At 71.2% G+C, this 57671-nt stretch carries 46 protein-coding genes (2 of these 46 running past the window's edge); 34 read left to right on the forward strand and 12 right to left on the reverse strand.

All coding sequences use genetic code 11. The features are described 5' to 3' along the window. Positions 1-1833 carry the 3' portion of a DNA helicase PcrA gene (pcrA, locus tag QSJ40_RS03940; RefSeq protein WP_285729582.1) on the forward strand. 540 nt of this gene lie to the left of the window's left edge, so only the last 1833 of its 2373 coding nucleotides appear in the window; its start codon lies off the left edge, out of view; it ends in the stop codon at positions 1831-1833. A 42-nt stretch (positions 1834-1875) separates the two neighbouring features. On the opposite strand, the gene QSJ40_RS03945 is transcribed toward pcrA, so the two are convergent. Beyond that, on the reverse strand, positions 1876-2643 hold the full coding sequence (locus tag QSJ40_RS03945) for a hypothetical protein (protein WP_051990503.1): 768 nt from the start codon (positions 2641-2643) through the stop codon (positions 1876-1878). Positions 2644-2851: 208 nt separating this feature from the next. On the opposite strand from QSJ40_RS03945, the gene sucC reads away from it, so the two are divergent. The 5 genes from sucC to QSJ40_RS03970 all read left to right on the forward strand — a co-directional run bounded on the left by sucC (position 2852) and on the right by QSJ40_RS03970 (position 7443). Continuing rightward, entirely contained in the window at positions 2852-4021 is a 1170-nt protein-coding gene (gene sucC / locus QSJ40_RS03950; RefSeq protein ID WP_285728990.1) for an ADP-forming succinate--CoA ligase subunit beta, read from the forward strand. A gap of 32 nt (positions 4022-4053) precedes the next feature. Continuing rightward, the gene (gene sucD, locus QSJ40_RS03955) at positions 4054-4971 is read left to right on the forward strand and encodes a succinate--CoA ligase subunit alpha (RefSeq protein WP_024289078.1); all 918 of its coding nucleotides are present in this window, start codon (positions 4054-4056) and stop codon (positions 4969-4971) included. A gap of 212 nt (positions 4972-5183) precedes the next feature. Further along, positions 5184-5393: a hypothetical protein gene (locus QSJ40_RS03960; RefSeq protein ID WP_285728995.1), complete on the forward strand. Its 210-nt coding sequence runs from the start codon at positions 5184-5186 to the stop codon at positions 5391-5393. Between the two features lie 12 nt (positions 5394-5405). Next, on the forward strand, positions 5406-5735 hold the full coding sequence (locus tag QSJ40_RS03965; RefSeq protein ID WP_285728997.1) for a hypothetical protein: 330 nt from the start codon (positions 5406-5408) through the stop codon (positions 5733-5735). Between the two features lie 58 nt (positions 5736-5793). Continuing rightward, positions 5794-7443, forward strand: a complete 1650-nt coding sequence (locus tag QSJ40_RS03970) for an alkaline phosphatase D family protein (RefSeq protein WP_285728999.1) — start codon at positions 5794-5796, stop codon at positions 7441-7443. A gap of 411 nt (positions 7444-7854) precedes the next feature. On the opposite strand, the gene QSJ40_RS03975 is transcribed toward QSJ40_RS03970, so the two are convergent. From QSJ40_RS03975 to QSJ40_RS03985, 3 genes are all read right to left on the reverse strand, one after another. Then, positions 7855-9003 (reverse strand): VIT1/CCC1 transporter family protein, encoded by a 1149-nt coding sequence (locus QSJ40_RS03975; RefSeq protein WP_006215532.1) that lies wholly within the window; start codon positions 9001-9003, stop codon positions 7855-7857. Between the two features lie 249 nt (positions 9004-9252). After that, complete coding sequence (locus tag QSJ40_RS03980) at positions 9253-10401, reverse strand: TY-Chap domain-containing protein (protein ID WP_251715106.1); 1149 nt, start codon at positions 10399-10401, stop codon at positions 9253-9255. A 299-nt stretch (positions 10402-10700) separates the two neighbouring features. After that, positions 10701-13757 (reverse strand): DEAD/DEAH box helicase, encoded by a 3057-nt coding sequence (locus QSJ40_RS03985; RefSeq protein WP_285729008.1) that lies wholly within the window; start codon positions 13755-13757, stop codon positions 10701-10703. Between the two features lie 161 nt (positions 13758-13918). On the opposite strand from QSJ40_RS03985, the gene QSJ40_RS03990 reads away from it, so the two are divergent. After that, on the forward strand, positions 13919-17044 hold the full coding sequence (locus QSJ40_RS03990; RefSeq protein ID WP_204782776.1) for a hypothetical protein: 3126 nt from the start codon (positions 13919-13921) through the stop codon (positions 17042-17044). A 73-nt stretch (positions 17045-17117) separates the two neighbouring features. Here QSJ40_RS03990 and QSJ40_RS03995 read toward each other — a convergent pair whose 3' ends face one another. After that, positions 17118-18308 carry a glycosyltransferase family 4 protein gene (locus tag QSJ40_RS03995; RefSeq protein ID WP_053446941.1) on the reverse strand — a complete coding sequence of 397 codons (1191 nt, stop codon included), beginning with the start codon at positions 18306-18308 and terminating at the stop codon, positions 17118-17120. Positions 18309-18449: 141 nt separating this feature from the next. On the opposite strand from QSJ40_RS03995, the gene QSJ40_RS04000 reads away from it, so the two are divergent. Beyond that, the gene (locus QSJ40_RS04000) at positions 18450-20045 is read left to right on the forward strand and encodes a cell division protein PerM (RefSeq protein ID WP_278856077.1); all 1596 of its coding nucleotides are present in this window, start codon (positions 18450-18452) and stop codon (positions 20043-20045) included. 13 nt (positions 20046-20058) lie between these two features. Here QSJ40_RS04000 and QSJ40_RS04005 read toward each other — a convergent pair whose 3' ends face one another. After that, positions 20059-20556: a hypothetical protein gene (locus tag QSJ40_RS04005; protein ID WP_155930929.1), complete on the reverse strand. Its 498-nt coding sequence runs from the start codon at positions 20554-20556 to the stop codon at positions 20059-20061. Positions 20557-20674: 118 nt separating this feature from the next. On the opposite strand from QSJ40_RS04005, the gene purN reads away from it, so the two are divergent. After that, positions 20675-21235, forward strand: a complete 561-nt coding sequence (purN, locus tag QSJ40_RS04010; protein WP_006215525.1) for a phosphoribosylglycinamide formyltransferase — start codon at positions 20675-20677, stop codon at positions 21233-21235. Positions 21236-21330: 95 nt separating this feature from the next. Then, positions 21331-22947, forward strand: coding sequence for a bifunctional phosphoribosylaminoimidazolecarboxamide formyltransferase/IMP cyclohydrolase (gene purH, locus QSJ40_RS04015; protein WP_006215524.1), 1617 nt, complete (start codon positions 21331-21333; stop codon positions 22945-22947). A gap of 76 nt (positions 22948-23023) precedes the next feature. Here the strand turns inward: purH and QSJ40_RS04020 are convergent, their stop codons facing one another. After that, on the reverse strand, positions 23024-24670 hold the full coding sequence (locus QSJ40_RS04020; RefSeq protein WP_285729016.1) for a substrate-binding domain-containing protein: 1647 nt from the start codon (positions 24668-24670) through the stop codon (positions 23024-23026). 348 nt (positions 24671-25018) lie between these two features. Between QSJ40_RS04020 and QSJ40_RS04025 the strand changes: the two genes are divergently transcribed. Genes QSJ40_RS04025 through QSJ40_RS04035 form a run of 3 tightly spaced genes read left to right on the forward strand, consistent with a single transcriptional unit; the run spans position 25019 to position 27359 of the window. After that, on the forward strand, positions 25019-26104 hold the full coding sequence (locus QSJ40_RS04025) for a LacI family DNA-binding transcriptional regulator (RefSeq protein ID WP_006215522.1): 1086 nt from the start codon (positions 25019-25021) through the stop codon (positions 26102-26104). A gap of 41 nt (positions 26105-26145) precedes the next feature. Next, positions 26146-26763: a TetR/AcrR family transcriptional regulator gene (locus QSJ40_RS04030; protein ID WP_006215521.1), complete on the forward strand. Its 618-nt coding sequence runs from the start codon at positions 26146-26148 to the stop codon at positions 26761-26763. A 44-nt stretch (positions 26764-26807) separates the two neighbouring features. Beyond that, a complete protein-coding gene (locus tag QSJ40_RS04035) occupies positions 26808-27359 on the forward strand; it encodes a gamma carbonic anhydrase family protein (RefSeq protein ID WP_006215520.1) in 552 nt (183 codons plus the stop codon). Positions 27360-27468: 109 nt separating this feature from the next. On the opposite strand, the gene QSJ40_RS04040 is transcribed toward QSJ40_RS04035, so the two are convergent. After that, positions 27469-30768 carry a beta-phosphoglucomutase family hydrolase gene (locus QSJ40_RS04040; protein WP_285729022.1) on the reverse strand — a complete coding sequence of 1100 codons (3300 nt, stop codon included), beginning with the start codon at positions 30766-30768 and terminating at the stop codon, positions 27469-27471. 328 nt (positions 30769-31096) lie between these two features. Here QSJ40_RS04040 and glyA point away from each other — a divergent pair, with 328 nt between their 5' ends. The 6 genes from glyA to QSJ40_RS04070 all read left to right on the forward strand — a co-directional run bounded on the left by glyA (position 31097) and on the right by QSJ40_RS04070 (position 37353). Beyond that, on the forward strand, positions 31097-32380 hold the full coding sequence (gene glyA, locus QSJ40_RS04045; protein WP_006215518.1) for a serine hydroxymethyltransferase: 1284 nt from the start codon (positions 31097-31099) through the stop codon (positions 32378-32380). Continuing rightward, a complete protein-coding gene (locus QSJ40_RS04050; RefSeq protein ID WP_285729025.1) occupies positions 32377-33264 on the forward strand; it encodes a bifunctional methylenetetrahydrofolate dehydrogenase/methenyltetrahydrofolate cyclohydrolase in 888 nt (295 codons plus the stop codon). Before glyA ends, QSJ40_RS04050 begins: the two co-directional genes overlap by 4 nt. A 180-nt stretch (positions 33265-33444) precedes the next feature. Continuing rightward, positions 33445-33987, forward strand: coding sequence for a hypothetical protein (locus QSJ40_RS04055; RefSeq protein ID WP_006215516.1), 543 nt, complete (start codon positions 33445-33447; stop codon positions 33985-33987). Positions 33988-34195: 208 nt separating this feature from the next. Next, a complete protein-coding gene (locus tag QSJ40_RS04060) occupies positions 34196-35026 on the forward strand; it encodes an exodeoxyribonuclease III (RefSeq protein WP_285729583.1) in 831 nt (276 codons plus the stop codon). Between the two features lie 92 nt (positions 35027-35118). Continuing rightward, positions 35119-36153, forward strand: coding sequence for a tryptophan--tRNA ligase (gene trpS, locus QSJ40_RS04065; protein WP_206390826.1), 1035 nt, complete (start codon positions 35119-35121; stop codon positions 36151-36153). A 6-nt stretch (positions 36154-36159) separates the two neighbouring features. Then, positions 36160-37353, forward strand: a complete 1194-nt coding sequence (locus QSJ40_RS04070) for a YhjD/YihY/BrkB family envelope integrity protein (protein WP_006215513.1) — start codon at positions 36160-36162, stop codon at positions 37351-37353. A gap of 359 nt (positions 37354-37712) precedes the next feature. Here QSJ40_RS04070 and QSJ40_RS04075 read toward each other — a convergent pair whose 3' ends face one another. From QSJ40_RS04075 to sdhC, 4 genes are all read right to left on the reverse strand, one after another. Further along, positions 37713-38477, reverse strand: a complete 765-nt coding sequence (locus tag QSJ40_RS04075) for a succinate dehydrogenase iron-sulfur subunit (RefSeq protein WP_006215512.1) — start codon at positions 38475-38477, stop codon at positions 37713-37715. Continuing rightward, positions 38477-40228 (reverse strand): succinate dehydrogenase flavoprotein subunit, encoded by a 1752-nt coding sequence (sdhA, locus tag QSJ40_RS04080; protein ID WP_006215511.1) that lies wholly within the window; start codon positions 40226-40228, stop codon positions 38477-38479. Before sdhA ends, QSJ40_RS04075 begins: the two co-directional genes overlap by 1 nt. A 103-nt stretch (positions 40229-40331) precedes the next feature. Next, complete coding sequence (locus tag QSJ40_RS04085; protein ID WP_006215510.1) at positions 40332-40820, reverse strand: succinate dehydrogenase hydrophobic membrane anchor subunit; 489 nt, start codon at positions 40818-40820, stop codon at positions 40332-40334. A 20-nt stretch (positions 40821-40840) separates the two neighbouring features. Beyond that, a complete protein-coding gene (gene sdhC / locus QSJ40_RS04090) occupies positions 40841-41173 on the reverse strand; it encodes a succinate dehydrogenase, cytochrome b556 subunit (RefSeq protein WP_241180359.1) in 333 nt (110 codons plus the stop codon). Between the two features lie 403 nt (positions 41174-41576). On the opposite strand from sdhC, the gene QSJ40_RS04095 reads away from it, so the two are divergent. From QSJ40_RS04095 to QSJ40_RS04165, 15 genes are all read left to right on the forward strand, one after another. Further along, on the forward strand, positions 41577-42695 hold the full coding sequence (locus tag QSJ40_RS04095) for a mannose-1-phosphate guanylyltransferase (protein ID WP_029643361.1): 1119 nt from the start codon (positions 41577-41579) through the stop codon (positions 42693-42695). A gap of 87 nt (positions 42696-42782) precedes the next feature. Continuing rightward, positions 42783-44045 carry an amidohydrolase gene (locus QSJ40_RS04100; RefSeq protein WP_285729030.1) on the forward strand — a complete coding sequence of 421 codons (1263 nt, stop codon included), beginning with the start codon at positions 42783-42785 and terminating at the stop codon, positions 44043-44045. Positions 44046-44220: 175 nt separating this feature from the next. Next, positions 44221-44988 (forward strand): BMP family ABC transporter substrate-binding protein, encoded by a 768-nt coding sequence (locus tag QSJ40_RS04105; RefSeq protein WP_285729032.1) that lies wholly within the window; start codon positions 44221-44223, stop codon positions 44986-44988. Between the two features lie 41 nt (positions 44989-45029). Next, positions 45030-46112 (forward strand): BMP family ABC transporter substrate-binding protein, encoded by a 1083-nt coding sequence (locus tag QSJ40_RS04110; RefSeq protein WP_285729034.1) that lies wholly within the window; start codon positions 45030-45032, stop codon positions 46110-46112. 61 nt (positions 46113-46173) lie between these two features. Further along, positions 46174-46590 (forward strand): cytidine deaminase, encoded by a 417-nt coding sequence (locus tag QSJ40_RS04115; RefSeq protein ID WP_024289054.1) that lies wholly within the window; start codon positions 46174-46176, stop codon positions 46588-46590. Then, on the forward strand, positions 46587-47927 hold the full coding sequence (locus tag QSJ40_RS04120) for a thymidine phosphorylase (RefSeq protein WP_285729036.1): 1341 nt from the start codon (positions 46587-46589) through the stop codon (positions 47925-47927). The genes QSJ40_RS04115 and QSJ40_RS04120 overlap by 4 nt, the downstream gene beginning before the upstream one ends. A gap of 78 nt (positions 47928-48005) precedes the next feature. Next, positions 48006-49814 carry a hypothetical protein gene (locus tag QSJ40_RS04125; protein WP_285729038.1) on the forward strand — a complete coding sequence of 603 codons (1809 nt, stop codon included), beginning with the start codon at positions 48006-48008 and terminating at the stop codon, positions 49812-49814. 4 nt (positions 49815-49818) lie between these two features. Beyond that, entirely contained in the window at positions 49819-51084 is a 1266-nt protein-coding gene (locus QSJ40_RS04130) for an adenosine deaminase (protein WP_285729041.1), read from the forward strand. Then, entirely contained in the window at positions 51081-51779 is a 699-nt protein-coding gene (locus QSJ40_RS04135) for a MazG family protein (protein ID WP_006215500.1), read from the forward strand. The genes QSJ40_RS04130 and QSJ40_RS04135 overlap by 4 nt, the downstream gene beginning before the upstream one ends. A gap of 124 nt (positions 51780-51903) precedes the next feature. Further along, positions 51904-53184 (forward strand): phosphopyruvate hydratase, encoded by a 1281-nt coding sequence (gene eno / locus QSJ40_RS04140; RefSeq protein WP_006215499.1) that lies wholly within the window; start codon positions 51904-51906, stop codon positions 53182-53184. Between the two features lie 239 nt (positions 53185-53423). Beyond that, positions 53424-54005: an FtsB family cell division protein gene (locus QSJ40_RS04145; RefSeq protein WP_006215498.1), complete on the forward strand. Its 582-nt coding sequence runs from the start codon at positions 53424-53426 to the stop codon at positions 54003-54005. A 92-nt stretch (positions 54006-54097) separates the two neighbouring features. Then, positions 54098-54661 carry a DUF501 domain-containing protein gene (locus QSJ40_RS04150; RefSeq protein ID WP_375543934.1) on the forward strand — a complete coding sequence of 188 codons (564 nt, stop codon included), beginning with the start codon at positions 54098-54100 and terminating at the stop codon, positions 54659-54661. Between the two features lie 46 nt (positions 54662-54707). Beyond that, positions 54708-55700 carry a Ppx/GppA phosphatase family protein gene (locus QSJ40_RS04155; RefSeq protein ID WP_006215496.1) on the forward strand — a complete coding sequence of 331 codons (993 nt, stop codon included), beginning with the start codon at positions 54708-54710 and terminating at the stop codon, positions 55698-55700. Between the two features lie 59 nt (positions 55701-55759). Then, positions 55760-57169: a S8 family peptidase gene (locus QSJ40_RS04160; protein ID WP_006215495.1), complete on the forward strand. Its 1410-nt coding sequence runs from the start codon at positions 55760-55762 to the stop codon at positions 57167-57169. Between the two features lie 131 nt (positions 57170-57300). Continuing rightward, positions 57301-57671, forward strand: the 5' end (the start) of a protein-coding gene (locus QSJ40_RS04165; protein ID WP_040561362.1) for an NAD(P)/FAD-dependent oxidoreductase. The gene runs 1018 nt beyond the window's last position; the window shows 371 of its 1389 coding nt (coding positions 1-371); it begins with the start codon at positions 57301-57303; its stop codon lies off the right edge, out of view.

Here is a 57671-nt window from a genome sequence, read left to right on the forward strand (position 1 = left end):
CTGATCGACGACGAGACCTATCTCTCCCGGGCCACCGGGTCGGATCCGTGGGAGCAGGCGGTCGCGCAGACCTACCGCGGCTACACGCAGCGGCTGCGTGCGGCCAACGCCCTGGACTTCGACGACCTCATCTCGCAGACGGTGCACATGCTGCGGGCCTTCCCTCAGATCGCGGAGTACTACCGCCGCCGCTACCGGCACGTCCTGGTCGACGAGTACCAGGACACCAACCACGCCCAGTACTCCCTGATCCGGGAGATCGTGGGGCATCAGGGTGATCCCACGGGCCTGCCGCCTGCGGAGCTGACGGTCGTGGGCGACTCCGACCAGTCCATCTACGCCTTCCGCGGGGCGGACATCCGCAACATCACTGAGTTCGAGAAGGACTATCCCTCCGCCCGGACCGTGCTGCTGGAGCAGAACTACCGCTCGACCCAGACCATCCTCTCCGCGGCCAACGCCGTGATCTCCCGCAATGCCGGGCGCCAGGACAAGAGGCTGTGGACCGCCGAGGGCGATGGCACCGAGATCGTGGGCTACGCGGCCGAGTCCGCCCACGAGGAGGCGCGCTGGATCGCCGAGGAGATCGACCGCCTCCAGGATGCCGAGGGCATCCGTCCGGCGGACGTGGCGATCTTCTACCGCACCAACGCGCAGTCCCGCTCGCTCGAGGAGATCCTCATGCGCGTGGGCCTGCCCTACAAGGTCGTGGGCGGCACCCGGTTCTACGAGCGCAAGGAGATCAAGGACGCCCTGGCCTACATGCGCGCGCTGCTGAACCCGGATGACGAGGTCACGGTCCGGCGCATCATCAACGAGCCCAAGCGCGGGATCGGCGACCGAGCCCAGGGCGCTCTGGCCGCCCTGGCCGAGCGCGACGGACTGTCCTTCATGGACGCCGCCCGCCGGGCCGAGGAGGCCCCGGGCATGGCCTCGCGCTCGCTGAACGCGGTGAAGGCCTTCGTGCAGCTCATGGACGACCTCGCGACCGTCGCGGAGGGCAACAGCCCGGCCTCGGTGGTGGAGGCCGTGCTGGAGCAGACCGGCTACCTGGAGGCCCTGCGCACCTCGGAGGACCCCCAGGACGAGACCCGCGTGGAGAACCTGGCCGAGCTCGTGGCGGTGGTCCGCGAGCACGAGCGCGAGCATCCGGAGCACGGGCTGGCGGAGTTCCTGGAGCACGTGGCCCTGGTCGCCGACGCCGATCAGATCCCCGGTCCCGACGAGCAGTCGCAGGGCGTGGTGACCCTGATGACCCTGCACACGGCCAAGGGCCTCGAGTTCCCGGTGGTGTTCCTCACCGGCATGGAGCACGGGATCTTCCCGCATCAGCGCTCCATGACTGATGACAAGGAGATGCAGGAGGAGCGGCGCCTGGCCTACGTGGGGATCACCCGCGCCCGCCGCCGCCTCTACCTGACCCGCGCGGAGAACCGTTCGCAGTGGGGGCAGACCCAGTACAACCCGCCGAGCCCCTTCCTGGAGGAGATCCCGTCCGAGCTGATCCGCTGGGAGCGCGAGGGCTCCGGCGCGCGGCCGGGCTGGGGCGGGGCCGCCTACGGCTCCGGGCTCATGGGCTCCGGCGGCTCGCAGGGCGGGGCGGCGGCCACGTTCCGGCGCGGTGCCCGCACACCGGCAGCGGGGCGCGTGGATCCGCAGCGGGAGGTCCTGGCGCTGAGCATCGGCGAGCAGGTCGACCACAAGAGCTTCGGGCGCGGCACCGTGGTGCAGCTGGAGGGCCGCGGGGACCGGGTGATCGCCAAGGTCAGGTTCGGCTCGGAGGAGAAGCGGCTGCTCGTGCGCTCGGCCCCGCTGAGCAGGGTCTCCGAGTGAGCAGGACCTTCGAGTGAGCCGCTGAGCTGCTGGCGGTCGTCTTCAGAGGAACATCATCAGGAACCACGACGCCGCCGCGCTCCAGCGCAGGCGCCCACCCACCAGCAGGTGCACGACCCCCAGCAGGGTGCAGCTGACCAGTGTCGTGAGCAGGTCGGCCCACCCTCCGACGAACAGGTCCGGAATGCCCAGCAGCAGGCCCAGCGCGATCCCGCCCAGAGGGACGCGCCGGGTCCAGGCGCGGCGGATCAGCGATTCGCCCATCGACTGGACCAGCGCCAGGATCAGTGCGAAGAGGATCGCGTAGCCCGTGTGGAAGATCACCCAGGCCGCCGTCGCGAACGCCACGGAGGTCCCGTAGGTGCCGTAGAGGCCCAGCCACAGCTCGACCGGCTGCATGGTCCAGCCGCCCACGAGCAGCGGCGGGAGGATCACGGCGGACAGCAGCGCGACCACGAACAGGGCCAGCGCCAGGGTGGGGGAGCGGGGGTCCGCCTCGACGTCCGGCTGGCGTCGTCCGGCCGTGAAGACCCGGCGAGCCCCGGAGGCCCGCTGCAGGCTCAGATATCCGCGTCGGGCGCCGAGCAGGGCGATCAGGCCCATGCCGAGCCACAGCAGCGACTGGGGCCACAGCGGAAGCAGCCTGCCGGGCGGGTCGAGCAGATCGGGGACCTCGGCCAGGGGGATGCGCAGCGCGCACAGCGCAAGGCTGATCAGCAGGACCCATGTCGAGGCTCGGAGCATGGCCGCCCGGGCGGGCGGCATGGAGCGGGGCCGCTGCCTCTCGCCGCGCCGTCGGGTTGCCTGCATGCGGGACAGTCAATCAACTCGGAGGCCCCGATGGGCGCAGGGCGGGGCCGAGGGCGAGTCCGCTAAGCTGGGTTCAGGAGAGGCACGTCGCTGTGCCCTGCGCCGGGGATGCACCCGGCGGAGCAGGGCCCGCGCGCCTCGACGGCAACGATCGGCCGCACATCCGCGCGGCCGGACCAAGAACTTCGACGAAGAAGGGCTCTCAACCGTGGACCTGTTCGAATACCAGGCACGCGACATCTTCGAGAAGCACGGCGTGCCCGTGCTCCAGGGCATCGTGGCGACCACTCCGGAAGAAGCAAAGGCAGCTGCTGAGAAGATCGGCGGCGTGACCGTCGTCAAGGCGCAGGTCAAGGTCGGCGGCCGCGGCAAGGCCGGCGGCGTCAAGGTCGCCAAGACCGCCGATGAGGCCTACGAGTACGCGCAGCAGATCCTGGGCATGGACATCAAGGGCCACAGCGTCCACCGCGTGATGATCGCCCAGGGCGCAGACATCGCCGAGGAGTACTACTTCTCGGTGCTGCTGGACCGCGCCAACCGCTCCTACCTGGCCATGTGCTCCGTCGAGGGCGGCATGGAGATCGAGCAGCTGGCCGTCGAGCGCCCCGAGGCCCTGGCTCGCGTGGAGGTCGATCCCGCAGCCGGGCTGACCGAGGAGAAGGCCCGCGAGATCGTCGCACAGGCCAAGTTCGACGAGGAGACCGGCGCCAAGATCGTGCCGGTGCTCGTGAAGCTCGGCGAGGTCTACAAGAACGAGGACGCGACCCTGGTCGAGGTCAACCCGCTGGTCAAGACCGGCGAGGGCGACATCGTGGCCCTGGACGGCAAGGTCTCGCTCGACGACAACGCCGACTTCCGCCACGAGGACCACGCCTCCCTGGTCGACAAGAACACCGAGGACCCGCTCGAGGCCAAGGCCAAGGAGAAGGGCCTCAACTACGTCAAGCTCGACGGTGAGATCGGCATCATCGGCAATGGCGCCGGGCTGGTCATGTCCACGCTCGACGTCGTGGCCTACGCCGGCGAGAAGCACGGCGGCGTCAAGCCTGCGAACTTCCTGGACATCGGCGGCGGCGCCTCGGCCGAGGTCATGGCCAACGGCCTGGACGTCATCCTGAACGACCCGCAGGTCAAGTCCGTGTTCGTCAACGTCTTCGGCGGCATCACCGCGTGCGACGCCGTGGCCAACGGCATCGTGAAGGCCCTGGAGATCCTGGGCGACACCGCGACCAAGCCGCTGGTCGTCCGCCTCGACGGCAACAACGTCGAGGAGGGCCGCCGCATCCTGGAGGAGGCGAACCACCCGCTGGTCACCTCCGTGGACACCATGGACGGCGGCGCCGACAAGGCCGCAGAGCTCGCCGCAGCCGCCAACTGAAACCGCCGGAAACCGAAAGCAGAGGAATCAGAATGTCCATCTTTCTGAACAAGGACTCGAAGGTCATCGTTCAGGGCATCACCGGCGGCGAGGGATCCAAGCACACCGCCCGGATGCTCGCAGCAGGCACCCAGGTCCTGGGCGGCGTGAACGCCCGCAAGGCCGGCACGACCGTCTCGCACAAGGACGCTCAGGGTGCCGACGTCGAGCTGCCCGTCTTCGGCGGCGTGGCCGAGGCCATGAAGGAGACCGGCGCGAACGCGTCGATCGTCTTCGTGCCCCCGAAGTTCTGCAAGGACGCCGTGATCGAGGCCATCGACGCCGAGATCCCGCTGGTCGTCGTGATCACCGAGGGCATCCCCGTGCAGGACGCGGCGGAGTTCTGGGCCCACGCCAAGGCGAACGCGGGTGAGGACGGCCGTCCCAAGACCCGCATCATCGGCCCGAACTGCCCCGGCATCATCTCCCCGGAGGAGTCGCTGCTGGGCATCACCCCGGCGAACATCACCGGCAAGGGCAAGCTGGGCCTGGTCTCAAAGTCCGGCACCCTGACCTACCAGATGATGTTCGAGCTGCGCGATCTCGGCTTCACCACCGCGATCGGCATCGGCGGCGACCCCGTCATCGGCACCACCCACATCGACGCTCTGGAGGCCTTCGAGGCCGATCCGGAGACCGAGGGCATCGTGATGATCGGCGAGATCGGCGGCGACGCCGAGGAGCGCGCGGCCGAGTACATCAAGGCCAACGTGACCAAGCCGGTCGTCGGCTACGTCGCGGGCTTCACCGCCCCGGAGGGCAAGACCATGGGCCACGCCGGCGCCATCGTTTCCGGCTCCTCCGGAACGGCCCAGGCCAAGAAGGAGGCCCTCGAGGCCGCCGGGGTGAAGGTCGGCAAGACCCCCACCGAGACCGCCGACCTGATGCGCGAGCTCATGGCCGGCAAGTGACCGATCCGCGCTGAGAGCGCCTGCCCTCAGCGGAATCATCGAGCACCGGGGCCCCTCCTTCAGGAGGGGCCCCGGTGCTCTCGCGCATCCGGGGCATCCCACGGCAACAAGGCACGGCGTGGTGCGCGTCACGTCCTAGGTTGGGGCATCTCTCCGTCCGCCTGCAGGGACCCGCATGCCCGTGCCGCCTCGCCCTATCGAGAGGCACCCAGATGCCCCACGACGACACCCTCCCGGCCACAGCCACGATCGACGCCGACAAGGTCGATCCGTACCTGGTGACCGGCCGCGAGACCGCGGAGCCCCCGGAGCGCATGGGCGGGCGCTTCCGCTTCCTGGGCCCCTGCATGATCACCTCCGCGGCCGTCTCGGGCTACGACGACGTCCCTCCCCGACTCGGTCGGCGCGGCTGGATGTCGTAGCCGGTCCTGCTGATGTTCGCGCAGTTCCTCACGAGCCAGGCCGGTGTGATCGCGGCAATGCGCCGGGGGCACCATCGTGAAGGTGGGCAACCTCCCCGGGGCGAGGTCCCCGTGGCCCTGGGCGGGATCGTGACCCGGGAGATCACCTACCGAGGCTCCTACCGCTTCGTCGACGAGATCTCCGATGCGCTGCGGCTGATGGCCGAGGGCGTGGACGTCTCCCCGCTGATGACGCACGAGGTGACGCTCGCCGATGCCCTGCACGGCTTCGAGCTGGCCGCGGCCCATTGCATCGCAGTGCATGGGCTCGTGACCTGGGGCATCGCGTCTTCACCTGCTTGACGACGCGGTGTCACCTCGGCGTGGGCGCGCAGATGGGCGGGGTTCGGATGATGGGGCCATGACTTCCGTCTCCCGCCGCGGTCTGCTCACCGCCACTGCCGGCATCTCCGTCCTCGCCGTCTCCGCCGCCCCCGCCACGGCCTCTCCGGCGGTCGCCGCGCCCAGCCAGCGCCCCTCGGCTGCGGGTATCGTCCGCCGCCGCCTCCACCTGCCCTCGGGCATCATGACGGGGGAGGCCTCGAAGGACTCCGTCGTCGTGTGGTCGCGCTCCTCCGGCGACGGCCGCATGATCGTCAAGGTCACCGCGGTGGACGATGCCTTCAACCCGGCCCGCGGGCGCGGGCGCTTCGAGAAGACCGTCGAGTCCGGATGGGTCACCGCCGAGACCGACCACACCGCCAAGATCGGCGTGACCGGGCTGCCCTCCGGCTCGCAGTTCCTCTACGCCGTGCAGTTCGAGGACGAGTCCGGTGTCCGCTCGCCCGCGGAGTTCGGGACCTTCCGCACAGCTCCCGAGGGGCTGCGCCCGGGCCGCGGCCAGCGCGTCCGCCGGCCCTCGGGCACCCGTCAGTCCTTCGTGTGGACCGCCGACACCGCGGGGCAGGGCTTCGGCATCAACCCGGATCTGGGCGGCATGCGCACCTACCGGGCCATGGCGGCCACGAACCCGGACTTCTTCATCCACGCCGGCGACACGATCTACGCGGACGGCCCCATCGAGGCCGAGCACCAGGAGCCCGACGGCCAGGTCTGGCGCAACGTGGTGACCGAGGGCGTGGCGAAGGTGGCCGAGACCCAGGAGGAGTTCCGGGCCCGCCATCGCTACAACATGATGGATCACAACATCCGGGACTTCTACGCGCACACCGCCCTGCTCTCGCAGTGGGACGACCACGAGACCACCAACAACTGGTACCCCGGCGAGACCCTGGAGGACGAGCGCTACACGGTCCTCGATGTCGACACCCTGGCCCAGCGGGGCCGTCGCGCGTGGCAGGAGTACCAGCCCATCGGCGACGCCCGCGCGCTCAAGCCCGGGACATCCGGCTTCGAGGATGCGCGGATCTACCGCAAGATCGAGCGCGGCTCCCAGCTGGACGTCTTCTGCCTGGACATGCGCACGTTCAAGGGCGAGAACACCGCCGGCAAGGAGGCTCACGAGACGGACATCCTGGGCGAGGAGCAGACCCAGTGGCTGATCGACGGCCTGCGGGACTCCACTGCCACCTGGAAGTGCCTCTCGGCCGATCTCCCGCTGGGGCTGGTGGTCCCGGATGGCAAGGCCCAGGAGTCGATCTCCAACACCGATCCGGGCAAGCCGCTGGGACGTGAGCTGCAGCTGGCCCGGGTGCTGAAGTCGATCAAGGACAACGGCGTGAAGAACGTCTTCGTCATCACCGGCGACGTCCACTACTGCGCCGCGCACCACTACACGCCGGAGAACGCGGCCTTCCAGGACTTCCACGAGTTCTGGGAGTTCGTGGCCGGCCCCATCAACGCGGGCTCCTTCGGGCCGAACAAGCTGGACCGGACCTTCGGCCCGGAGGAGGTCTTCTCCAAGGCAGGCCCCGCCATGGGCTCGCCCCGGGACGCGGCGTTCCAGTTCTTCGGCCACGTGGACCTGGACGAGCAGGACCTCATGACGGTCTCGCTGCGCGACGGCAACGGGGAGATCGTGTGGGAGAAGCAGTTCGAGCCGCAGTCCTGAGCCGACCCGGATGAGCAGCGCCCGGACCCGTCAGGGTCCGGGCGCAGTGCGTGGCATGACAGGCCGATGGCCGCGAGGTGACGGATGCAAGGCACCCGGCGCGGGGAGAGATGCGCCTCCAGAAGGAGAATGCTCGAGGCCATCGGCAGACAGTCATGTCTCAATGAAGGGAGTCGTGGGCTGAGCGACTGCTGCCACTGCTGCTGCCGGCGACGAAGCACCCCCCAGTGCGGCCGTGCCGACGTCTGCGACAGTGGTCCTTCATTGCTGTGTGGCGCAAAGGCCACGAGCCGGATCATATCCCAGCCTTGGGGACAGCGGTGCGTCCCTGCAGGAAATACGTGCCTTGAGTGATGCAGTTCACAGCCCCGGAACAGGCTCCGGACATGGGCGGACGTGCACCCGGGCCGCTCAGCCGACCGTCGTGTTGAACAGCAGGCCCAGCAGGTAGGTCGCGATCGCCGCTCCGTAGCCGATCGAGAGCTGGCGCAGGCCCCTCTTCAGCGGGGACGCCCCGGACAGCAGGCCCACGGCTCCGCCGGTGACCAGCAGGGCGATGCCCACCAGGACCATGGCCAGCACCAGTGCGGGCATGCCGGCCATCCCCAGGATGAACGGGATGATCGGGATGATCGCCCCGGAGGCGAAGAAGCAGAAGCTCGAGGCGGAGGCGCCCAGATCGGTCCCCAGGGCCACGTTGTCCTCGCCGCTGTCCGCCTGGTCGTCCTCGTCCTGGTAGGACAGCGACGGGTCGCAGTCGCAGTCGAGATAGCCCAGGCGCTCGGCCGCGCGATGTGCGGCGGCCTCGGCCGACATCCCGCGGGCTCGGTAGACCAGCTCGAGCTCATTGGCCTGCAGATCGAGCTGGGGCGCCACGTCGAGGGTGACCTGGGTGGGCAGCGAGGCATCGAGCATCTCGCGCTGCGAGCGCACGGAGACGAATTCGCCTGCGCCCATGGACAGGGCACCGGCCAGCAGGCCCGCGATGCCCGTGAAGAGCACCTGGGATCCCGCCATGCCCGTGGCGCCGACGCCCATCACGAGCGCCAGGTTGGACACGAGGCCGTCGTTGGCGCCGAAGACCGCGGCGCGGAAGTTGCCGGACAGCCGCTGCCGGCCGTCGTTGGCCAGGGCGCGCACGATCTCCTCGTGCAGGGCCTCGTCGGCGGCCATGGAGGCGGGGACATCGGCATCGTCGGCGTACGGCGAGCGCGACTCGGCGCGCTGCAGCAGCGCGAGCACGAAAACGGTGCCGAAGTGCTCGGCCAGCAGCATCAGGGTGCGGGAGCCGAGCGACGGGCGCGTGGGGCCCAGCCCGTACGGGGCGAGCTGGCTCTGCCAGTGCCGGCTGTGCCTGCCCTCGGCCTCGGCCACCTCGAGCAGGATCCGGCGGTGGCGTCCCTCGGAGCGCTCGCCCAGCCTGCGGTAGATCTCCGCCTCGGCCTGCTCCTCGGCCAGGTAGCGCCGCCAGCGGCGGACCTGGGAGCGGGTGGCTGCCCCGGGATCGCCCGGGTTCAGCGAGGCGGGGGAGTCGGAAGAGGGCGCGGGGGAGGCGTTCATGGAGGAGTCCTGTCCTGTCGAGGCTCGGGCGGTCTGGGACCAGCCTGGCCGATGGGCTGAAGGTCTCGCTCATCCGCATGCGGACGGCTCGCCGGGACTCCTCCGTGAATCCGGTATGTCGACGAGCCTCCGGGGGCCGAGGCCGCCCTGGAACTACTCCCCTTCGATCGGGCGAGTCTACCTGCCCCGCGGATCGCCGGCCCGCCTCAGGGTGTGGAATCGCTCACGGCGCGACGGCCTGGAAGAACTTCAGGATGTGGGGCGATGGAACGAGATCACCGGGGCCACTGAGTCCGAGGCCTGGGGGTCCTCCTCCGCTGAGCCGGTCTGCGCATCTCCCACGCCCCAGCAGAAGCGGTAGGGATTGCCGCACAGCCGCCCGATGCGCATGCCCTCGACCATCAGCTCGGCGGCCTGCTCAGCCGGCATGGGGCCGCAGCTCCAGGCGACCCCGCCATGGGCGGGCTGGCGCCAGCGGGGCTCGACGAAGTAGTCCTCGGCCCTCGGCCACAGGGCGCTCGGGCTGTTGACCCCGGAGAGACTGATGACGGTCCCGTCGGGCCCGGTGCGGGCCCAGGCGGACGGGGACGGGGGAGCGTCCTCCTCCGGGGGCGCGGAGTAGCGCAGGACCAGGATGTCCTTCCAGGCGAGCTCCTCGAGCTCGTCCAGCAGGCGGTCCCGCAGCTCGTCCCAGACCTCATGGGGCCACTCGCCCGTGGATGCCGGCGCTGCGATCAGTCCGATCCCGGGGTCGTCGAGCTCCAGGATCTCCCGGGCCACCGGCATGTCCCTCTGCCTCGGCTCGCCGGGCTGGCCTCCGTCCAGGCCCATCCCGTCCAGCGCGCGCGCCCAGTCGCCGCCGCCCAGACGGCGGGCGACGACCGAGGCGGCCGGCGGCCAGCGCAGCTGATGGGACTGCGGGACATCGGCGACGAGCCGGGTCTCCATGAGCAGCTCCTGGTACCGCGACTGGCGCAGGACCGGGCGCTGGCCCGAGTGCACCTGCTGGCGCAGCGCGCCGACCAGCATGAGGCTGTTGGCCAGGATGGCCCCGGAGGGGTCGTACCCGCCGGTCAGGTCCTCGAGGATGTCGACGTCCTCGGGGCTCAGCAGGGCCGTCGCCTGGGGATCGGGCTCCAGGCCCTCGGCCACGGCGGCCACGACCTCGACGCCCAGGCGCAGCTGGCGGTCGTCGTAGTGGGCCCGGTCGCGGGCGACCGGCTCGCCGAGCACATCCCGGCGCAGCCACGCGGCCCAGGAGCTCGGTGCCCTGTCCGGGAACAGGGTGTGCAGACGGCGGCGGATGTCGGCGGGTGCGAGCCCGGAGGCGACGAGCGAGTCGGCGACCAGGGCCGGGACGCCCTCGGACTCGGGCCGCTCCGCTGAGATGTGGGACACGGCGATCACTTCCTCGGCAGGCAGAAGGCGGTTGCGCGGCGGTGCGCGGGTGGTGTCGGCAGCTGAGCGCGCGTTCCACGGGGCGGCGGATTGCTCCGAGCGCGACCGACGAGCGGCTCATGGGCGGGCGGAGAGGCCTGTCCGGACGCTTGTCGCATCCGGTCGGCCCGCGGGCGCCCTGACGATCTCGCGCGGCCTCCACGCTAGACGAATCCGGGCGCAGTCTCACGGGACCACAGGCCCCGGACGGCATTATGACGCCGCGGGCGCGGGCGCGGGGCCGGTGGGTGGGAACGGCCTCAGTCCCGCAGCAGCTCGAGGACGTCGTCGGCGCTGAGCTGGGAGGCGAAAGTCCCGTCGTCGTCCATCACGGAGTCGAACAGCGCGGCCTTGCGGCTCTTGAGCTCCATGACCTTCTGCTCGATCGTGCCCTGGGCGATCAGTCGGTAGACGAGCACCTTCCGGGTCTGCCCGATCCTGTGGGCTCGGTCGATCGCCTGGTTCTCCGCCATGGGGTTCCACCAGGGGTCCAGCAGGAAGCAGTAGTCGGCCTCGACCAGATTCAGGCCCGTGCCTCCGGCCTTGAGGGAGACCAGGAACACGCGGGTGCGTCCCGAGCGGAAGTCCTCGATCGCCGTGGCGCGGTCGCGGGTCGAGCCGTCCAGGTAGGAATAGGGGATGCCGAGCCGGTCCAGGCGCGCGGCAGCGAGCTTGAGGAATCCGGTGAACTGCGAGAACACGAGCGGACGGTGCCCCTCTGCGACGATCTCCGGCAGGTGATCGAAGAGCACCTCGAGCTTGGAGGAGGGGACCTCCATCTCGGGATCCACCAGCGACGGGTCCAGGGCCATGAGGCGCAGCTTGGTCAGCGACTGGAAGATCGTGAACCGGTTGCCGTTGAGATCCTGCAGCAGCCCCAGGACCTTGGATCGCTCGCGCTGCAGGTGCAGGTCGTAGAGCTGGCGGTGCTCCTCGGACAGCTCGATCTCGAGGGTCTGCTCGATCTTGGGCGGCAGCTGAAGATCCACGGACTCCTTGGTGCGGCGCAGCATGAACGGGGCCAGGCGCCGGCGCATCCGCGACAGCGCGGTGCGATCGCCCGAGGTCTCGATCGGGCGCTGATAGGCCTCCGCGAAGCGCCGTCGGGACGGGAACAGCCCCGGGGCGGTCAGTGCGAGCAGCGCCCACAGGTCGGTCAGCCCGTTCTCCAGCGGGGTGCCGGTCACGGCGATCGTCGTGTCGGTGCGCAGGGCCCGCGCGGCGCGGTGAGCGCGGGTGCGCGGATTCTTCACGAACTGGGCCTCATCCAGCACCACGGCAGAGAAGTCGATCGCGCTCCACAGCTGCTCGTCCAGGCGCAGCAGCGCGTAGGAGATCACCACGACGTCGTGCGCGCCGGCCAGCTGCTGCGGCTCCTCGCCGGTGGCCGCGGCCGTCCCGGGCATGGAGCGCACGGACAGCTCCGGGGCGAAGCGGCGGATCTCCGAGACCCAGTTCGGCGTCACGGAGGTGGGGGCGACCACCAGGAAGGGCCCGCCTGCGGGGGCCTCGGCGAGGCCTTCGGCAGCGCGGTCGTGGGCGCGCTGGAACATGGCGATGGTCTGCACCGTCTTTCCCAGGCCCATGTCATCGGCGAGCACGCCGCCCAGGCCGAGATCGTGCAGCGCTGCCAGCCAGCGGAAGCCGTCGACCTGATACGGGCGCAGCTGCGCGTGCAGAGCCTGCGGCACCTCCGGCGGATCCTCCTCCTCGAGCCCCGCGCTCAGGCGGGTCACAGCCTCGCGCCACCGGCTGACCGGCTCGGAGCGATCGGCCAGCTCCTCGAACTCCTCCCACAGGCCCAGCTGGTGCCGCGAGATCATGGGCGCGTCCGAGGGCGAGTCCTGCAGGGACCGGGCCTCCTTGAGCAGATCCCTCAGCTTCTCGAAGCGCGGGGCGTCGAGGCCGAACCAGGTGCCGTCGGGCAGCATCATCACGTCCTGGCCCTGGGCCAGCGCCTTGAAGATGTCGGCGAAGGCCACGTGGAAGTCGCCCACGCGGATCGAGACCCCCAGGTCGAACCAGTCGCGGCGCTGGCTCGAGGCAGTGCTCACCGTGATCTCCGGCGGATCCTGCGACGGGCGGTAGGCCGGCTCCGTGCCGCGGGTCTCGATGCGCAGGTCATGGATACGCTCGAGCTCGGGCAGCCAGTCGCGCAGCAGCACCACGGCGTCGTAGCCCACGTAGGCGCTGCGGCGGAACTCGAGGTCGGGGATGCGCCGGTGGACGGCGGTGGTCATGGACGACTCCCAGGTGGAGTCGCGGCGCACCGGCTCGGTGCCCAGGGGATCCGCGGGGCGGAAGGGCAGCCGCAGGCGCTCAGCTCCCAGCTGGTACTCCCACTCCCACTCCAGGCGCACCGTGAGGTCATCGTGGGTCACCGTGAGGACCATCTCCGGGGCGGCGACATCCGGCAGCTCGATGGAGCCGTCGTCGCTGGTCATGGCGATGCGCTGCTGCAGGCGGGGGAACCACCGCTCGACGAACTCCTGGACCTCGTCGTCCGGGACCGTCATCTCCTGCGCGGTCTCCAGGAAGCGGCGCTGATCCCGGGTCAGGCGCGTGCTCAGGGGCACCAGGCGCAGCGACATGGCGTTGAGATCGGACTCCGGGTCCAGGTGCTCCGGCGCGGAGCCGGAGAAGGCCGGAGGGGCGTCGTCCTCGGCCACGGGGAAGAACAGGCCGTGCCCCGGATCGCCCACGACCCCGGCCGAGGTCAGCGGGATCACCCGGCGCAGGCCCTCCTCTTCGACCACGACCTCCGGGTGCAGGACCAGGCCGTGGTCCTCGTCGCGGCTCAGATCGACCTGGAAGCGCCCGGCCGGATCCAGCACAACGGGCCGGCCGTGGCCGGCGCCGACCAGGGAGACGTCCAGCTGCTCGGCGCGCTCGAGCAGCGACCACAGCATGGGCGACTCGTAGTGCTCCACCCTGATCCAGTGCCGGTCATGGGCGACTTGGCGCGATCGCACGTTCGCGAGCACGCGCAGCTCGTCGAACCAGTCCGCCTGCTCGGGGCTGACGACCCCCGTGCGACCGGCGTCCACCACGCGCTCCCAGTCCAGCCCGCCGCGGATCCAGGTCCCGCGCGCCCCGCGTCGAACCGGGCGCATTCCCAGGGTGTAGGGAGCCCCGGCGGCGGGCGCCGCCTGACGGACTCTGCGCAGCAGCGGCAGCTGCAGGTCGAACTCCAGTCCGACCTGGGCCGATGGGCCGTCGTCGAAGGAGGCCTCGAGCGCGCCGTCCTCCTCGTCGTCGAGCATCCGCTCGAGCGCGCGCTTCCATCCAGAGGCTCCGGAATCGGGTGAGGCGGTCATCCGACCGATTCTACGCGGCGCCCGGCACCTACAATGGGAGGTGCTGTCCGAACGCACCCGTTCGGGCACAGGACATGACACCAGAGGGGCGGCTGCGGATCGCGGCCGACCGGCACCCGGCATCAGGACGGCGGCTCGGGGAGCCGCGGACGGAGGAGAAGTTGGCTCATACGCGAGGACTCAGCCTCGGAGACCATCGGATCGCCCGCAGCGCCGCGGAGATCGAGTACCTGCGCTGGAACGACGCCGTGTGCGCGGCGCTGTTCGGAACCGACAAGGCGGGCGAGCTGGTCCCGCTGGATCTCGACGACGCCGTGCTCGCCAGGATCGGCGCCGAGCACGAGATGGACGGGCCCTCGGTCCTGCGCGCGATCGCCGACTCGGTGACGCCGCTGCTGGTCCTCGACGGATCGCGCACCCCGGTCCTCGAGGCGTTCACGCGGATGAACACGCTGTGGTACCGCGACTCACGCCGCGCCCTGGACTCCCTGGAAGAGCTGGCCCCGCCGCCCGTCGTCGCGCTGCTGTGCCTTTTCGCCGTGGCCGGGCGCCACACCTCCCGTCTCGCCTCGCGCACCGGCGCCAAGGCGGCCACGGCCTTCTACCTGCCCCTGTCGATCCTGCTCGGAGCCGGCCAGGACAACGCCAAGGCCCTGGAGGCCTCGTTCAAGAAGGACGCCGAGGGCTACTGGGACGCCGTGCGCTACTGGCTCGAGCTGCGCGACGGCGAGGTCGGGCTGCCCGTGGGCGATGCTCTGAACCAGCGGCCCGTGGGTCTGGCGCTGTCCCAGTCGCTGCTCGGGGAGTCCGAGCGGCGCCAGCTGCACCAGATGTTCGAGGACATGGGGCTGACCACGGCCCAGGGGCTCTCGGCGGGGGAGCTCGGCATCTACCTGGACTTCTGGCTCGACGTGGCCGACACCGAGGTCTCGCCGGAGATGAAGAAGCTGTGGTCCACCTCCTCCACCCGCGACCCGGGTCTGGAGATCGCCCGCTCCGAGCTCATCCGCTGGGAGCGCTCGCGCGAGTCCGCCGGAGGCCCGGTGCCGGTGCGCCGCTCGGCGACCTCCCGGCCCGGTGAGCATTCGGCATCGCTGACCCTGGTCGACTCGGTCGACTACGTCGGCAATCCGCAGTTCGAGTTCGGCTTCGTGGTGCCCAAGCGCTACATGGCCGATCGCGATGTCGAGCTGGAGACCACCGCAGGGCCGCGCTCCGTCTTCCTGTCCTACATCGGCGATGCCTACCTGGGGATCTCCGCATACTCCGCGCGCATCGACCCGCAGTCGCTGCTGCTCGGCGAGTTGCGCCTGTCCGCCGGCGCCCACAGCTTCCGGCGCTCGCCGCGCCCGGTCGTCGTGTTCGCCAAGGACGGCTTCTCGGACACCTACATCTCCGTGGACCACATCCCGGCCGCCTGGCCGTGCCGCGTCCTGGTCCGCGACGACGAGGACCTGATCGCCGGCATGCGCGCGATCCTTGAGGACTCCGCCTCCCCGGACTTCACCTTCCGTCCCGCGGGCACCGCTGGCCTGCCGGAGGGCTGGGCCCTGTTCGACGGCGTCCAGGTCCTGCGCGCCGGCAACCCCGAGCTGACCGCCGATGACAACTTCTCCGGGATGGTGCCGCGGCTGGTCCCGTCGATCCGTCTCTCCGGCGGGCTGCGCATCCCCGGCGACGTCATCCGCTGGTCCACGCAGCGCCCGCCGCAGATCACGGTGGTCTCCGACTCGGATGATCCCCTGACCCTGGAGGTGGAGTGGCGCCACGCGGAGACCTTCCGCCTGGAGCGGCACAAGCTGGCCGAGAACCGCACCCCTCCGTTCCAGATCTCCGTGGAGTCCACTCCCATGGTCGGCCCGGACGGCCGGCTGCGGCCCAACGACTACATCCTGGTCCTCAAGGCCGGACGCACCGTGAAGCAGCGGATCGCCTACCAGGTCCGCGACACCAGCTTCTACATCACGCAGCGCTCGCTGGGATATGAGGGCGAAATGCTCCACGAGCCCACGGATGCGCTGTGGCCCGTCACGGCGGCGACCGCCGAGGAGCTGCCGGAGGAGTACGTCCAGGGCGCCTTCGACAACCTGGAGGCCCATCCGGTCGAGACCGATCTCGAACTGCCGCTCGTGCCGGGCTGGCACTCCGAGGAGGGCCAGCTGCTGGTGCCCCGGGAGAACGTGCTGCCGGAGCACGACGGCCCCTCCTGCCTGCGGACGGGGCGGCACCGCATCGTGATCCCGCCCATGGACCCCAAGTCCAAGGCGACCTGGATCTTCGGGCGCTGCCGCGACTGCGGCATGGAGAAGCGCTACCCGGGACGGCTGACCAAGGCCTCGGCGGTCTCGGAGGTCGGCTCGGCGGACGCCCTGCAGTTCATCGGCCCGGAGGTCGGGGAGCACCCGTCGTCGTGGGGCCCCTTCCGGGACGCGCTCACGTTCCTGGGCGGCGGCAAGCGCTCGTCGCTGTCCATCGTGGCCCGACAGCTCGAGGACACCGAGCGCTTCGAGGAGTGGTTCGTGGGCAACCTCCACGCGCTCGGATTCCTGGAGACGATCCGCGACGCCAACTGGACGGTGCGCCGCTGGCAGGTCTGCTCGCCGGCGCTGGCCCAGCTCGTGGACGGCTCGGTGCTTCTCACGGGCGGGTGGACGCCGCAGAAGGAGGCCCAGGTCGTGGCCGCGGCCGAGAAGGCGGGCGGCTCGGTGGTGACGCTGTCGCCCGAGGACCACTCCATGTCGCTGATCATGGATGCCGAGCTCGAATCGGTGGCGGAGCATCTGCCCGAGGGCCTGTGCGACGTCGTCTACGAGGCCGGTCCGGTCATGCTCGACACCCTCCCTCCGCTGTCGGAGGTCGAGCAGGGACTGCCGCGCGCGGAGATGCAGTACAACGGCGTGGCCGAGCGCTTCGACCCGGCCGATGCCACCTGGCACGCCACGACCGACCGCGAGCAGGTCGGGCTCTTCCGCATCAACCACCACCACCGCACGCGCTACCGGTTCCGCACCGAGGCAGACGTCGAGTCGGGCCACAGCCGACTCGTGAACTCCGGGCTGGGCAAGCATCTAGCCGCTCGCCAGGCCGGAGCCCCGCTGGCGGCGTGGGACGAGTCCCTGCAGCTGCTGTCGGTGCCGATCGGCGCGGAGCTGCCCGGGCTCTACGCCCGTGCCGCCGTGCTGTGCTCGGGGCTGATCCCCACCCGCGTGGACGACGACTTCTCGCTGAACTACGGCGACATCACCCGCGAGTTCGCCGAGGTGCTGGTCGCCAAGCTGATGGGCTGAAGAACCAGATCCGCCACGACGGCGGGGCCGGTGCGCGTGCAGCGCACCGGCCCCGCCATCGTCGGTCCCCTGATCAGCCGGCGCGCACGATCCGGCGCACCGAGCGGTGGCGCTGGGAGGTGATGCGGGCGCGCTCGTAGTGGGCGAGCAGCTGGTCTCCGATGGCCGCCCAGGTGCGGGACTCGACGGTCGCACGTGCGGCGCGGGCGAAGGCCGCCCGCTTGGCGTCATCGCCCACGAGGTCGCGGACGTGGTGCTCCAGCTGGCCCAGGTCGCCCGGGCGGTACAGCCAGCCGTTGCGGGACTGATCCACCAGGTCCAGGGGGCCGCCGCGGCCCGTGGCCACCACCGGGACGCCCGAGGCCATGGCCTCCTGGATCGTCTGGCAGAAGGTCTCGAACTCTCCGGGGTGCACGAAGACGTCGAACGAGGCCATGGTCCGGGCCAGGTCCTCGCCGCCCTGGAAGCCGGCGAAGTGCGCGTTCGGCAGCCTCCGGCGCAGAGCCTCCTTCTCCGGGCCCGAGCCGACGATCACCAGCCGGGAGTCCGGCAGGGCGTCCAGGCGGGCCAGGTCCTCGACCTGCTTCTCCGCTGCGAGCCGGCCGACGTAGCCGATCAGCTTCCGGCCGCCGCCGATCTCCTGGCGCCAGGCCTCGTCTCGCTTGGCGGGATCGAAGCGCACGGCGTCCACGCCCCTGCGCCACATGTGCACGCGCTGCACCCCGTGCTCGTGCAGCTGGCGGATCGCGAACGTCGACGGCGCGAGCGTCACGGTCGCGAGGTTGTGCAGCGTCTGCACGTGGCCCCACAGCACGTCCTCGAGGAACGGGGCGCCGTAGCGGGCGGCGTAGCCGGGGATCTCGGTCTGGTAGACGGCCGCGCAGGGCACGCCGAGCTGGTGGGCGGCCTGGACGCCGCGCCAGCCGAGCACGAACGGGGAGGCCAGGTGGACCACGTCCGGGGCGAAGCGCTTGAGGATCCGGCGCACGGTCGCGGTCGGCCCCGCGGCCAGGCGGACATCGGGGTAGCCGGTCAGCGGCACGGCCGGCAGGCGGTGGACGACGAGCCCGTCCAGGGACGGATGTCCGGCGGCGTCGCCGTCGAGAGCCTCGACCGTGTGCGTCATCTGCAGCGGATCGGCGGCGGGGCAGATGACCATCGCATGATGGCCCTGGGACCGAAGATGCTCGATCACGCGGATGACGGAGTGGGTGACTCCGTTCATATGGGGCAGGAACTGTTCGGCGATGACAGCGATTCTCACGCTGTCCAGTGTGGCGCTGCACGGGGCACGCAGCGTCGCCGAGCAGTGGCCTGGCGGTGAAGCCGATGTGAACTCATGCCCGCCGTCTGTGCGGTCCGTCTCCCCGGGGACTGGCAGGCGAGCGTGAGACCATGTGCGGCGATGACCGATCGACCTGCTTCCCCGGCTTCCCCATCCGCTCCGGAGTCCTCCGTCGCCCCTGGCGGGGCCCCGGAGGAGATCCTGGCCGTCTCGGTGCCCTGGCACCGCGGCGTGCTGCCCGGGCTGGGCATCGCTGTGCCCGTGCTCGCGCTCACCATGATCGCACTCGTGCTCTCGACCGTTCTGGGCAGCTTCGAGCATCTGCCCGCCGCGGTCGCGGGCGGGCTCGGTGCGCAGCTGTGGCTGCTTTCCCTCGGGGTCCCTGTCGACGTCCTGATCGCCCCGGCGGAGGGGCTGGGGGCCGAGGGAGGCGTGGTGAGCCTGGTGCCCCTGGGCCTCAGCGGGCTCACCGCCTGGCTGTCCTTCGCGGTCGGCGTGCGCATGGCACGGGGTGCGCCCTCGGGGGCCCGGCTCGGGGCCGCGGTGCTCACCGCGGGGCTCACCCACGCCGTGCTGGCCGCCGCGGTCGCGGTCGTGGGGCGCACCCCGGCCTCGGCCGCCTCCCCGCTGTGGGCCCTGCTGATCGGCGGCTGGCTCGTCTGCCTCTTCATCGCGATCGGAGCCATGGTCGAGGAGGGCTCTGCGGCCGCCCTGGTGGGGCAGCGCACGGTCGCGCGAGCACAGCGGATGCGCCAGGACTACCGGTGGGCCGGATCCTATCTCTGGGCGCTGCTGCGCGCCGGAGGCATCGGCGCCCTGTGCGCCGTGCTGGCCGGTGCGGTGTGCATGCTGCTGGCCCTGGCCACCGGGGCCGAGTCCATGCTCGAGGCCCACCGCGCGCTCGGCACGGACATCCCCGGCGACATCGCCGTGGCGGTGCTGCACTTCGCCCTGCTGCCCAACCTCGTGCTGTGGGCCTCCGCCTGGGCCTCGGGCGCCGGCTTCGCGATCGGCGACGGCACCGCGATCACGCCGGCCGGAACCCAGGCCGAGGCACTGCCCATGCTGCCGGTGCTGGCGATCCTGCCCGGTCACGATCCGGCGCCGGCGCTGCTGGCCGCCCCTGTGCTGCTCGTGCTCGGCGGGTTCGCCGCCGGTCACTGGTTCGCCCGCGAGGGCGAGGACCACCTGGGCGAGTGGATCGCGGTGCGCCTGCCGAGCCGGTGGCTGTCCGCGCCCCTGGTCATCGTGCTGAGCTCGGTGCTGATCGGGGCGGTCGCGGGTGCGCTGATGCTGCTGCTGGGGGCGGTCTCCTCCGGATCCCTGGGACTGGGCGCCCTCACGGAGGTGGGTCCCGATCCTGCGCGCCTGGCGCTGGCCGTCGGGCTCGAGGTGGCGCTCGGGGCCCTGATCGCCCTGATCCTCAGCCCCTGGACGGACCATCGCCGTGCGGTGCGCACGGGCGCGGCAGCCGCCGAGCCGGAGGCGGGTGCTTCCGAGGACGACGAGCTGTGGAGCGTCCAGGACGAGGACGAGCGGGCTCGGCAGGAGGCGGCCTCGCGCGCCGAGGCGGACCGCCAGCGGGAGGCGCGCCGACGCGCGGAGATCAAGCAGGGTCGCCGCCAGCGCGCCGAGGCCGTGCAGGCCAAGAGGCAGCGCAAGGAGTCCGCGGACGAGCGCCGTCGGCGCAGGCGCAAGGCCGTCCGCGACCGCTGAGCCCCGGCCCTCTTCAGGAGGTCGGCCCGTCCGCCGGAGCATCCTGGGCGGAGCCCGGCAGGATCGCTTCGCGCAGCCCGTCCTCGAGCTCCTGCTGGCAGGACGACGTCCCGGCGATCGTCACCGAGCTCGACATGCAGGTGTCGTAGGCGGAGACCTGGTCCCAGAACAGCAGCCGCGCGCCGCCGCCGATCAGGCTCCACAGCCCGATGACCAGCGCGATGACCGAGGTCATGATGATGGTGGCCTTGCGCGGTGCGCGACGGATCCGCGCCAGCGCCACGACGGCCAGGATCATCCCGGCCACGGCGGCCACGAGTCCGGCCAGCGTCATCCACAGCGGCCCGGAGCTCAGCAGCATGGCCGCGCCCACCGCCAGCAGCGCGATCAGCGCGGTGCCCGCGGGCCCGCTGAGCACGCGCGGCTCCTGCTCCTCGCCGCCTGGCCCGCCGTCGCCGCCCGGTCCCGGTCGCGGGGTCGTGGGGCTCGGAGGGGGAGGTGCGGAGCTCATGGCCACGAGTCTACGGGCCGGGCCTGCGCCGATCGCACCGGTGGCCCGCAGGGCCGGGCACGGGCAGACACCCGACGGCTGACGCGGCGGCTGCTCGGGCGCCGATAGGATTCCAGACATGCGCCTCGTCATCCTCCTCTCCGGCTCCGGGACCACCGCACAGGCTCTGCTCGATGCCGTCGCCGACGGCCGGATCCCTGCCGAGATCGTCGCTGTGGGAGCCGACAAGGACTGCGCCGGGCTCGAGCGCGCCCGTGCCGCAGGCGTCGAGGACTTCCTCGTGGCGCCGTCGTCGTACTCCGACCGCCCCAGCTGGAACCGCGCGCTCCAGTCCGCGGTGGCCGAGCGCGAGCCCGACCTGGTGATCCTGGCCGGGTTCATGCGGATCCTCGACGCGCAGTTCGTGGCAGCGTTCGCCGATCGCCTGATCAACACCCATCCGGCCCTGCTGCCGTCCTTCCCCGGCGCCCACGGCGTGCGCGACGCCCTCGCCCACGGGGTGAAGATCACCGGCGCCACGGTCCACCGCGTGGTCCCGGAGGTCGATGCGGGGCAGATCCTGGCCCAGACCGCCGTCGCCGTGGCCCCGGAGGACGACGAGGACTCGCTGCACGAGCGGATCAAGGCCGCCGAGCGGGAGCTGCTCGTGGACACGGTCGCCCAGCTCTCCCGCGGCTGAGCAGGGCACAGGCGCCTTCCCTCCACGGGTCCTAGACTGGTGCGCGCGCCGGAAGCGGCGCCGAGCCCCGATCCACCATCAGGAAGTGACCGTCTGTGAGCCAGAACCAGCTGGACCGCCTGCCCCTGAAGCGCGCGCTGATCTCCGTCTACGACAAGACCGGTCTGGAGGAGCTCGCCCAGGGCCTGCACTCCGCCGGAGTCTCCCTCGTCTCGACCGGCTCCACGGCCAAGCGCATCGCCGAGGCCGGCGTTCCCGTGACCGAGGTCGCCGACCTGACCGGGTTCCCCGAGTGCCTCGAGGGCCGGGTGAAGACCCTGCACCCGCGCGTGCACGCCGGCATCCTGGCCGATCGCCGCAAGGACGACCACGTCCGGCAGCTGCAGCAGCTCGAGATCGAGTCCTTCGACCTGGTGGTCGTGAACCTGTACCCGTTCGCCGAGACCGTGCGCTCCGGCGCCGGGCGAGACGAGGTCGTCGAGCAGATCGACATCGGCGGGCCGTCCATGGTCCGCGCGGCAGCCAAGAACCACCCGTCCGTGGCCGTGGTCGTGGACCCGGCCCGCTATGACGACGTCGTGGCGGCCGCCTCGGACGGCGGGTTCGACCTGGCCGCGCGCCGCCGCCTGGCCGCCGCCGCCTTCTCGCACACGGCCGCCTACGACACCGCCGTGGCCGAGTGGACCCAGAAGACGCTGCTTGCGGACGACCCGCAGGCGGACCTGGTCATGCCGCCGTACGCCGGTCTGGGCTTCGAGCGCGCCGAGACCCTGCGCTACGGCGAGAACCCCCACCAGGCCGCGGCCCTCTACCTGGATCAGGCGGCGTCTGCGGGCATCGCCCAGGCCGAGCAGCTGCACGGCAAGGCCATGTCCTACAACAACTACGTCGACGCCGACGCCGCTCTGCGCACCGTGGGCGACTTCGACGAGCCCGCCGTGGCGGTCGTCAAGCACAACAATCCGTGCGGTCTGGCCGTGGCCACACCGGGCGCCGAGGACCCGGTGGCTGACGCCCACCGCAAGGCCCACGCCTGCGATCCGCTCTCGGCCTACGGCGGAGTGATCGCTGTGAACCGGCCGGTGAGCGAGGCCATGGCCCGCGCCGTCAAGGACATCTTCACCGAGGTCGTGGTGGCTCCGGACTTCGAGCCGGCCGCCCTGGAGATCCTCACGCAGAAGAAGAACATCCGCCTGCTGCGCCTGCCGGAGGGCTTCGGCCGCGATCCGCTCGAGTTCCGTCAGATCTCCGGCGGCGCGCTGATGCAGGTGGCCGATCGCAGCCAGGCCGAGGGCGACGATCCCGCGAACTGGACGCTCGTGGCCGGTCAGGCCGCCGATGAGCAGACCATGGCCGATCTGGCCTTCGCCTGGAAGGCGCTGCGCCCGGTGAAGTCGAACGCGATCCTGCTCGCCGATGACGGCGCCACGGTCGGCATCGGCATGGGCCAGGTCAACCGCGTGGACTCGTGCCGCCTGGCGGTCGAGCGGGCGAACACCCTGGACTCGGACGGCAAGCGCCGCGCCGAGGGCTCCGTCGCCGCCTCGGACGCGTTCTTCCCGTTCGCCGACGGCCTGGAGGTGCTGCTGCAGGCCGGTGTGCGGGCCGTGGTCCAGCCCGGCGGGTCGATCCGCGACGAGGAGGTCATCGCGGCCGCGGAGGCCGCCGGAGTGACCATGTACACGACCGGGGCGCGCCACTTCTTCCACTGAGGCTCCCCCCCCCCCCGCCATGAGCTGAGGCCCCCGCACCGATGGTGCGGGGGCCTCAGCTCATGGGCGCTGCGGATCAGCGATCGACCGTGGAAAGCCCCTCCAGGAACGCCTGCTGCAGCTGCTGCTCATCCGTGGCCTGGTGGTAGGTGCCGCCGGTGACGCCCGCGATCGCGCCCAGGGCGACCTGATCGGCGTCATCGGAGATGCCCAGAGTCACGATGCGCACGGGCTTGGCCGGGTCCTGCTCCCGCTCGAGCGTGCTGATGAGCTCCTCCGTGCGCATGGGGTCGTCTTGGCCGTAGACCTGCTGGCCGCCGTCGGAGACCAGGATCACCGCGTTGAGCTGACCGGGCTGCCAGTTGCGCTGCTGCTCACGGAAGGCCGCGAGCGTGGTCTCGTAGAGCTCGGTCTCGCCGCCCTCCTTGTACTCGGCCTGGGCCATCTCCGCCTGGAGGGCCTCGCGCTGGGTGAGCCCGTCCTCGTCGGGGACCTCCTCCTCGATGCCGCGCACCGGCTGCAGCTCGATGTAGGGCTCTCCTTCAGGGCCCATGTCTCTGGAGAACAGCCACAGTCCCAGGCTGTCGCGGGCCGGGAACAGCTGTGCGCCCATGGACAGGGTGCCCATGGTGGAGTCCCAGCGGGTCTGGCCGCTGTCCTCCTCCTCGCCCATGGAGCCGGAGGCATCCACGACCACCAGCGCATTGAGGGGGGCCGACTGACGGTCGTAGGTCTCGGCCACCTGGTCGTAGGCGGCGCGATCCTCGATCTCCAGCCGTTCGGGGATCTCGATCGAGTGGTCGTCCTCGAGCGGTGCACCGTCGGCGGGGCGCAGGCCGGCATCGGCCAGGGCCTCGCGGCCCTCGTCGGTCTCGAACCAGGCGGCGATCTCGTCGGCGGCGGTCTGCACGGAGTTCGAGCTCGACAGCGAGCCGCTGGTGACCATCAGAGGGTAGTCCAGGAAGGCCGTGCCGCTGTCCGGCACGCCGGCGCGCAGATCGGAGGCGGCGTCGTCATCGAGCAGGTCGTGCTCGGCCACGATCGACTGGCCGCCGTCCTGCTCGACGGCTTCGAGCAGCCCGGTCGCGTCCAGCAGCGGGGAGGAGACGTCCTGGGTCTGGGCGCGCAGCGTCAGCGCTTCCTGGGCCGCCGCGGGGTCGACCTTCTCGCTCTGCGCCTCGGCGGTCACCGCCTGCATGGCCGCCTGGGCGCCGCCGTCGTCGAGGGGATCGCCCATGCGGGCGCCGTTCTCCTCGAGCAGCTCGGTCCAGGTGCCGGGCAGGTCCTCGGAGCCGTCTGCGGAGGCCACGACGACGGGGGAGGAGGCCAGGGACGGGGTGTGCCTCTGCACCGCGTCGTCGAAGCCCGACTCATCGACGCGCCCGGAGGAGTCCGGGATCCAGAGGGGCTCGGAGAGCTGGCCGCTGCTCGCGCGCTCGGCAGTCTGCGCGCTGGACTGCTCCACGACGTCCAGGCGGACGCAGGAGTCGGCTTCGATCGGCTTGTGCTCGAGCGCCCGGGCCATCTCGGGCGTGGCCGCCACGGCGATGCGCACGGTGGATTCGCAGGAGGAGGGGGTTCCGCCGGTCCCGCCGGCGGTCACGGCCCACAGCCCTGCACCGCCGACCACGAGAAGTCCGGCGGTGCCGACGATCGCCCAGCGGCCGCCGGACTTCGTCTTCTCCGCTTCGCGCGCGGCGCGGCGTGCATCGCCGTTGGTCATGGGTCTCTCCTCCCGGGGGCGCCGCTCTCACTGCCACATGAGAGGGGCGGGCACGCTGGCGAAGGGGGCCCGGGACAGCCGGGGTCGCAGCGCAGGCTGTTGCAGTCTGGCACGGGCCGGAGCAGAGGAGCAGGCTGTGGCCGTCCCCACTCCGGGGGAGCTCTGTCCCGAAAAGGGTCCTGCTCGGCGGTCAATGAATAATGTCCTATACGATGCGCTGCCTCCGACTCCTCGTCGAGCGAATGTGACGGAGCAGGCGAGGCAGGGCGGCCCAGCAGCGAGGCTGAGCGCCCGGTCGCATCGGGCGTGCTTTGTGATGCGCTCCGGGTGAGCCAGACTGAGGGGGTGATGGAAGAGCAGAGCAGCGCCCCAGCAGACGATCCTGTGCCGTCGGAGGCCGCTCAGGGGCCGTCCGCGTCCAAGGGCCGGGCGCCCACCATCTACGACGTCGCGCGGAGGGCGGGGGTCGCTCCCTCGACCGTCTCCCGCGCGTTCGCCCGCCCGGGACGCGTGTCCTTCGAGACCGCCGAGCGCATCCGCGCCGCGGCCGACGAGCTCGGCTACCGCGCCCGCACGATCACTCGGCGCACCGATGCCCGCGAGGGCACCCGCATGATCGCCCTCGTGCTCAGCGACATCTCCAACCCCGTGTACTTCGATCTGCTGCGGGGGGCCGAGGAGGCCGCCGCCGACGCCGACTACACGATCGTGCTGGCCAACTCGCAGGAGACCGTCAAGAAGGAGCAGGAGGCGCTGGGGCGGGTCCTGCCGCTCGTGGACGGCGTTCTGATGGTCTCGTCCCGCATGTCGGACTCCGCCGTGCGGATGACGGCCAAGCAGAAGCCCACGATCATGCTCAACCGGGCCGTCTCCGGGGTGGTCTCCGTGGTCACGGACAACGCCATGGGCACCCGTCGGGCCGTCGAGCACCTGGTCTCGCAGAACATCCGGGACATCTCCTACGTCGCCGGGCCGGAGGCCTCCTGGACCGACGGCATGCGATGGCGGGCCGTGCGGGAGACCGGAGCGGCGCTGCACGCGCGCATCCACCGGCTGGGGCCGGTCGCTCCCACGATCGCGGGCGGCCGGGCCGCAGCGCTGAGCTGGATGGAGCACCGCACCTCGGGAGTGATCTGCTACAACGACCTCATGGCGGTGGGGTTCGTGCGCACCCTGCAGGAGCACGGGCTCTCGGTCCCGCGCGACGCCGCGGTGATCGGATACGACAACATCATGCTGCTGCCGTACGTCTCCCCGAGCATGTCCACGATCGCCGCCCCCGTGCACGCGATCGGCGCCACGGCCACGAAGAACCTCGTGGCCATGATCCGCGGAGCCCAGCCGACCTCCAGCCGGCCCCTGGTCCTGCCGAGCAAGCTCGTGGTGCGCCAGTCGAGCCGGGTCCTGGAGACGCCCACGCTCAGACGGCGCTGAGACCGCCCGCCCCGAACGCCCGTTCCGGATAGGATCGGGACATGCCCAGGGTCAGCGATCAGTTCCGCGCCGCACGGCGTCAGGCCGTCCTGGACGCCGCCTCCGAGTGCTTCCTGGCCCACGGCTACCGCGGCGCCTCGATGCATCAGATCATCGCGGCCACCGGGCTCTCCGCCGGTGCGCTCTACCACCACTTCCCCGGAGGCAAGGCCGAGCTGGTCTCCGAGTGCGTGCGCACGGGCCTGGACGGCGTCCTGGAGGCCATCTCCCCGGCGGATCCGCGCACCGAGCAGCCGCAGGAGGGCTTCCAGCCCGATGCCTGGCTCGTGGGCGCGCTCGAGCAGCTGGCTGCCTCGCCGCGGCTGGCCCGGCTGCTGCTGATCACCTGGGCCGAAGCGGCCGTGGATCCCGCGGTCGCCGAGCTGATGGGCACCCACCAGGAGACGCTGCGCTCGGCGATCGACCGCGTCTTCGCCGACTGGGCCGTCGCCGAGCTGGGGCTGGCGGAGGCCAGCGCCCGACAGTGGGTCGAGATGTTCTCCCAGGCGGTGCTCTCCGTGCTGCAGGGCTGGGTCGTGCAGTCGGCGCTGCTGCCGGGCTTCGACCACGAGGCCTACCTGGACTACGCCCGCACCCTCGTGGCCTCCGACGAGGGCTGAGCAGACCCGGCCCCGCAGCGCCGTCCTGCGCGTACTGTGAGGCCATGGATCCTCAGCAGCAGCCCCTGCCCGTGCCCACCCTGCTTCCGTGGAAGGGCCGTCTCCCCGACGTCGCCGACGACGCCTTCATCGCCCCCACCGCCGTCCTGATCGGCGACGTGGCGGTCGGGCCCGGCAGCGGGGTCTTCTACGGCACGGTCGTGCGCGGGGACCGCTCCGCCCTGTGTCTGGGGGAGGGGTCGAACCTGCAGGACAACTGCACCGTGCACTCCGATCCGGAGCACCCCTGCACCATCGGGGACCGGGTCTCGGTGGGCCACGCGGCGGTGCTGCACGGCTGCACCGTGGAGGACGACGTCCTGATCGGCATGAGCGCCACCGTGCTCAACGGGGCGGTGATCGGCACGGGATCGCTGGTGGCCGCCGGCGCCGTCGTGCTCGAGGGCACCGTGGTCCCGCCCGGCAGCCTGGTGGCCGGCGTGCCTGCCAAGGTGCGTCGCGAGCTCACGGACGAGGAGCGCCAGGCGGTGCGGAGCAACGCCGCCGAGTACCTCGAGCTCTCGCGGCGCCACCGCAGCCTCCAGCACGAGGCCTGAGCCGACCGGCTGGACGACGAGAGGGTGCCGACGCTCCTGGAGCGTCGGCACCCTCTCGTCGCAGTGCTCGCCGTGCGCCCGTCGCGAAGGGACGGACGCACGGTGCGGCTCAGGCGCTGCCGGTGCGCTGTCCGATCGCCACGGAGATCCTCTGGCCCGCCTGGAGCGTGTACTCGGAGCCGTCGACGTGGATGGTCACCGGATCGGCGCCCTTGGAGGAGCCCTCCACCTCCAGGACCTCGTGGTCGATCCTGACGCTGAGGACCTGCCCGCGGTACAGGACCCTGAAGCTGACGTCGTGCAGCTGCGGCGGCAGGTGCGGGCTGAACTCGATCCAGTCGCCGCGCACGCGCAGGCCGGCGTAGGCCCGGGTCACGACCTCGACCGAGCCCGCCATGGCACCCAGGTGGATGCCCTCGCCGGTCGTCCCGCCCTGGGTGTCGTCCAGATCGATGACCAGCGCGTCCTGGAAGGAGGCCCAGGAGCGGTCCGGATTGACCCAGGCCTGCACGGAGGCGTTGACCACCTTGGACAGAGACGACCCGTTCGACGAGCGCTGGATGTAGTAGTCCACGGTGCGCTGGATGACGTCGTTGTCGACCTCGTAGCCCATGCGCCCGAGCTCCTCGATCACGCCCTCCGGGCCCAGCAGGTAGACCAGCATGATGGTGTCGGCCTGCTTGGAGAGCTTGTAGTTGTTCGTCATGTCGCCCTCGTTCTCCAGCAGGAGGTCCAGGCGGCCGATGTTGCGGTACTTGCCGCGGTAGAAGTCCCAGTCCAGCTCATCGAGGGAGTCGTAGCCGTCGTACTGGGAGATCGTGCCGTCGGAGTTGAACGGCACCGCGAGCTTCTGCGAGACCTCGTGCCAGTGCTCGGCCTCCTCCGCGGTCACGCCGAAGCGCGCCGAGAGCTCCTCGCGCTGGTGCTCGACCATGTCCTGGAAGATGTGCGCCGAGTGGCGGAACAGCCACGCGGCCAGGACGTTCGTGTACGCGTTGTCCTTGAGACCGCCCCCGTGCTGGCCGCGGGGGCCGTCGTGGTACTCGTCGGGGCCCATGACGCCGCTGATGTGGTAGCGGCCGTCGGCCTTGTCGTACTCGGCCAGGGAGTCGAACAGGCGCGTGATGCCGATGATCAGGTCCGAGCCGTGGCCCGAGAGCCAGTCCAGGTCACCGGTGGCCTCGTAGTACAGCCACGCGTTGTAGGCGATGGCCAGGCCCACGTGGAACTGCCGCCACGAGTTGTCCGGCAGCCAGCGCTGCGAGTGGTGGTTGAACAGCTCGGGCGGGGTCTCCTCGCGGCCGTCCGAGCCCGACTGCCACGGGAAGGCCGCTCCGCGCAGGCCGAACTGGGTCGCGCGGTGCTGCGCCTCCGCCAGACGGCGCCAGCGGTAGGACAGCAGCGAGCGGGTCACGTGCGGCTGGTGCAGCGAGATCACCGGCAGGATGTAGAGCTCGTCCCAGAAGATGTGGCCGCGGTAGCCCTCGCCATGCAGTCCGCGGGCCGGGACGCCGGCATCGCGCAAGGACATGTGCGGGGCCAGCGTCTGCGCCGTGTGGAACGTGTGCGTGCGCAGGGCCAGCTGGGTCAGCAGGTCCTCAGGGCGCTTGTCGATCTCCTCGTCCAGGGCGACGTCGTAGCGGCGCCACAGCTGCTCCCACTCGACCACATGGGCCTCGAGCAGCTGGCCGAAGTCCTGCGGGTTGCGGTTCAGCTGGGACAGGGCGCCCTCGCTCGGGGAGCCGATCGCGGCGTCGCGGCTGGTGACCACCGCGGTGGTCTGGGCCACGGTGACCGGCTCGCCCTTGCGCAGCGCGATCTGGAGGCGGCGGAACTCCGTGCCGCCGGGGCGGATCTCGCGGCGGGCGCGCACGGAGGCGGCCCCGTCCACGTGGGTGCGCTGGGCCGTGGCGATCTGGATCTGCGACTGGTTGGTGCGCACGAGCGACAGCAGCGTCTCCTGCTCGTCCGCCAGCGTGGTGGACTCCTCGAGCACCAGGTGGTGCGAGTTCAGCTCGCGGTACTCCTTGACGCCGTCGTTGACGACGCTGGGGTCGATGCCCGTGCGCACGTGGATGCGCCCGGTGAAGTTCTGCGACTCGAAGACGGTCTCCTGCGCGCCGATGTGGCGGTGGCGCAGGGAGACCAGGCGACGCTGGATGACCTTCAGCACGGCACGCTCACCGGACTCGGCCGGGTCGCCCTCGCGATCCGTCAGCGTCATGGTGCGGGTCAGCAGGCCGCGGCGCAGGTCGAGCTCGGTGCGCTCGTCGGAGTAGTCCAGACCGCCCTCGGACAGCCACGTGCCGCCGGCGATGCGCACGTCCATGGTGGTCCAGTTGGGGACGTTGACCATGGACTCGTGCTCGACGTCCCGGCCGTTGATGTGGCTGACCACGCGGTTGAACACGCCGGCCAGGTAGTTGCCCGGGCTGTGCACGCCGTCCTGGGAGCGCTCGCTGTGGGAGCCGCGCACGCCCATGTAGCCGTTGGACAGCGTCATCAGGGTCTCGCGGCGGGCCTGCACGGCCGGGTCGAAGCCCTCGAAGACGAGCTTCCACGGGTCGTCGCGGCGCGCGCCGAGGTCCAGCTCGCCGACGTCGTTCAGCACGACGTCCGCGCCGCCGCGGTAGAGCGCCTGGCGGTCGCCGTGGCGGGCGATGCCCACCACCAGTCCGAAGCCGCCTGCCGCGCCCGCCTGCACGCCGGCCACGGCGTCCTCGACGACGACCGCATCGGCCGGGTCGACGCCGAGCTCCTGGGCGCAGCGCAGGAAGGTGTCCGGGGAGGGCTTGCCGGGCAGGCCCTCGGCCTGGGCCATGGCGCCGTCGACGATGAAGTCGAAGAGATCGGCGACCTCGGCGCGCTCGAGCACCGTGGTCGAGTTGCGGGAGGCGGTCACCAGGCCCACGGGGACCTCGCCCTCGCGAAGGCGGCGGATCAGCTCGATCGTGGCGTCGAAGACGCGGACGCCCTTCTGCTCGAGCGCGGCGTTGAAGTAGTCGTTCTTCAGCGCGGCCTGGCCCTGGACGGTCCACGTGCCGGGGGCCTCGTCGTCCGAGCCCTCGGGCAGGAAGGCCCCGCGGGAGGCCAGCAGCGTGCGGATGCCATCCTCGCGGCGGCGGCCGTCGACGAAGTCGCGGTAGTCCCGGGAGATGTCGAACTCCCGGCGATCGATGGTGCCGTCGGACTTCAGGGCCTGGAGGCGCTCATCCGCCAGGAGGGCGTCGAACAGCGACTTCCAGGCGCTGGCGTGGACGGCCGCCGTATCCGTCACCACGCCGTCCATGTCGAAGATCACAGCGGCAAAGGTGGTCCGCAGGTGGTCCGCGGAGCTCTCGGCGGCGGGGCCGCCGGGATGGATCTGCTCGAGCGATGCGGTGAAGGGCGATTGCGGAAGGGCGTTCACGGGCACTCCTGAGGGTCCTGCGCTGGGCCCGAGTCGACCGGCAGACAGGCCGGCGATGCTCAGGATCAGGGCGCGGCGGTGCGTCTGGCTGGAGGACTTCCTGCCGGTCGTCGGCGAGCAGCGCTGTGCGCATTCGCTTGCCGACGGAAGCAGGTCCGGGGCAACCCTACCGGCGAGAGGGCCTCGGCGCAGTCCCTGCGGAGGTGTCGGGATGTGCGCACTTCGGGTGCCTCGAGCAGGTCGTGCCGCCGGGCTCGGAACACGATGAGCCGGAGCACTAGAGTGGATGAGAACGTTCAGGACCGTCCGTGCCAGATGAGGAGCCACGATGAGCCCCAGTCGTCCCAGCATCACCGATGCGCCGCTGTCCGAGGTGGACCCGGAGGTCGCCGCTGCGATCACCGCCGAGGTCGGTCGTCAGCGCGACACCCTCGAGATGATCGCCTCCGAGAACTTCGCCCCCCGCGCGGTCCTCGAGGCCCAGGGCTCGGTGCTGACCAACAAGTACGCCGAGGGCTACCCCGGACGCCGCTACTACGGCGGCTGCGAGCATGTCGACGTGGTGGAGAACCTCGCCCGCGACCGCGCCACGCAGCTGTTCGGGGCCTTCCACGCCAACGTGCAGCCGCACTCGGGCGCCCAGGCCAACGCGGCGGTCATGGCGGCCATGATGCAGCCCGGCGACACCCTCATGGGCCTCTCGCTGGCCCACGGCGGGCACCTGACCCACGGCATGAAGCTCAACGTGTCGGGCAAGCTCTACGACATCGCCCCCTACGAGGTGGACCCCGAGACCCTGGTCCTGGACATGGACAAGGTCCGCGAGCAGGCCGTCGCCGCCCAGCCCAAGGTGATCGTGGCCGGCTGGTCCGCCTACCCCCGCCAGCTCGACTTCGAGGCCTTCCGCTCGATCGCCGATGAGGTCGGGGCCACCCTGTGGGTCGACATGGCCCACTTCGCCGGTCTGGTCGCCGCGGGTCTGCACCCGAACCCCGTGCCCCACGCGGACATCACCACCTCCACGGTCCACAAGACCCTGGCCGGACCCCGCTCGGGCGTCATCCTGACCACGGAGGAGTGGAAGAAGAAGGTCGACTCCAATGTGTTCCCGGGCCAGCAGGGCGGACCGCTCATGCACGCGATCGCGGCCAAGGCCGTGGCCTTCAAGATCGCAGCCTCCCAGGAGTTCCGCGAGCGGCAGGAGCGCACCCTCGAGGGCGCGCGGATCCTGGCCGAGCGCCTGACCGCCTCCGATGTCACCGAGGCAGGCGTCTCCGTGCTCACCGGCGGCACCGACGTCCACCTGGTGCTCGTGGATCTGCGCGAGTCCGAGCTGGACGGCAAGCAGGCGGAGGATCTGCTGCACGAGGTCGGCATCACGGTCAACCGCAATGCGGTGCCGTTCGACCCCCGCCCGCCCATGGTCACCTCCGGCCTGCGCATCGGCACCCCGGCGCTGGCCACGCGCGGCTTCGGCGCGGCCGAGTTCGAGGAGGTCGCCGACATCATCGCGACCGCCCTGAAGCCCGGTCCCGACGTCGCCGCCCTGCGCGCCCGCGTCGACAAGCTGGCCGCCGACTTCCCGCTGTACGAAGGGCTCGAGAACTGGTGAGCGCACAGATCCTGGACGGCCGCGAGACCGCACGGCAGATCAAGAACGAGCTCGCCGAGCGCGTCGCCGCGCTCGGCGAGCGGGGCGTGGTCCCCGGGCTCGGCACGGTCCTGGTCGGCGACGACCCCGCCTCGCACTCCTATGTGGCGGGCAAGCACCGCGACTGCGCTGAGGTCGGCATCACCTCGATCCGCCGCGACCTGCCGGAGGACATCTCCCAGGAGGATCTCGAGGCCGAGATCAGGGCGCTGAACGAGGACCCGGCCTGCACGGGCTACATCGTGCAGCTGCCGCTGCCGAAGCATCTGGACACGAACCGGATCCTCGAGCTCGTGGATCCGGACAAGGACGCCGACGGCCTCCACCCCACGAACCTGGGGCGCCTGGTGCTCAACGTGTCGGATCCCATGGACTCGCCGCTGCCCTGCACCCCGGCCGGGATCGTGGAGCTGCTGCAGCGTCACGGCGTCGAGCTGCGCGGCAAGGAGGTCCTGGTGGTGGGCCGCGGCGTGACGGTCGGACGGCCGATCGGGCTGCTGCTGACGCGCCGGGAGATCAACGCCACCGTCACGCTGGCCCACACGGGCACGCAGGACCTGGACTCGCTGCTGGCCCGCGCGGACGTCATCGTGGCAGCCGCTGGTCAGCCGCACATGATCGGCGCCGAGCAGATCAAGGAGGGCGCGGTCCTGCTCGACGTCGGAGTCTCCCGAGTGGAGGAACCGCAGAAGGGCAAGAAGGTCCTCACCGGAGACATCGATCCGGCCGCAGCCGAGCGGGCCTCCTGGATGTCGCCCAACCCCGGCGGCGTCGGGCCCATGACCCGAGCCATGCTGCTCGTCAACGTGGTCACGGCCGCCGAGCGGCTGGCGCAGCAGGGCTGATCGTCGGCGGGGCGCGGCCGTGCTCGTCCCGCGAGCCCTCACGAGACAGGCCCCTCGGTGCGCTCGGCGCACCGAGGGGCCTGTCCGACTGCCGAGGGACCGCGGGACGAGGATCCGCCGGGGGCGAGAGCCGGGCGCGCTGATTCGCGGGTCCCGTGCCGATGCGGAACAATGTGGGGCATGCAGCAGATCGGCACCGAGAACCCGTCCCGTCAGAGCACTCCCGCAGCCTCTGGGCGCACGGGGCTGTGGATCTCGCTGATCGGGATCGCGGCGCTCGTCGTGATCTTCGTGGTGGCCCTTCTGCAGGCGGCCAACGAGAGCTCGCTGCTCGGCTGGATCCTGGCCGGCATCGCCGCCGGCTGGCTGCTGATCGCCGCGTTCGTGCTGTGGTCGGTGCGCAAGGCGGCCCGCTTCGGCGCCCGGCAGATGGAGGAGGCCCAGCGCACCGCGCAGCGAGCCTTCGGACGGGCCCCGGCCGCTACGCAGAGCGCGCCGGCTCCGAGCCGCTCGATCACCGACCAGAAGATCGAGCACTCGTTCCAGATCATCATGGTCCAGACGCGCGTGATCTCCGCGAATCTGCCCGCTGCAGACGGCTCGAACCCGGGAGATCGCGCCCAGGTCGACCGCGCTCTGGATACGATCGCGGTGACCGCCTCGAACGGCATGGGCATGGTGCAGGACTCCGCCGCTCCGGTGGACGGCGACATCGTCGACTGAGCGGTGCAGCGTAGCTCGGAAGCAGCAGGACCCTCCAGGCCGCAGAGCCGACAGGCCCCGGCCGGGACCGAGGACTCGGAGGACGCCGCCGGGCGCCGACCAGTGCGCCGGACGCTCGGGCAGACCCCATGAACGGACGCAGACCACGAGAGGAGCGCCGGTGAGCGCAGAGACCACCGCACAGCCCGCAGAGCAGGAGGGCGCCTCCGTGCCCCGCGAGCAGCTGCTGCGCATCGCCAGCATGAACGTGAACGGCATCCGGGCCGCGTACAAGCGGGGGATGGCCGAGTGGCTGGCCCCGCGCGACGTCGACGTCCTGTGCCTGCAGGAGGTCCGCGCCTCCGACGCGATCGCCCGCGAGCTGCTCGGCGAGCAGGAGTGGGAGATCCACCACCAGGAGGCCGAGGCCAAGGGCCGCGCCGGAGTGCTGACCGCGGTGCGCCGCGGCGCCCATGGCGGGACCCTGAGCCCGGAGGCGCGCCGTGAGGGCCTGGGCGACGGCCTGAACGACTCCGGGCGCTGGGTCGAGGACGACCTGCGGCTGCCGGACGGCTCGCTGCTCACCCTGGTCTCCGCCTACGTCCATTCGGGCGAGGTCGAGACTCCCAAGCAGGTCGACAAGTACGCCTTCCTGGAGGCCATGCTCACCCGCCTGCCGGAGCTGGCCCAGACCGCGGACCACGTGCTGGTCGTGGGCGATCTGAACGTGGGCCACACTGAGCTGGACATCAAGAACTGGAAGGGCAACGTCAAGAACTCGGGCTTCCTGCCGGAGGAGCGAGCCTACTTCGACCGGTTCTTCGGCGACCTCGGCTACGTCGACGTCGCCCGCCGCCTGGCCGGCGAGGTCCCGGGCCCCTACACATGGTGGTCCTACCGCGGCAAGGCCTTCGACACCGATGCCGGCTGGCGCATCGACTACCACATGGCCACCCCGGCACTCGCAGAGCGTGCCGTGCGGGCCGTCGTGGACCGCGCCGAGAGCTACGACACCCGGGTCTCGGACCATGCCGCGCTCGTGGTCGACTACCGGCTCTGACCGCGCGGGTCCGGAGCAGACCCGAGCCCCCAGCACCGAATCATCCGCGACGACGGGCCCCGTCGTCCTCGCAGCAGAGAGAAGCACCGCTCGTGACCACCGCAGACACCCCGACCGCCAGCACCAGGCCCCGCGTCCTGTCGGGGGTGCAGCCCTCGGCCGATTCGCTGCACCTGGGCAACTACGTGGGCGCCATCCGCAACTGGGTGTCCATGCAGGACGGCAGCGACTGCGTGTTCTTCGTGGCGGATCTGCACTCGATCACCGTGCCGCAGGATCCGGCGGAGCTGGCCCAGCGCACCCGCGTGACGGCCGCGCAGTACATCGCAGCGGGCATCGACCCGGAGCGCTCCACGCTGCTGGTGCAGTCGCACATGCCGGAGCACAGCCAGCTCGCCTGGGTGCTCAACTGCATCACGGGTTACGGCGAGGCTGCGCGCATGACGCAGTTCAAGGACAAGTCCGCCAAGCAGGGCGCGGACTCCACGAGCGTGGGTCTGTTCACCTACCCGGTGCTGATGGCCGCCGACATCCTGATCTACCAGGCCGATCAGGTCCCCGTGGGAGAGGACCAGCGCCAGCATCTCGAGCTGACCCGCAACCTGGCCCAGCGCTTCAACCAGCGCTTCGGCGAGACCCTGCGCGTGCCGGAGCCGCGGATCATGACGGAGACCGCCAAGATCTACGACCTCCAGAACCCCACGGCCAAGATGTCCAAGTCGGCCGAGTCGGAGAACGGCCTGATCCGCCTGCTGGACCCGGCCAAGAAGAACGCCAAGAAGATCAAGTCGGCCGTGACCGACGACGGCGCCGAGATCCGCTTCGACCGCACCGCCAAGCCGGGGGTGTCCAACTTGCTGACCATCTACTCGTCCCTGACGGACCGCCCGATCGACGACATCGTGGCCGACTACGAAGGCAAGATGTACGGCCACCTCAAGGTGGACCTGGCCGAGGTCGTGGCCGACACCCTGGATCCCATCCAGTCCCGCGCCCAGGAGCTGCTCGACGATCCCGCAGAGCTCGATCGCATCCTGGCCCGAGGGGCGCAGAAGGGACACGAGATCACCTCACGGACGCTGTCCGAGGTGATGGACGCCGTCGGCTTCCTGCCGCCGGCGCGCTGAGGGCCCTTGCCCAGCTCGGCTCGCGGCCAGGGGCCGCCGATCGACCCGGAGGAGGAGGGGGCGCGCCGCCCTCAGGCAGGCGCGCAGTCCTACGTCCTGGAGCCGCCGGCCGTCCCTCCGGCGGCAGTGGACCGCGACGGGCTGCGCCGTGAGGCCAAGAGGCAGCTGTCGATCCTGCGCCTGAAGCGCCGGCAGGGGGCCGGTCTGCTCTCTCAGCTCGGCAGCGTCTTCGGCTGGGCTCTGGCCTCGGTGTGGACCCTGCTGCCCGGTCGGCTCGTGATGCACTACCTCTTCCACGGCGGGCCCCTGATGGCCGCGGGGCTGTCCTACAACATGCTCTTCGCCTCCGTGGCCGTGCTCGTGATCGGCTTCGCGATCATGGGCCGCTGGCTCGGCTCGGACTCCGAGTTCCGGGACCTGGCGATCGACGCGGTGGAGCAGTCGGTGCCGGGGCTGCTGAACTCCGGGCATGGGGGCCTGATCCCGGTGTCCATGCTGGAGACCACTCAGCAGTTCACCGTCACCTGGATCGTGGGCGCCGCCATCCTGGGCTTCACCGCCTGGCGATGGGCTGCGGGGATCCGGCTGTCGACCCGGCGGATGTTCGAGGTCCCTCCTTCGCGAGGAGCTCCGGCCGCGGCGGTGCCGCGGGACATCGTGGGGCTGCTCGTGCTGGTGATGGTGCTGTCCGTCTCGCTGGTGCTCAACGCCGAAGCGGCCGGCGCCCTGCGCCTGCTCGAGGACCAGGTGGGGCAGGTGCCGGTGCTCAGCCCCCTGGTCCGCTTCATGGACGGCGAGGTCGCCTACGGGGCAGCCACCGCGGTCGGGGTCGGAGCCGATGCGCTCACGCTGTTCCTGATGTACCGAGTGGTCGCCCAGCTCAAGCCGTCGTGGTGGGTCATGACCTGCATGCTGATCCTCGGCGCCGGCGGGAACTACGTGCTGCGCGAGGTCGGCGGGCTGGTCATCCAGGCCATGACCTCGAGCCCGTACCTGCTCTCGATCGCCATCACCGTGGGCGTGCTGCTGTGGTTCTACTTCTTCAGCCAGATCATCCTGGTCTCGGCGGCCTTCGGCGCCCTGGTCCAGGCCGACACCCATGGCGGGCATCCGCAGCCGGTGGGGGAGACCCGGGCCGTGGCCGCGGTCGCGGTGGCCACCCTCGACGACGTCCGCGCTCACGAGCGCGGCCTGCTCTGACGCACTGCTGCCCGTTGCAGCTCCTGCGGGGAGCCTCCTCGCGCTCGGTGCGGCCTCTGCGCCCCCATCGCTGCCCCGCTGCTGCGCGCCCCGTCGATGGGGCCGTCGCCGATGCCGCGCCTGCGCAGCCCCTCAGCGCTGACGGGCTGCCGTCCTGCGGCCTCATCCGGTCGGACCCGCTGAGGCCGCAGAAGCGCCGTCGATCACCGCTGAGGGGCTGCGGTGGTGCGGCGTCAGCTCGCCGGGCCGGCTGACGGCGGCACCGAGATCGCCGGGGAAGCGACGAGCCCCGTCGGTCCGTGGACCGACGGGGCTCGTCGTGCGTCTGAGCGGCCGCTGGGGCGCTGCTCAGGGGGAGATCACATGGAGGTGGCCAGCGCGGCCTGCTTCACCTCGGCGATGGCCTTCGTGATCTGGATGCCGCGGGGGCACGCCTCGGTGCAGTTGAAGGTCGTGCGGCAGCGCCACACGCCCTCCTTGTCGTTGAGGATCTCCAGACGCATGTCTCCGGCCTGATCGCGCGAGTCGAAGATGAAGCGGTGCGCGTTCACGATCGCCGCGGGGCCGAAGTACTGGCCGTCGGTCCAGAACACCGGGCAGGACGACGTGCACGCGGCGCACAGGATGCACTTGGTGGTGTCGTCGAAGCGGGCCCGGTCCTCGGGGGACTGGTAGCGCTCGTACTCGGGCTCGTTGTCCTCGTTGATGAGGAACGGCATGACCTCGCGGTACGACTGGAAGAACGGCTCCATGTCGACGATCAGGTCCTTCTCGCAGGGCAGGCCCTTGATCGGCTCGATAGTCAGGGGCTTGGACAGGTCCAGGTCCTTGAGCAGCACCTTGCAGGCCAGGCGGTTGCGGCCGTTGATGCGCATGGCATCCGAGCCGCACACACCGTGCGCGCAGGAGCGGCGGAAGGACAGCGAGCCGTCGATCTCCCACTTGATCTTGTGGAGGCAGTCCAGCACGCGGTCGGTGCCGTACATGGTGACGTTGAACTCTTCCCAGGTGACCTCGGAGGAGAACTCGGGGTTGTAGCGACGGATGCGCACCGTGACGTCGAAGGACGGAATCGACTCCGACTGGGTGCTCTCGTCGGTCTTCTCAGCAGCGGCAGTGGACATCAGTACTTGCGCTCCATCGGCTCGTAACGGGTGAAGATGACGGGCTTGGTCTCCTGGCGGATGCCAGCGGTCTCCGAGGACGGGTCGTCGTAGACCATCGAGTGGACCATGAAGTTCTCGTCATCACGATCGGGGAAGTCCTCGCGGGCGTGACCGCCGCGGGACTCCTTGCGGTGCAGAGCGGCCACGGACATGACCTTGGCGAGCTCGAGCAGGAAGCCCAGCTCCACGGCCTCGAGCAGATCCAGGTTGTAGCGCTTGCCGCGGTCCTGGATCGAGATGCGGGAGTAGCGCTCCTGCAGCTTCTCGATGTCCTGCAGGGCCTGCCAGATGGAGTCATGGGTGCGGAACACCTGCATGTTCATGTCCATGGTGTCCTGCAGGTCCTTGCGGATGGCGCCGACCTTCTCCTCGCCGTGATCCGAGCGGGCGTTGTCCAGCAGCGCCTCGGTGCGCGCCGTGGCGTCGTCGGGGATCGGCAGGAACTCGGCGCGCTCGGCGTACTGGGCGGCGAAGACGCCGGCGCGCTTGCCGAACACATTGATGTCGAGCAGCGAGTTGGTCCCCAGGCGGTTGGAGCCGTGCACGGACACGCAGGCGACCTCGCCGGCGGCGTACAGGCCGGGGACGGTCTTCTCGGAGTTCTCGAAGACCTCGCCCTTGATGTCCGTGGGGATCCCGCCCATGCAGTAGTGGGCGGTGGGGAACACCGGGATGGGCTCGTAGTACGGCTCCACGCCCAGGTAGGTGCGTGCGAACTCGGTGATGTCCGGCAGCTTCTCGTCGATGTGCGAGGGCTCCAGGTGCGTCAGGTCGAGCAGCACGTAGTCCTTGTTCGGACCGCAGCCGCGGCCCTCGCGGACCTCGTTGGCCATCGAGCGGGCCACGATGTCGCGGGGCGCGAGGTCCTTGATGGTAGGGGCGTAGCGCTCCATGAAGCGCTCGCCGTCCGAGTTGCGCAGGATGCCGCCCTCGCCGCGGGCGGCCTCGGAGACGAGGATGCCCAGGCCGGCCAGGCCCGTGGGGTGGAACTGCACGAACTCCATGTCCTCCAGCGGCAGGCCGCTGCGGAAGGCGATGGCCATGCCGTCGCCGGTCAGGGTGTGCGCGTTGGAGGTGGTCTTGAAGACCTTGCCGGCGCCGCCGGAGGCGAACACGACCGACTTGGACTGGAAGACGTGCAGCTCGCCGGTGGCCAGCTCGTAGGCCACCACGCCCGAAGGACGGCGCCCCTCGGGGGTGTCCACCATGATCAGGTCGAGCACGTAGAACTCGTTGTAGAACTCGATGTTGTGCTTGATGCAGGCCTGGTAGAGGGTCTGCAGGATCATGTGACCGGTGCGGTCAGCGGCGTAGCAGGCGCGGCGCACGGGGTTCTTGCCGTGGTCGCGGGTGTGCCCGCCGAAGCGGCGCTGATCGATCTTGCCCTCGGGCGTGCGGTTGAACGGCAGACCCATCTTCTCGAGGTCCAGGACGGCCTCGATGGCCTCCTTGGCCATCACCTCAGCGGCATCCTGGTCCACCAGGTAGTCGCCGCCCTTGACGGTGTCGAAGGTGTGCCACTCCCAGTTGTCCTCCTCGACGTTGGCCAGGGCGGCGCACATGCCGCCCTGCGCCGCGCCAGTGTGGGAGCGGGTGGGGTAGAGCTTGGTGAGAACCGCGGTGCGGGCGCGCTGGCCGGACTCGAGGGCCGCGCGCATTCCAGCGCCGCCGGCGCCGACGATCACGACGTCGTACTTGTGAACCTGCATTCCAGTGTTCTTTCTGTTGGGAGTTCGTGGGAGGTGCTGGGCGGCGCCGCCGCAGTGCGCGGGCCCGGCGTCATCGGCGGGCGGGAGCTGCGGCGGCGGACGGTCAGCTCGCGGTGCAGAAGCTGGCCAGCAGCTCGGGATCCGCGCCGGCGGGGCAGGGCTCGAAGGTGAAGATCACCATGGTGCCGAGCAGGATCGTGAAGGCGACGGCGACGAAGAGCGCGATCTTGAGCCAGAAGCGGACGCCGGTGCGCTCGGCGTAGTCGTCGATGATCGTGCGCATGCCGTTGCCGCCGTGCAGCAGGGCGAGCCACAGCAGCAGCAGGTCCCAGACCTGCCAGAACGGGTTGGCCCACTTGCCGCCGACGAATCCGAAGTCGATGGCGTGGACGCCGCCCTCGGGGGCGATCAGGTTGACGAAGAGGTGGCCGAACACCAGGACCAGCAGCACGACGCCCGAGATGCGCATGTAGAGCCATGCCAGCATCTCGAACTTGCTGCGCCCGGAGGTGGACCGGTTGTACTTGACGCCGGCGACCTCGCGGTCGTTGCTGCGAGGGACGGCGATCTTGGACTTCAGCGGAGTGCTCATGTGTGTGGATCCCCTCGCGATCAGTGGATGAACATGTAGTACACGTGGACGATGGCGAACGGCACCATCACGACCAGCCAGGCGATGGCCACCGCCCAGAAGAGCTTCTTCTGGTGGTTGGCGCCGTTCGACCAGAAGTCGACCAGGATGATGCGCACGCCGTTGAAGGCGTGGTAGACGATGCCCGCCACCAGGCCCATCTCGCCGATGCCCATGATCGGGTTCTTGTAGGTCGCCATCACGGCGTTGTAGGCCTCGGGATCCACGCGGACCATGGCGGTGTCGAGGACGTGGACCAGGAGGAAGAAGAAGATGCCCACGCCGCTGATCCGGTGGGCCACCCACGACCACATTCCGAATCCTCCGCGATAGAGGGTGCCCGATCCGATCTTCCCGGCGGATTCCGGCCGGGTCCGGACCGCGGGTGCTGTGGTCGCCACGATGTGATACCTCCCTGTATCTCCTCAGGCCGATTGCCCGTTCGGGGATCTCGGCGGGCGCGCGTGCGCGCCGACGGCCGAGCGCCTGAGGCGTGTTGCATGGAATTGTCAGCGGATTCACGGGCCACACTACCAGTCGGATGTCTGGGAAGCGGCCACTTGGCGACGAGGTGTCAGCGTCCTCACGCGGCGGTTTCGCGCGGTTCTCACAGCTGCTGAGGGCTCCTGCAGGGCCCGGCCGGACCCGGAGCCTCGCCGAACGGTGGACGGCCCGGCAGGGCGGCGCTGGGCCGGGCGGCGCGCCCCGGGCGATATCATGCGATCCGTGACGGAACCTCTTGAGCATTTCCATCCCTTCATCCCCGCCGGCGGCGTGGGGTCCCGGCTGTGGCCCCTCTCGAGGGCGGACGCGCCCAAGTTCCTGCTGGATCTCACCGGCTCGGGCTCGTCCCTGCTGCGCGCCACCTACGAGCGCCTGGCGCCCTTGAGCCGCGGCTCCATCATGGTCGTGACCGGACGCAGCCACGCCGGGGCCGTGAGCCAGCAGCTGCCGGAGCTGTCGGCCGAGGACCTGGTCCTGGAGCCGTCGCCGCGCGATTCCGGGGCTGCGATCGGGCTGGCCAGCATCCTGCTGGAGCGCCGCGATCCGGGAGCCGTGATCGGCTCGTTCGCCGCAGATCACGTGATCGAGCCCGCGGATGTCTTCCAGGAGGCCGTGCGCGAGGCCGTGCTGACCGCCCGCACCGGCAAGGTCGTGACCATCGGCATCCGCCCGACCGCTCCGTCGACCGGCTTCGGCTACATCAAGGCCGGGAAGCCCCTGGACGTCGACGGCGCGCCGTCGGCCCGCGACGTCGAGCAATTCGTGGAGAAGCCGGATGAGGACACCGCCCGCTCCTACGTGGCCAGCGGCGACTACCTCTGGAACGCCGGCATGTTCGTGGCCCCGGCGGCCCTGATGATGCAGCACCTGCAGACCAACGAGCCGGAGCTCTTCGCCGGGCTGTCCGAGATCGCCGATGCCTGGGGCACCGAGGATCAGGACGAGGTGATGGCCCGGGTCTGGGAGCAGTTGCCCAAGATCGCGATCGACTACGCCGTGGCCGAGCCGGCGGCGGCGGTCGGGGATGTCGCCGTGGTTCCGGGCTCCTTCTCCTGGGACGACGTCGGGGACTTCGCGGCCATGTCCCGGCTGAACCACCCGCGGGAATCGGACGACGTGGCGGTGCTGGGCGAGAACCCGCGCGTGCTCGTGGACAGCTCCTCCGGGATCGTCGTCTCGGACACCGGCCGGGTCGTCGCGCTGATCGGCGTCGAGGACATCGTCGTGGTGGACACGCCCGACGCCCTGCTGGTCACCACGCGCGAGCACGCCCAGCGCGTCAAGGAGACCGTCAACTCCCTGAAGGCCGCCGGCGACACCGACGTCCTCTGACCAGGACCCCTTCTCCGGCGCGCGGCCTCCTCCGGGAGGCCGCGCGCCGTGGTCCGTCGGCTCGCGGCTGCGCCGTATCCTGAGGCAATGTCCGATTCCCCCGCCGCGAGCACGTCCAGCAGCGAAGCCCCCCGGCACCGGTTCGACGACGGCGGCCAGGCCCTGTCGATCGCGCCGCTCGTCCGCCGCTTCCTGCCGCACCTGATCGAGTTCCGCCGCGACCTGCACTCGCACCCGGAGCTGTCCTACCGGGAGCACCGCACGACCGACCGGCTGATGACCGAGCTCGAGGCCGTCGGCCTGGAGCCGGTGCGGCTGCGCAGCACGGGCTGCTACGTGGACATCGGGACCGGCGAGCTGTCGGTCGCGCTGCGAGCGGATATCGACGCCCTCCCGATCCAGGAGGCCACCGGTCTCGAGTTCTCCTCGCAGAACCCCGGGGTCGCGCACATGTGCGGTCACGACATCCACACCACCGTGATGCTCGGCGTGGCCACCGTGCTGGCCGATCTGAACCGCACCTCGCCGCTGTCCGGGCGGGTCCGCGTCGTGTTCCAGCCGGCCGAGGAGCAGCTGCCCGGCGGCGCCCTGACCGTGATCGAGCAGGACGTCCTGGAGGGGGTCCCGCGGATCTTCGCGCTGCACTGCGAGCCCAAGGTCGACGTCGGCCAGGTCGGCACCCGCATCGGGGCGATCACCTCGGCCTCGGACACGGTGCGGCTGCGGCTGTCCGGAGCGGGCGGTCACACCTCGCGCCCGCACCTGACGCAGGACCTGGTCTTCGCCATGGCCCAGATCGCGATCAACGTCCCGGCGATCCTCTCGCGCCGCATCGACGTCCGCTCGGGTGTGCAGGTGGTCTGGGGCGAGATCGGAGCGGGCGTGGCCCCCAACGCCATCCCCTCGGAGGGCACCCTGGCGGGGACCATGCGCTGCCTCGACGCCGAAGCCTGGCACCAGGCCGGAGAGCTGCTCGACCAGGTCGTCGGGGACGTCGCCGCGCCGTACGGCGTGGAGGTGGACCTGGAGCACGTGCGGGGCGTCCCGCCGGTGGTCAACGGCGAGCTGGAGACCACCATGATCGAGAACGCCGCCCGAGCGGAGCTCGGCGAGGACGCCGTGGTGCTCGTGGAGCAGTCCATGGGCGGCGAGGACTTCGCCTGGTACCTCCAGGAGGTCCCCGGCGCCATGATGCGCCTGGGCACCCGCACCCGAGGGGGCCAGACCCACGATCTGCACCAGGCCGACTACATCGCCGACGAGGACGCCATCGCCTGCGGCGTCCAGGTCATGGCCAGCACGGCCCTGCGCGCCGTGGCGCACCACGTGAGAGAATCCGCCCTCCGCTGATCGCTCGTCCCCTCAGCACCGGAAGAACCCGGCCGCTGCCGATGAGATGTCCCCCTGAAGGTCTCGTCGCACAGCATCGCAGGAGCCCCCCACACAGCTATGACTTCCCCCCCTCCGTTCGCACAGTGCCCGTGCGGCGGGATCCGGAGAGGACGCAGTCGATTTCACCGGATGCGTGCTCGGCTCCAGCGGCGGCTTCCGCGACCGCAGCTTCATTCAGGACATCCACGACTCCAGCCGGATGCTCGAAGACTCCCTGGGCATCGAGGTGCGCACCGAGGAGTCGGGCTCGCCCCGGGAGTCCGAGCAGCTGCTGAAGGAGATGGCCGATCCGGCCGGCGGCTGCGACCTGGTGGTCGCCATGGGCTCCACGCTCGTGGAGCAGGTCGAGGCGGCCGCCGAGCGCCATCCCGATCAGGACTTCGCGATCATCGACGACGACTCGATCCATCTGCCCAATGTCCGCACGCTGGTCTTCGACGCCTCGCAGCCCGGGTTCCTCGCCGGATACGCTGCCGCCTCGGCCACCGAGACCGGGCGCGTGGGCGCCTTCGGAGGGGAGGACATCCCGGAGGTCCACGACTTCCTCGACGGCTACGCGGCCGGGATCGAGCACTGGAACGAGGTCCACGACAACGACGCGCTGTTCGTGTGGGTCGACGTGGACGGCTGGGAGGTGCTGCCCGATGAGCAGCGCACTCGGCAGCTGACCTCGGTGCGCAAGGAGGTGGGCTCCGCCGTCGCCGATGTGATGACCCAGTACGCGACTCCCGGGGCTGAGGCCGACGACTACACGGGGACCCTGGCCAACCGGGGCGTCGCTCTGGGGGACTTCCATGATCAGGCGCAGCGCGTGGACGAGCAGACCGCCCAGGAGCTGAGGCAGCTGCGCCAGCAGATCATCGAGGGTCGGCAGCCGACCCGACCCGGCGCGGGAACGTAGACTGCAGGCGATCGCCCTCCCCACAGCACCCGGAAGCAGCCATGTCCCTCCGCCGTCCCGTGCCAGCCGCCTGCGCGGTCGGTCTGAGCGCGCTCGCGCTCAGCGCCTGCGGCGAGCTGTCGGAGGACTCCGGGCTCGGCGCGGCGGAGGAGGCCACCGTCTGCATGGTGGCCGATGGAGAGGGCTTCGAGGACCTCAGCTTCCATCAGAGCGCGCACCAGGGGCTCGAGCATGCGGCCCGTGACACGGGGGTCTCGACCCGTGAGTCCGTGGTGGGCTCGGATGCCGAGTCCGACCCTGCGCTGCGCTCCATGGTCCAGAGCGGCTGCGACCTCACGATCGCCAACGGGCAGCCGCTGTCGCAGGTCGCCCTGGAGGTCGCCGCCGAGAACCCGCAGGCCGCCTTCGCGACCGTGGACGACTCCGCAGGCGAGGGCCTCGGCAATGTCAAGCCGCTGAGCTTCGACTCCGGCACCGCCGCGTTCCTGGCCGGCTACCTGGCCGCAGGCACCACCGAGACCGGCACGGTCGCAGCCTTCGGGGGCGAGGACACCCCCCGGGTGAGGCTCGTGCTCGACGGCTTCGCCGAGGGCGTCGAGCACTGGAATGAGCAGAAGGACGACGACGTCGAGCTGCTCGGCTGGGACCGGCAGGAGCAGGAGGGCACCATGCTCGGCTCGTTCAAGGACGTCGAGGGCGCCCGGGAGGTCACCGAGGGCTTCCTGGACAACGGCGCGGACATCGTCCTGCCGGCCGCCGGAGGCGCCTCCGAGGGCACCGCGCAGGCCGTGGCCGCCACGGGTGAGGGCACGGACCAGGCGCTGTTCATCTGGATCGACACCGACGGCTACGACGTCCTGCCGGAGGCCCAGCGATCGCACCAGCTGACCTCGGTGCTCAAGGACCTCACAGGGCCCGTGGAGTCGCTGGTGCGCGACCTGGAAGACGGTGAACTCGATCTGGACCCCTACGTGGGGACCCTCGAGAACGGGGGAGTGGGCATCGCCGATCACCACGACCAGCAGGAGCGCGTGGGCCCGGAGCTGGCCGCCGAGGTCGCCGGGCTGCGCCAGCAGATCATCGACGGCGAGCTGGAGATCGAATCCCAGGAGGACGCCGGCTGAGGCGTCACGGCCGGGCCCGCACAGCACGGGGCGCGGCCGTCGAGACGAGGAGGAGCAGGAGATGACCGAGAGCATCGAAGGCGCACGGCTGGAGGAGCTGATCGCCGAGCAGCCCTGGGCGGGGCTGATCGAGGAGGCCCGCCGGGCCATGCAGCACGCCTACGTCCCGTACTCCCGCTTCAAGGTGGGGGCGGCCGCGCTCGTGGACGACGGACGCGTGGTCTCCGGGTGCAATGTCGAGAACGGCAGCTACGGGCTCACGCTGTGCGCCGAATGCGGCCTGGTCAGCGCCCTGCACGCCAGCGGCGGCGGACGGCTGACGCACTTCGTGTGCGTCGACGGCCAGGGCTCGGTGCTCATGCCGTGCGGCCGCTGCCGCCAGCTGCTGCACGAGCACGGCGGGGATCAGCTGCAGCTGCTCACCGTGAGCGGGCTGCGCACCATGGACCAGGTCCTCCCGGACGCCTTCGTCCTGTGAGCGCGCAGCAGCAGTCCCCGGTCCGCGAGCCTTTCGCTGCCGTGGACGTCATCCGGGCCAAGCGGGACGGGGGTCGGCTGGATGAGCCGCGGATCCGCTGGGCCGTGGACGCCTACGTCCGCGGGGTGCTGAGCGAGGAGCAGATGGCCGCCCTGGCCATGGCGATCTGGTTCCGGGGCATGGATCGGGAGGAGACCTCGGCCTGGACCGAGGCCATGATCGACTCCGGCACCCGCCTGGACTTCACCGGGCTGCGCCGCGGCGGGCGAACGCTGCCGACCGTCGACAAGCACTCGACCGGCGGCGTGGGGGACAAGACCACCCTGCCGCTGGCTCCGCTCGTGGCCGCCCACGGGGTCGCCGTCCCGCAGCTGTCGGGCCGCGGCCTGGGGCACACCGGCGGCACCCTGGACAAGCTCGAGGCCATCCCCGGGTGGACGGCAGAGCTCACCTACGACCAGCTGCTGGCGCAGCTGCAGGACGTGGGCGCGGTGGTGTGCGCGGCCGGCGGGGATCTCGCTCCGGCCGATCGCCGTCTCTACGCGCTGCGCGACGTCACCGCCACGGTCGACTCCATCCCTCTGATCGCCTCGTCGATCATGTCCAAGAAGATCGCCGAGGGCGCCGGCGGCCTCGTGCTGGACGTGAAGGTCGGCTCCGGCGCGTTCATGAAGGACCGCGGATCCGCGGAGCAGCTGGCCCGGACCATGGTCGGTCTCGGCCACGACGCCGGACTGCCGACCTCCGCGGTGCTCACCGACATGTCCGCCCCTCTGGGCCGAGCCGTGGGCAACGCCTGCGAGGTGCAGGAGTCCCTCGAGGTCCTGGCCGGCGGCGGTCCGGCCGACCTGGTCGAGCTCGTGCTCGAGCTGGCCCGCCGGATGCTCGCCCTGGCCGGAGTGGACGACGATCCCGCCGACGCGCTCGCTGACGGCCGCGCCATGGACTCCTGGCGCCGCATGATCGCAGCGCAGGGCGGCGACCCCGATGCCGAGCTGCCGCGGGCGCGGCACGAGCAGGAGGTCGTCGCGGCAGAAGGCGGAACGGTGCAGGGCATCGAGGCCCTCGGCATCGGCACGGCCAGCTGGAGCCTGGGCGCCGGGCGCGAGCGCAGCCAGGACCCGGTCCAGGCCGGAGCCGGAGTGCTCCTGCACGTGGAGCGAGGCCAGCAGGTCCGGGCGGGGCAGCGCCTGGCCACGCTCATGACGGACACCCCGGAGGCCTTCGAGCGCGCCGAGCAGCTCGTGCTCGGTGCGATCTCGGTGGGCCCCGACCGGCCGCAGGCCTCGAGTCGGGCCGATGTGGTCCTCGGAGTCGTGGAATTCGAGGACTTGTGAGAGGCGACTTGTAGTCTGGTGGCAGACAGTGCCGGCGGTGCGCCGATCCGGCGGAACGAGACTGACGACCTGGAGGACATGATGGGACTTTTCAGCAGGAAGCAGACCCCCGAGAGCGAGCCGCGCACAGCGGACGCGGATGTCCAGCAGACGCAGCCTCGCGGCGCTGAGACCGCTGCCGCGGGCCAGCAGCTGCCGGAGTCCGGCCCGCTGCGCAGCCTGGTCGACGGCCTGCTCGTCGACGGCGCCGAGCGCGCCAAGCTGACCCTGGTCCAGCGCGGCTCGACCATGAGCTACCAGTCCGAGCGCGCCGCGGCCGATGGCTCCCCGGAGACCGATTCCGGCGTGGTCGACCAGGCCTCGCCCCTGTTCGACGACGTCGCCGCCCTCTACACCGAGTCCATGAACTCGTCCACGGGCGCCTGGCAGACCGTCGTCATCACGGCGGCCGCACCGGAGGCCGATGGCCGCTCCGTCACCGTGGACTACGACTTCCCGGCCGCCGAGCACCGCACGGAGCAGTACCGGGTCGCCAGCGGCTCCGCGCAGGCCGATCCCGCCGCGCAGGGCCCGCTGGGCGATTCCTCGCAGGGCGGCGCCCGCACGGGGGCCACCGCAGCGGGTGTCGGCGCGGGGGCCGGCGCCGGTGCCGGAGCTGCTGCGGCCGCCGGCGGCCGCGACCAGTCGGCTCCGCTCGGGCAGGATCAGGCCGGCACGGCCGAGCCCGCCGCTGAGCAGCGCGACCTGGGCGCCGAGTCCCGCGAGGACGGTCACCGCGACTCCGAGGCCCTGAGCCGCGAGCCGCAGGCCGTCCAGGACACCGAGGCCCGCACCCCCGAGGCACAGACCCAGGAGGCTCGTCCTGCTGAGGCACGGACCGCTGATGCTCGGGGCACCGAGGCGGCAGCATCCGCGACCTCGGGCCCCGAGGCGCGCCCGGTCGAGGCCGAGCAGCGCTCCGCGGGTGCCGGCGCCGCGGCCGGTGCCGGCGCGGCAGGCGTCGTCGCCGGCTCGGAGCAGCGGCGCGTGCCCGAGGGCCAGCTGACCGACAACGGCACGGTCGACAACCTCGCGCCCCGCCAGCAGGGCCAGGAGCCGATCGAGGTGGACCACGAGGTCCAGGAGTCGGTCGCGCGCACGGCGGGCCACCAGTCCGCCGCGGGCTCCGGCACGGGCGAGCAGCACGCGGGCACCTCCGCAGCCTCGCAGGCCCAGGGCGAGCAGATCCCGGCGCACGTCGATCACGACGAGTGGCGCGATGACAGCGGCGCCCGGCGCTCCCCGGCAGCTGCGCCCACGGGTGCGGCAGCCGCGCACTCGGTGTCCAGCCGGGACGGCTCCGGCGCCCCCACGGTCGCCAGCGGCGCCGATGTGGCCCCGTCGTACCGCGCCGCGGAGCAGGCAGCGGGCGGCGAGGACCTGGCTCAGGGCAACAAGGTCCTGTCGCAGAAGGACATCGCCCGCCGCGTGGCCGGCGCGCAGAAGCGTCTCTTCGGTGCCGACGGCTCCGCCCGCGACGTCTCGACCGTGCTGATCCGCGTGCGCACGCTGGGCACCTACTACGACGCCCTGACCCACGTGCGCCAGGGCGGCTTCTGGGACCAGCGCTCGACCTTCGACCTGATCCCCGAGGAGGACCTGCAGGTCCAGGCCCTCAAGCAGGACTCGTACGTCGAGGGCGAGGGCGCCCCGCTGGCGATCATGTTCCGCTTCCGTCCGGGCATCCCCCCGGAGGTCTCCTTCGACTACGACGACGAGGAGGCGTTCGTGCGCTACGAGAACCGCCTGCCCTCGCAGAACTACGTCGAGGAGCTGCGCATGTACCCGCGCACCGGGGCGAACATCCCGCAGCACGTCAACGACGCCCTCCAGGATTGGAACTACTGATCCCATGACCCAGATCCCGAGCACCGGCCCCGCCGGTCAGCCCGGGAGCCAGGACCCCGTCGGCTCGGCCGGCGGGGTCCTGCGCTCCCTTCCCAAGATCAGCCTCCACGATCATCTCGACGGCGGCCTGCGCCCGCAGACCCTGCTCGAGCTCGCCGAGGCCGCGGGCACCGAGCCGCCCGCTGACTCGGCCGCCGAGCTCGAGCAGTGGATGCGCGAGTCCGCGGACTCGGGCTCGCTCGAGCGCTACCTGCAGACCTTCTCGGTGATCCTCGAGGCCCTGCAGAGCGCCGAGGCCCTGCGGCGGGCGGCTCGCGAGGCCGTCGAGGACCTCGCCGCCGACGGCGTGATCCACGCCGAGCTGCGTTGGGCCCCCGAGCAGCACGTGGCCGGCGGTCTGAGCCTCGGCCAGGCCGTCGACGCCGTCAGCGAGGGCCTGCAGGAGGGCGTGGTCGCGGCCGCCCAGCAGGGCCTGGAGATCTCCGCCGGGCAGCTGCTGTGCGCCATGCGCCAGGCCGACCGCAGCCTCGAGATCGCGCAGCTGACCATCGAGCGCTTCTCCCCGGACGAGCCCGGCGGCGTGCTGGGCTTCGACCTGGCCGGACCGGAGGAGGGCTTCGCGCCCAGCCGGCACCAGGAGGCCCTGGACCTGCTGGCGCGCAGCCTGGTGCCCGTCACCCTGCACGCGGGCGAGGGCGCCGGCCTGGACTCCCTTCGCTCGGCGGTGGTCGACGGCCGCGCGCTGCGCCTGGGCCACGGCGTGCGCCTGGTCGAGGACGTGGCGCTGTCGGACGCCCCGGACGACGACGTCTCGATCGAGCTCGGCGAGCTGGCCCGGTGGGTGCGCGACCGCGGCATCGCCCTGGAGGTCTGCCCGCGCTCGAACAGCCAGACCGGTGCGGTCGCAGGCTGGAACCCTCCGCACAACCTCGTGCGCGTCCTGGGCCCCGGCACGCAGCGCCATCCGATCGGCTTCCTGCACCGTGCGGGCTTCCGCGTGGTGGTCGGGGCGGACAACCGGCTGGTCTCGGGCACGGATCTCACGACCGAGCTCGGCGAGCTCGTGGCCCTGCACGGGTTCTCGCTGGATGACCTCGAGACCCTGCAGCGCAGCGCGGCCCAGTCGGCCTTCCTGCCGCTGGATCAGCGCGTGGCCCTCGAGGCGCGGATCGGAGCGGAGTTCGACGCCGTGCGCGGATCGGGCATCCCGCTGGGCCTGGGGGACATGATGGCCGCTCACGAGGCCGAGGCCTCCGAGGGCACCTGGTGAGCCAGGACGGATCGGGGGCGGCCTTCGAGCGGCTGCTGGCGATCATGGACCGTCTGCGCTCGCCCGGCGGCTGCGCGTGGGACGGGCGCCAGAGCCACTCCTCGCTCGTGAAGCACCTGATCGAGGAGTCCTACGAGGTCGTCGAGGCCGTCGAAGCCCCCGGCGGGCCGGAGGCCCACCGCGACGAGCTCGTGGAGGAGCTCGGCGACGTCCTGCTCCAGGTGGTCTTCCACGCGAGGATCGCCCAGGAGCGCAGCGCGCAGCAGGGCGGGTTCGACATCGACGATGTCGTGGCGGGGATCAGCGAAAAGCTCGTGCGCCGTCACCCCGAGGTCTTCGCCGACGCCCAGAGGGCCGAGGCCTCGGACGATGCCGCCCTGCACGCCCGGTGGGAGGAGCTCAAGCGGGCCGAGAAGCCCCAGCGCACCGGCCCGTTCGACGGCGTGCCGCCGGGGCTTCCCGCCCTGCAGCGCACCGAGAAGATCCTCTCGAAGGCCAGGCGCCACGGACTGGAGCCGCAGAGCCCCTCGGAGCCGGACGAGGACCGCCCGCGCACTCAGGAGCAGCTGGGGCAGGCCCTGTTCGAACTGGTGCGCCAGGCCTCGTCGGACGGACTGGATGCCGAGCGCGCCCTGCGCGAGCACAGCGCCCGGTGGGTCCGTCAGCGCGATCCGGCACGGCTCCCGCAGGACTGAGCGGAAGCACAGGCAATAATGATGTTCGTGACAGGGCCTTCTCGATAGGCTCGTCAGCAGAAGCACCGGGTCCTGGCGGGACGCCTCGGCCCGTTTCCGCAGCACCGATCGAAGGAGACCTTCCATGGCCATGATCATCGACGTCCACGCACGTCAGATCCTCGATTCCCGCGGCAACCCCACGGTCGAGGTCGAGGTCCGCCTCGAGGACGGCAGCTTCGGTCGCGCGGCGGTGCCCTCGGGCGCCTCCACCGGTGAGCACGAGGCCGTCGAGCGCCGCGACGGCGACAAGAACGTCTACCTGGGCAAGGGCGTCCTGGGTGCGGTCGAGGCCGTGAACGAGGAGATCGCCGAGGCCGTCATCGGCATGGAGTCCACCGACCAGCGCCTGGTCGACCAGGCCATGCTCGAGCTCGACGGCACCCCGACCAAGTCCAAGCTCGGCGCCAACGCCATCCTGGGCGTCTCGCTGGCCGTGGCCCGCGCCTCGGCGGAGGAGGCCGACCTCCCGCTGTACAAGTACCTGGGTGGCCCCAACGCGCACGTGCTGCCGGTGCCCATGATGAACATCCTCAACGGCGGCTCCCACGCGGACTCCAACGTGGACATCCAGGAGTTCATGATCGCCCCGATCGGCTTCGCCACCTTCTCGGAGGCCCTGCGCGCCGGCACCGAGGTCTACCACGCGCTGAAGTCTGTGCTGAAGGACCGCGGCCTGTCCACCGGCCTGGGCGACGAGGGTGGCTTCGCGCCCGACCTCGAGTCCAACCGCGCTGCCCTGGACCTGATCCTGGACGCCATCGAGAAGGCCGGCTACAAGCCGGGCGAGCAGATCGCGCTGGCGCTGGATGTCGCCTCCTCCGAGTTCTTCGACAAGGGCTCCTACACCTTCGAGGGCGGCAAGAAGTCGGCCGATGAGATGGCGGCCTACTACGAGCAGCTCGTGGCCGACTACCCGCTGGTCTCGATCGAGGACCCGCTGGACGAGAACGACTGGGACGGCTGGGCCAAGCTCACCGCCTCGGTCGGGCAGAAGGTCCAGCTCGTGGGCGATGACCTCTTCGTCACCAACCCCGAGTTCCTGGCCCGCGGCATCCGCGAGGGCGTCGGCAACGCCCTGCTGGTCAAGGTCAACCAGATCGGCTCCCTCACGGAGACCCTGGAGGCCATCACCCTGGCGCAGACCAACATGTTCCGGTGCATGGTCTCCCACCGCTCGGGCGAGACCGAGGACACCACGATCTCGGACATCGCCGTGGCCACCAACGCCGGACAGATCAAGACCGGCGCCCCGGCGCGCTCGGAGCGCGTGGCCAAGTACAACCAGCTGCTGCGCATCGAGGAGGCCCTGGGAGACGCCGCCTCCTACGCCGGCGTCTCGGCCTTCCCGCGCTTCTCGGCCTGAGAGCGCGGCTGAACGGCTGAACGCAGCCGTCCGCACGCGGACCGCCGTCGTCCTCCTGACTCGGGAGGGTGGCGGCGGTCCGTCGTCGCGGGGCAGGCGCTGCCTCGTCGGTGCCGAGCGGGGTCCGAGCGTGCCACTAGACTGGGCCCGCTCGCTCGTCGAACGCGCGTCCCGCAGCCCTCGCACAGTGAGGGGACGCCCCGAGCACGCAGACCGTCGCAGAGCCAGGAGCAGCATCCGTGTCCGATCACCGCACCGAGGACCGCGCGCCGCGGTCCGAGCGCGGCTCCGAGCCGGATCCGGCCGAGCGCGACGAGGCCCCCGCGCGCAGCCTGCGACGCTTCACGACCTCGTCGGGCAGCCGTCGCCTGCTGTGGGTCGTGGCGATCGTGCTGTTCATCGTCTTCCTGGCAGCCCCCACGACCAAGATCTACCTGGACCAGCAGGCGGAGATCGCCGAGCTGGAGGCCAGCATCGAGGAGAAGTCCGCCGACCGGGATGCCCTGCAGGACGAGCTCGAGCTGTGGGAGAACCCGGACTACGTCGAGCAGCAGGCAGGGGAGCGGCTGATGATGGTCGAGCCCGGACAGCGCTCCTACCTGGTGGTCGGCGCCGACGAGGTCGGCACCGGGGCCGCGGACACCTCTGCCGTCGAGGAGTCCGCAGGCAGGCCGGCCTGGGCCGACGCCCTGTGGGGCTCGCTCAAGGACTCCGCCTGGCCGCAGCGCGCCGAGGACTCCGCCGACAGCTTCCCCGAGCTCGACGAGGCACAGGAGGACCCGTCCGCCTCGTCGTCGCCCACCGCCGAGACCACCGAGTGAGGACCCCCGTGAGCGAGCAGAGCACCAGCAGCGATCAGCCGCGCCCGGATCTGGAGCAGACCGTCTCCGGGATCGCCCCGGCCGGGGTGGACGTGGCCGAGCCCCGCGGCCTGAACTCCACGGCCGCCAACCGCCGCCCGCAGGAGCTGGACCTGCAGGTGCTGGCCCGCCAGCTGGGCCGGCCCGTGCGCGATGTGGTGGAGATCCCGGCCCGGTGCGCCTGCGGCAACCCGCTCGTGGCGGCCACCGCTCCGAGGCTGTCCGGCGGCACGCCGTTCCCCACGGTCTACTACCTGGCCCACCCCGTGATCACGGCAGCCGTCTCGCGGCTGGAGGCGGAGGGAGCCATGTACGGGATGACCGACCGCCTGGGCGAGGACGAGCAGCTGGCGGCGTCCTACCAGCGCTCGCACGAGGACTACCTGGCCCGGCGCGAGCGCATCGGCGCCATCGCCGGCTCCGGGGAGGTCCCGGAGATCGACGGCATCTCCGCAGGCGGCATGCCCACCCGCGTGAAGTGCCTGCACGTGCTGGTCGGACACTCGCTGTCCGCGGGACCCGGCGTGAACCTGCTCGGCGACGAGACGCTCGAGCTGATCGCCGACACCTGGTCCCCGCAGATCTGCCGATGCGATCCCGCCTGGCGCGAGTCCTGAGCACCGCCCCACCCCCTGAAGAGCCCGAGTACACCGAGGAGCCCCCATGCGCGTCGGAGCCATCGACTGCGGCACCAACTCGATCCGCCTGCTGATCACCGAGGCGGCTGACGACGCCGTGGGCGCCTCCCCGGCCGAGATCGAGCTGAACGAGCTCGTGCGCACCAAGGAGATGGTCCGCCTGGGCCAGGGCGTGGATGCGACAGGCTGGCTGGCCCAGGAGGCGCTGGAGCGCACGTTCGCGGCCGTCGACGGCTTCGCCCGCCTGCTCGATGAGCACGCCGTGGACTCGGTGCGCTTCGTGGCCACCTCGGCCACGCGCGACGCCGGCAACCGGCACGTCTTCGTGGACGGCATCCGCTCGCGCCTGGGCGTGGCCCCCGAGGTGATCTCGGGCGAGGAGGAGGCGGCCCTGTCCTTCGCGGGGGCCACCATGGTGGCCGCTCCGGAGTCCGAGGACGATCGCACGTTGGTCGTGGACCTGGGCGGCGGCTCGACCGAGCTCGTGCTCGGCAGCTCGGCGGGGATCCTGGCCTCGCGCTCGCTGAACATCGGATGCGTGCGCATGACCGAGCGCCACCTGGGCTCCAACCCGCCCACCGAGGCGCAGCAGCGCGCGGTGCTGGCGGATGTGGACCGCGCCCTGGACTCCGCGGCGCTGACCGTCCCGCTGGGCCAGACCCGGAAGATCGTGGGCGTGGCCGGGACCGTCACCACCATCACCGCACTGGCCCTGGGCCTGGAGGACTACGACGAGCAGCGGATCAACGGCGCCGAGCTGCCGATCTCCGATCTGGAGCGCACCTGCCGCGAGCTCACCGCCATGACCCGGGAGCAGCGCGACGCCCTGGGCGTCATGCACCCCGGGCGCGGCGACGTGATCGGCGGCGGCGCCCTGGTGTGGCGGCGCGTGCTGCAGCGGATCGCCGAGGCCACCGACGGGCGTGTGAGCACCGCCACCACGAGCGAGCACGATATTTTGGACGGCATCGCACTGTCCCGCCTGTCCACCATCCCCCAGAAGGCTCCGCTGGCCTGACGTCCCCGGGGCGCCTGCCGACCCGGATCCGCTTCGCGGAGTCCACGAAGGACCTGACCATGAGCCCCACAGCCTCCGAGCGCACCTCCGGCAATGGAGGGCGGGGCCCGGTCCGCACCGCCGTGGCGCTGAGCGCCTCCGTCGTGCTGAGCGGGATGCTGACCAGCGCGGTCATCGCCGGCCCCGTCCAGGCCACCGAGGAGACCCCGGTGCCGGATGGCCCCGCGCCGTCGGTGCCGGTCACGGACCCGTCGGACGTGCCCGTGCCGGAGCCCTCGCAGCCGGCCGAGTCCACCGAGATCTCCGAGTCGCAGGCCCGCGCGGACGAGTACTGGCTCGATGAGTACGGCGTCCGCGACGCCTGGAAGGCTTCGCGCGGGGAGGGCGCCACGATCGCGATCATCGACACCGGCGTGGACGGCTCGCACCCGGACCTCGAGGGGGCCGTCTCGGGGGGAACGGACGTCTCCGGCATCGGGGCCGCGAACGGCCAGGAGCCGCTGGGGGCGGATCCCGATCACGGGACCATGGTCGCCTCCGTCGCGGCCGGGCGCGGCCACGGCGCCGATCACGCCGAGGGCATCATCGGCGTGGCCCCCGAGGCGGAGATCCTGGCCGTGTCGACCGCGCTGGGAACCGATGAGGCCGGCGTGCGCTCGACCGACGAGCAGATCCCCGACGCCGTGCGCTGGGCCGTCGACAACGGCGCCGACGTGATCAACATGTCCGTGGGCTCCCCGCAGCAGTCCTGGCCCGAGTCCTGGGACTCGGCGTTCGCCTACGCGGAGGAGAAGGACGTCCTGATCGTGGCGGCGGCAGGCAACCGCGGAAACGGCCTGGTGCAGGTGGGCGCTCCGGCGACCATCCCCAGCGTGCTGACCGTGGGCGGGGTGGATCAGGACGGGCAGGCCGGCTGGGAGTCGTCGTCGCAGGGGATCTCGATCTCGGTGGCGGGTCCGGCGGAGGAGCTCGTGGGAGCCACTCCGGGAGGCGGCTATGCCAGCTGGACGGGCACCTCCGCCTCCGCCCCCATCGTGGCGGGCACGGCAGCCCTGATCCGCTCAGAGCATCCAGAGCTCAGCGCCGACGAGGTGGCTCACCGGATCACGGCCTCGGCCGAGGACGCGGGCGAGCCCGGCAAGGACCCGCTCTACGGCTACGGGATCCTGGACGTGAACCGGGCGGTGACCGCGGACCTGCCGGAGATGGAGGACTCTCCGCTGGGTTCCATGGAGCAGTGGATCGAGGTGCATCGCCGTCACGACAGCGAGACGAGCGCCTCGGCAGCGACCTCCGGGCCGCCGCTGACGGAGGATGTGACGGTCGAGGCGGAGGCTCCGGAGCCCGTCGAGCCGCTGAACTCGACCGGGAGGCTGCCGATCTTCGTGCTGGCCGGATTCGGGCTGCTGGTCGCCGCGATCACGATCGGGGCGGTCCGGCACATCCGCTGGCTGCTGCGCCGCGGCTGAGGCCCCGCACCTCTCGGCGAGCCCCTCGTGAGGGCTCCCGACCGGGCGACGGATGAGATGTGCGTGAACTCTCGAGACGCACGGGGGAGCGGGGGCGAGGACGGCCTCGTCCTATGACTAGACTCGAAACCATGTCTAGCTCTTTCCTGGCAAAGGACCGTAATCGCATCCTCATCGTGGGCGGCGGGTACCTGGGCTACCACGTGGCTCAGGGGCTCCAGAAGCGGATCAAGGAGTCCGGCGGCATCGTCACGATCGTCGATCCGAACCCCTACATGATGTATCTGCCCTTCCTCCCGGAGGTCGCTGCCGGCAGCCTCGAGGCGCGCTCCGCCGTGGCTCCCTTCCAGCAGTTCCTCAAGGACACCGAGTCGCTGTCGGGCCGTGTCATCGGCATCGACCACGACAAGCGCGTGGCCACTGTGGCCTCCATCAACGACGGCCCCGTCTTCGAGGTCCCCTACGACGAGATCGTGCTCGCCGCGGGCTCCGTGACCCGCGC

Source organism: Kocuria sp. NBRC 114282, from assembly GCF_030268385.1.
In the GTDB taxonomy this organism is placed as follows: Bacteria; Actinomycetota; Actinomycetes; order Actinomycetales; family Micrococcaceae; genus Kocuria; species Kocuria palustris.

What these genes read in the sequence shown, in the direction of transcription:
- QSJ40_RS03965 (WP_285728997.1), top strand. Translation starts at nt 5,406, where the DNA reads ATGTTCGCGCAGTTCCTCACGAGCCAGGCCGGTGTGATCGCGGCAATG.
- QSJ40_RS04100 (WP_285729030.1), top strand. Translation starts at nt 42,783, where the DNA reads ATGTCCGATTCCCCCGCCGCGAGCACGTCCAGCAGCGAAGCCCCCCGG.
- QSJ40_RS04115 (WP_024289054.1), top strand. Translation starts at nt 46,174, where the DNA reads ATGACCGAGAGCATCGAAGGCGCACGGCTGGAGGAGCTGATCGCCGAG.
- glyA (WP_006215518.1), top strand. Translation starts at nt 31,097, where the DNA reads ATGAGCCCCAGTCGTCCCAGCATCACCGATGCGCCGCTGTCCGAGGTG.
- QSJ40_RS04075 (WP_006215512.1), bottom strand. Translation starts at nt 38,477, where the DNA reads ATGTCCACTGCCGCTGCTGAGAAGACCGACGAGAGCACCCAGTCGGAG.
- QSJ40_RS03975 (WP_006215532.1), bottom strand. Translation starts at nt 9,003, where the DNA reads ATGAACGCCTCCCCCGCGCCCTCTTCCGACTCCCCCGCCTCGCTGAAC.
- QSJ40_RS04005 (WP_155930929.1), bottom strand. Translation starts at nt 20,556, where the DNA reads ATGAGCTCCGCACCTCCCCCTCCGAGCCCCACGACCCCGCGACCGGGA.
- QSJ40_RS03945 (WP_051990503.1), bottom strand. Translation starts at nt 2,643, where the DNA reads ATGCAGGCAACCCGACGGCGCGGCGAGAGGCAGCGGCCCCGCTCCATG.
- QSJ40_RS04125 (WP_285729038.1), top strand. Translation starts at nt 48,006, where the DNA reads ATGATGGGACTTTTCAGCAGGAAGCAGACCCCCGAGAGCGAGCCGCGC.
- QSJ40_RS03960 (WP_285728995.1), top strand. Translation starts at nt 5,184, where the DNA reads ATGCCCCACGACGACACCCTCCCGGCCACAGCCACGATCGACGCCGAC.
- QSJ40_RS04095 (WP_029643361.1), top strand. Translation starts at nt 41,577, where the DNA reads ATGCGATCCGTGACGGAACCTCTTGAGCATTTCCATCCCTTCATCCCC.
- QSJ40_RS04155 (WP_006215496.1), top strand. Translation starts at nt 54,708, where the DNA reads ATGCGCGTCGGAGCCATCGACTGCGGCACCAACTCGATCCGCCTGCTG.
- QSJ40_RS04130 (WP_285729041.1), top strand. Translation starts at nt 49,819, where the DNA reads ATGACCCAGATCCCGAGCACCGGCCCCGCCGGTCAGCCCGGGAGCCAG.
- sdhC (WP_241180359.1), bottom strand. Translation starts at nt 41,173, where the DNA reads ATGTGGTCGTGGGTGGCCCACCGGATCAGCGGCGTGGGCATCTTCTTC.
- sucD (WP_024289078.1), top strand. Translation starts at nt 4,054, where the DNA reads ATGTCCATCTTTCTGAACAAGGACTCGAAGGTCATCGTTCAGGGCATC.
- QSJ40_RS04160 (WP_006215495.1), top strand. Translation starts at nt 55,760, where the DNA reads ATGAGCCCCACAGCCTCCGAGCGCACCTCCGGCAATGGAGGGCGGGGC.
- sdhA (WP_006215511.1), bottom strand. Translation starts at nt 40,228, where the DNA reads ATGCAGGTTCACAAGTACGACGTCGTGATCGTCGGCGCCGGCGGCGCT.
- QSJ40_RS04035 (WP_006215520.1), top strand. Translation starts at nt 26,808, where the DNA reads ATGGATCCTCAGCAGCAGCCCCTGCCCGTGCCCACCCTGCTTCCGTGG.
- QSJ40_RS04055 (WP_006215516.1), top strand. Translation starts at nt 33,445, where the DNA reads ATGCAGCAGATCGGCACCGAGAACCCGTCCCGTCAGAGCACTCCCGCA.
- eno (WP_006215499.1), top strand. Translation starts at nt 51,904, where the DNA reads ATGGCCATGATCATCGACGTCCACGCACGTCAGATCCTCGATTCCCGC.
- QSJ40_RS03970 (WP_285728999.1), top strand. Translation starts at nt 5,794, where the DNA reads ATGACTTCCGTCTCCCGCCGCGGTCTGCTCACCGCCACTGCCGGCATC.
- QSJ40_RS04030 (WP_006215521.1), top strand. Translation starts at nt 26,146, where the DNA reads ATGCCCAGGGTCAGCGATCAGTTCCGCGCCGCACGGCGTCAGGCCGTC.
- QSJ40_RS04085 (WP_006215510.1), bottom strand. Translation starts at nt 40,820, where the DNA reads ATGAGCACTCCGCTGAAGTCCAAGATCGCCGTCCCTCGCAGCAACGAC.
- QSJ40_RS03985 (WP_285729008.1), bottom strand. Translation starts at nt 13,757, where the DNA reads ATGACCGCCTCACCCGATTCCGGAGCCTCTGGATGGAAGCGCGCGCTC.
- QSJ40_RS04025 (WP_006215522.1), top strand. Translation starts at nt 25,019, where the DNA reads ATGGAAGAGCAGAGCAGCGCCCCAGCAGACGATCCTGTGCCGTCGGAG.
- purN (WP_006215525.1), top strand. Translation starts at nt 20,675, where the DNA reads ATGCGCCTCGTCATCCTCCTCTCCGGCTCCGGGACCACCGCACAGGCT.
- QSJ40_RS04110 (WP_285729034.1), top strand. Translation starts at nt 45,030, where the DNA reads ATGTCCCTCCGCCGTCCCGTGCCAGCCGCCTGCGCGGTCGGTCTGAGC.
- QSJ40_RS04020 (WP_285729016.1), bottom strand. Translation starts at nt 24,670, where the DNA reads ATGACCAACGGCGATGCACGCCGCGCCGCGCGCGAAGCGGAGAAGACG.
- QSJ40_RS04000 (WP_278856077.1), top strand. Translation starts at nt 18,450, where the DNA reads ATGACCGATCGACCTGCTTCCCCGGCTTCCCCATCCGCTCCGGAGTCC.